We start from the raw sequence: 54379 nt of genomic DNA on the forward strand, positions 1-54379 counted from the left end.
CGAACAAAATATAAAACGTTATCCAACAAACCTTGCGAATCTTAGCGTTAATAATGATTGACTATTGACTTAACAACCTTTCAAATCTTTTTCACAAAAAATATATTGCGTCAAGTTTTGTCGCATTACGTATATAGCTTTGTCATATCAAAATTACAGAGCTATGGAATTGCCATTTTACTTAAACTTTAACGACTTTGAAAGCAATTATTACGATAACCTTGAAAAATGGTTTGAAGAATATCATAATACCAGCGAAACAGATTATCTGGAAGCGCTTGCTGAGCTTTACAGGCCGTATGTGTATTATAATTTTGCAGATGACATGCTAAAGCCGGATGCCTCCATTGAAGTGAAAGACTGCTTTTTCCCTTATCATGAAAAAATAGGAATCTCTTTCTGTATTGACAGTGAAAACGGAATTTCCCCATCCAACGGAATGAATCAGGTATTTGAATTTAAGAATATTTCCATGATGGAGTATGCCCAGCATATTCTGGATAAGATCAATAAATTCTGTTCAAAAAATACTCATGCTCTGGACGGAAGTAAAAATATTCAGGACTATATTAATAATTACAGCATTATTACTTCAATGGAAGGAGTAGGGTATTGTATCAGCTACAATCGTCATCAGAAAGCAATACCTTTTTTAAAAGCTTATCTTCCGTATTATGGCCAGACCGTTAATATGGCAGTATACAGAGACTTTCTTTTTTCTGTTGTTCAGATTGCAGAATTTATAGATCAGAAATTAAAAACTGTGCATGCTTTTAAACAGACCATTTATGCACGCTCAAGAGCGGAAGCAAAATTCAACGTGCAGTTGAGCCGTCAGTTTCTGACTTTGTGCAATTAAAATTTTACACCAAACATTCATACTTAATTATATTGCGGAAAACTTATGTTTTCAACCAAAAATCCCGGTCAGTAATGATCGGGATTTTGTATTGTATTTGGATGAATACTTGCTCACGTGTATTATTTGCTTTTTTTATAAGGAATATTCCATACCAGATCTGCTGCCAGATAATGAACACCTCCATGATGAATACTTTTGCTGTCTCTGATCAGATCATCCATATATCCTATATCTACAGTAAAAGGAGAATTGGGAATTGTAAACATATAATACGCCGAAATACGCATTTCACGATATCCAAATGAACTCCATTCAGAATCCGGTTCGTTGAGATGGCTTATAGAAAACAGGGCTTCTGCACTCAGGGCCAGTTTCTGATTGTTTTTTGGAGATAAATTATAGGCTAGCTGACTCTTGATCCGTGTTCTCAACTGAAAATCCTCTTCCACCTTGTGAAAGTCTGCATCAAAAAACTTCCTGAATTCCTGACGTATGGTGCTTTTAAGTTTCCATTTTCTGCCAAGATCAAAAGTATAGGCATATCTTCCGTAAATTCTGAATTCCTGTTCTGTACTTTCCTTATCATAAGGAGCTGTGCTTTCATACTGTGGCTGACGTCGGTAACTTAATGCATAACTATACTGCTGGTGTGGAGCAAAGGAATGATAAACTTCATGATTTAAAACAATGATCGCTTGCTTCGAAAACAGGTTATGGTCATCCGGACTGCTTTTTCTCCCGATTGCGACATAGCTCAATGCCTGTTTTTTGCCCAAAGAATCAAGTTGTCGCTTCACTCCGAAGGCTCCCCAGAACGCATTGTTGGCATCTCCCAATCCAGGCGGACTGATCTGTGCTTTAATCGATGTTCCTATACATCCCAGTAAAAATAATCCTGCAAAAAATTTCTTCATGCTCAATAATGTGGATACCTGTTTTAGGGTTAATTTTAAATACCTGCGAAACCATAAGACAGATGAGAATACTGTTGATACGCAGAGAGAATCTTTCGTGATAGCAAAATTAGAGGCTTTGTCCATAGAATGTTTATTCAAAATCTTTTAATACTGTTTAAAAACAAGACAAAGTAAAGACCTGATTTAGGATAGAATTAGGAACAAAACCTTCTAAGAGGAAAAGTTTAAATTTATAATTGTGGATAAAATATGGATAACTTGTTAATAGTTTGTGGAAAAGTGACTGTGTATTTATATATTAATGATGTAATGATTTGATTTTATGGTATATAATAAATAGCCACAATATATACATACTGTGGCTATTTAGTTTTAAGGACTGTTTTATTTACATACTAGTTCTGTCTTACTCCGCACATAGCATCCCATGTGGTCCAGAAATGGGCATTGATAGCTCCGATAGGAGGATTTGTACTGTCCGCAACAATTCCTACCATTGAAGCGCAGTTGGAATTACAGCCTATTTCATTATGGCTTCCAGCCTGAGGTGGAATCTGACGCCATGTACCGGTAGATCCGCTTAATAATTCTACTTTAATTTCGAAGATTCCCGAAAGATTAGGGGTCTGAATCTGTTTTGTAGGATTCTCACTTGAGATGAAATCACTCCAGTCTCCCTGTGAAAAAGTTACACGCCACGTAGAAATCATTTTTGAGGTATCATTTTGTGGTGAAAGATACACCCAGAATTGTGCTCCGTTTCCAAGTACTAACTGACCTGAAGAATTTGCATTTACACTTGTTGATGTCATATTGGTTTGGTTTTTAGTTTGTTAGATTGTGTATCAAAGTAACGGAGAATAACAAATATACTGTAGCGTATAAATTACCAATTATTAGAGTGAGTATAAATACCTATGAGAAAAGGTATCAAAATCTTAATCACAAAAAAGCCTGTGCTAATCATTCGCACAGGCTTTTGTTTCTTGCAGAGAGGAAGGGATTCCGTGATGCAAAATATCGTAATTGATAATCAATAAGTTACAAATTCAAAACACGTAAAAAATAGGTATTATTTACTCATTTCTTACTCATTTTACTCAAATGTTCGGAGTGCAAATATAGAAAAATGGAAATGAAATAGTCTCAGTTATGGCTTTATTGTTTTATTCCTGAAAGGATCATATTTGTATAAGGTGATTCGCTTGGATACAATATTTTGAATTCAACTTCACCGGTATATTTTGATGATTTTTTACAAATAATTTGCTGTTTGCCTTGATAAGCGGACATAATTATTTGGGTTCCATTTTCTAATAATGTTCCTGAAACTTGCTCTACAGGCATTATGTGTTTTTTGTCATAATTTTTATTTCCATCATAATATTCAATAGTATTGTCTGTTTTAACCTTAACATACGCGCCAAAAAAATTTCCACAATCATAATTGGGGTCACTCGCTTCGAAAATGTGATTTATTTTCCATGAGCCAATTAATTCAGCAGGTATATTTTTGTTAGTAACTATAGGAGTTTCAGTGTTTTCGTTATCATTGCTTGAACATGAATTAAATGTCAACAAGCATAACGCTATCCATAAAATAAATATTTTTTTCATATTATATTTTTATGAGTTAATTAATTTACATTTAGATTATGTTACTGAACTAAAATAGTAATAGTTTTAGGCTTACTACTGCTAGTGAGTAATATTAACGCGTATATTATAAGCCAAAATCCGGCAGTCAGTACTGACAAAACAATATGCAGACCGTGATTGATTTTGTTTTTCTTCTCCATTACACACATTCTTGTATTATCGTTCTTATCAACTATAGTATAGCCTTCGGCAATCATTTTAGAAACTTCAGTATTGAATTTTTTTAGTTTTTCGTAATCTTGAGTCATTTGCATTTAGTTTTCATGATTAAATTTATTACAAATATAAAAATTAAAAAATATTCACATTTTACGGAAACCCGTAATGTAATATCAAGAATAATTATAATATTTGAAAATATTTATAACACTATGTTTGGTGTGTTAAATAAAATATTATATTAGCTGATCATGAAAAAGTGGTAAATGATAATAAGCGTCGTTTTATAATTGTTATTTTTGCAAAGAATTAAAAAACAGTTATCTATGAAGACAAAATTAATTATTTTAGCTGCCGCAGCTGCAGTTTTACTTTATTCATGTTCAAACGACCGTGATGAGGATGTAAGAAAGGATGCAATTGAAAAGGTCAAAGCTAGTAACCAAAACTTAAAGTTAAACCAGCCGAGCCAACAAAGTCGTGAAGGTGATTCAACTCTAACAAATGATACTATTAGGGTTAGAAGTAACAACGATGTAGGCTTGGGCTTACCCCCAGAAGATCCGGATGAAACAATCGATCCAACCAAACCAGATAAACCCTGGTAGGGCTACTAATGCACAAGTGAAGGCAACGGGATTAGTTCTGTTGTCTTCTATTATGCCATTCCTGAATAATATTCTTAATAGTTTATTTAAAACAGAATCAATTCTTTTAATAGATGCTCCAGGAGTTAAAAAGCTTGACTTGGATAGTGCTATATTTTTCCTGTCAGTTCCTTTTAGCTATCTTTTTATAGCAATAGGCGCAAGGCTTGGAGCGCATAAAAATAGTTATTTTGCTGTATTCATTTCCGTATACATACAGCTTTTTCTTACGGTAAATTTCATTTTCATTGAAAAAAAGAAATCTTATATTATTACCCAGATACTTTTGTTTGTAATCTGTGCGGTTGCAACATTTTTGTTCTACATCATAAGTAAGTATTATAAAGATATAGAAACAAAAAACGAGTATTTAAATAAGACATTAGATCGTTACTCAGAAATAATTAAAAATAGAAAATAACATGAGCATTTTAGATAATTCTGAAAAGCTAATGATCCTAGTTTCTATTAGCGATAGATTATGGGAAGATTATAAAAATGGTGATCTTACCGAAAGCGATTATATCAAAAGATCAGATCAGATTAGAAATGAAATAAACCAAAGATTCGATCTAACGTTTTATGATATTCAATCAATATCCAGCCGTATAGGATATATGTTGATTAAAAAGAAAAACGCATTTAGTACTGTTATTAATTATAAAATTGCAAAGAATTAATTATTAATTAAGCTTTTCAATTCTGAAAGTTCTTTTTTCAAACTTTCTATATTTTTAGTCAAAATTTCAATTTTACGATCTTGTATAGTTTGAATAGCATTAAAAGCTATTTGCTGCTCTTGTAGTAACTTTACAAATTCAACTGGGACATCTAAATTTTTTCCCAAAAGTTCTTTTTTGGCAATATTTGGTACTTCGCCTGTCAGTAATATTGTTTTGTCAACACCATATAGCTCGAATAATTTTTCAGCCAATTTTTTTCCAATACTTTTTTTTCCATTTAATATACTAGAAACGTATTGTTGTGAAACATTTAAACTTTCTTGAATTTCTTTCTGAGAAATACTTTTTTCTTTAAAAAAATCCTTAAGATAACAACTGATAAGGTTGTTTTTGTTTTTGTCGTCCATTTGTCTGTTAATAAAGGCGTTTATAGCTTATTGTTTTAAATTATGGCTGCAAATGTACTGTATATAAGCTTTGTAAAATTCAGGGATTTTACGGTTTTATTTTCCATAAATTATTTACAATAAATTTAAATACCTGAAAAACAATACATTACATTTAAACAACTAAAAAAGTTGTAGAAATATTTGCAAACAACCAAAAAGGTTGTATATTTGTACAAGCAATTACGATAATTAATACGCAAATATATGAATATTTCAGAATTGATTCTACAGAAGATAGAAACCGATAAGGTTTTCAGGTTAGAGCTGGCGAGTAAGATAGACTTATCAGAACGGCAAATTCAGAACTTAGTTGATAACCATAGAAAAGGAAAGTCGGTAAGGTTGAGAGATGCATTAGCTGTTGATTACTATAAGTCAAAAGGATTCTCTAAAAAAGAAATTTACACAAATTAAAATCATGAATCTAGACTACCAAATAGCAAAAGAATATCTGAATAAGCTTCCGGATGAAGAAAAAGTAAAATTATGTAAACGAACACTTGAGGGAGTGGACGAAAAAAAGAAATCAGCTAAAGGAATGCGGAAGTTTTATTCAGATTATTTAGATAAGCAAATTGCTAAGGGCAAAATATAAAAAAGCCACCTGCTGCAACAGATGGCCTTAAAATCAAAAGTTTTGAATTATGAGAACAAATGTAAGACAAATGAACCCTATGAACCAAACACAAGGGCAAAAAATTTCACAGCAACGAGCTGAGAAGATAGCCAGAAACATCAATGCGATGGATACGGATTATCAAAGAATGGATGACATGAACTCTTGGAAGTTCTGGAATGGCTTGGAAAAAGCCTTGAAGAAAAAATTATCTGAATTGTCTCCGAGTGATATCGAGGTGATAAAGCCAATGCTAAAACCTGAGGAGGCTAAATACTTTAACCTAATCTAATAACGCCATGAAATCAGCACTAAACTTAATTCTGGCCGCCAACACAATATATGTGTTCTTGTGCTCAGACAATCCGGATTTAACTGTATTTGTTTTCCCTCTTTTTATCTACGTATTCTTTGGGTTCTTCAGATACTATCACAAAGAATTTCTTCACTACTTAAAAACACCTATAAGCCATGAAAAAAATACATAGAAAAAGAAGTTGGAAGAAAATGGTTAACGAAAACAAAAAAGATAATCTACCCCACGCAAGAGAAATTAATGATGCAGTAGAATTTCAACAGTGGTTTGCCAAAATGGGAGGATTGATTGAAAATGAAGATATGGAAAAAGTAATCAAAAAATTTATGTAAAGATGGGAGTAGAAAGAAATCAATTGTATAGATTAAAAGAGCCATTTAAATTGAAATGGAGAGTAAAAAGCCTCCTTCCGGATAATGTAAATCCAACTCATATGGTAATTGTTGGGTATATAGATGCAAGACAGGTTTATGAAAGGCTTGATCAGGTGGTTAGACCTGAAAATTGGCAGGAAGATTATTTTGAATGCAAGGGGAAACAGTTTTGTAAGATAGGAATCAAGATTGGTGATGAATGGATTTGGAAAGGAGATTCTGGAACTGAAACTTTTGCGGACCCGTCAAAAGGAGAAACTTCAGATAGCGTTAAGCGTGCTGCAGTTCATTGGGGTATTAATAAAGAAGCGTATGAACTTGGTGAAATAACGATAAAATGTAAAATGGATAATGGATATCCGGCGCCATGTGATGAAGCAGGAAATATTTTAAAAGGTGATCAGATTTTGGCAGAATGCAAAAGAATTGCTTCGAGTAAATCAGAATTGATTTTTGATAAAAATGTTTTACCGAGAACAATTTACAATGCTACTGTTAAGCCTGAAGAGAAAAAGCAGAGACGTAAAAAATCAGAACCTAAAATCATCATGCCATGAGTATTTATAAATCATATACCCAAGATCAATTGGAGGAACACTTCAGTAATTTCATTATAAAATCTGTTTCCTACTCAAAAGCTGCCTTGTTTTCCAGAAATGAAAAGGCATTTGAAATGATGAATATTTATGGATATCATAGTAAATCATCGGCTTCTGGTATTTCTGGCAATGCGTATCATGAGGCATTAAGTCAATATTTTAAAGCAAAAAAAGATGGATATGTATTAAGTCTGCCTGAACTTGAAAGTATTGCGTTTGATTACATAGATAATGTTCCTGCTAATAAATGGAAGCTTCAGAAAACAACACCAACAATAGCAGAAACCAAAATTAAGACGGTTAAAACTACAACAGCATTATTAGGAAACTTCTACTCGGAAAAATCAATTTATGAAGATCACATTGCAAAAGTTTTAGATGTTGAAATTTCTAACACAAGTTTTCTAACAATAAATGGCGTTGATATTCCTCTTCCTTTTAATACGATTATTGACTTAGTAATTGAAACACATGAGGGTAAGATAGTAGTAATCGACCATAAAAGTAAGAGTGCCTTTTCTTCAGAAGAAGACTTAAGACTCACAATAGGTAAACAAGGAATAACCTATGTAAAAGCATTTGAATCTTATTCCGGATTAGCAGTTGATGAAGTTTGGTTTTGCGAGAATAAATATTCTAAAAATAGATCCGGAGAGAATCAATTAAACATGTTCATGGTCGCTTTAGATCGAGATACAAGAGCATTGTACGAAGATTTGCTTTACGAAAATTTAAAGAGGCTTATAGAAGCTGTTTCAAATCCGGATTATGTTTACCTGATTAATGACAAAGATAACTTAGTTGATAAGGCAGAATTATATGATTTCTGGGCAAAGACACGAATGTGTGAAATTGATGAATTTGATATTGATGAAACGGAGGTTAACAAAGAAATGGTTAAAAAGAGACTGAGAAAAATACGAGACTCATCAACCACAACAATTTCTCCAAAAATAATCAAGAAGTTCAAATCAAACGCTGCATCCTTTATTAAATACGATTTAAGCACTTTAGACATGGAACCACAACAAAAAGTAGAACATATATTAAAAACATTCGGAATTCATACGCAGGTGGCTCACACCTTCAATGGATATTCCTCAAACACTTTCCTTCTGGAAGTTTCCGCCGGAACTAAAATAGCATCAATCCAAGGACATAAACTTGATATTGCGAACGCTCTAAATGTTCCCAATGTCAGAATCCCAAAGGATCTGAAAGTCTACGAAGGTAAATCTTATCTGCAGGTTGAAACAGCTAAAAAAAGAGATAGAGATTTAATTTGGTCCGAATCTGAATTGCAGGGCCAGAAAATACCTATTGGTAAAGACAATTTTGAAAGAACGCTTTACTGGGATTTAGATAATCAGTCTACTCCATTTGTGTTAGCGTGCGGTGCTGCTGGTTCTGGAAAATCGGTTGAGTTAATAAGCATCGTTGAATATGCAAGATTGATTCCTGAAGTGGAACAAATTATAATTCTTGATCCAAAATTTGAGTTCATGGATTATTCATCAGACGATAAAATAGAAGTTTACAATGAAATTTTAGCAATTGAAAACAAGGTTGAAAGCTTAGTCAGAGAAATGAATTCCCTTATCAAAGCCGGAAAGAAAAAGAAAATTCTTATTGTGTTTGATGAATTCGCTGATGCTATTGCTGCGTCCAGAAAAGGCAAAGACCTTGACATTTATAGTATGGTTCAGGTTGGAAATTATCGACCTACTAAAGATGCATTTGGATTCCCTGTTGCCGGTCCTCCTAAAATGCAAAGACAAAAAACGGGTGAACTTAAGAGTTTAGAGGAAAACATGCGAATCATCAAGCAGAAAGGCCGATCAGTTGGATTTAGAGGAATTGATGCAACACAAAGAGCTTCTACAAAAATTATCACCGGAGACGCTAAAGTTAATTACTCCCTTATGATTTGCTTCAGAGTTCCAAAGGAAATTGACAGCCGGGTGGTGATTGATGATGCAGGAGCAGAAACACTGGCAGGTATGGGGGACGGACTATTGAAAACCCCGGATAGTCCTGATTTAATAAGATTTCAATCCTTCTGGAAACCACAAGTACAAACAGCATGACAAACAGTACTATTAAGCCAAAAATAGGACAATGTTGTGATTGTCCTCCGGGAACACCGGACCAACCAATAACAGCAGGGCGATGTAATAGTTTTCATTACAAATTACATCGATCAAAAGTCAATGCTGAAAAAAATAAGGATAAGGAAAAAGCTCCTAGAACACCAATTCCTAAATTTTCAGTCAGAAGAAAGAAAGAAAACCGGGAATATCTGATCAAGCGCCTTCAGTTTTTAGCACAGCCGGGAAATCAAAGATGTTTTATTGAAGGATGTAATAATAGAGCCGATACAGTAGAACATACAGCCGGAAGATGGGGCAAAAATTACCTTGATACTTCTACCTGGAAACCCTGTTGCAATTTCCACAACTTAGAATTAGAAAAAAACTCAGATTTATCTGAAAAATATCAGCTCAGTAAAATTTCTGGAAAGAAAAAAATAATCAAAAGATAATCATGAAAGTAAATGAATTAAAAATAGACCAGCAGATAATTATCAATGGTTTTACATATTCCTATAAAGGTCAAAATAAAGTTAGAATGAAGGGTTTTTGGGCGCAGAAAATTGTTTTCAAAGGTGTTGATGTTGTAGGTGAAAAGCTATTTGATTTATCGGTAGGAACGAGAGAATTAAAGGAATCCGGAAAAAGTTACGAACTGAAGTAAAACAAGTTTAAAGACATGGAATTAACAGGAACAATAAGAGAAATTTCTGAAACACAAACATTCGGAAATAATTTCCAGAAGAGAGAATTTGTATTAGTTACAGAGGAACAATATCCACAACCGCTACTGATAGAGATAACCGCTGACAGGGTTGATCTTTTGGATCACTTTAAGCCGGGAGATCAAGTGAGAGTGGGAATAAATATAAAGGGCCGAGAATGGATTAATCCAAGTGGTGAATCAAAATTTTTCAATTCTCTTTCAGCATGGAAAATAACACACAAGGATTTAGCGAATTCAGCCAGCTAACAAATTTTAAACCATCAAGAATCAATCAAAATGAAAGTTATTACACATAGAATAGGAAATAAAATAAACGGTGAAGGAATGCTTCTTTCCCAAAGAGAATTGCAATTAAATGAGCAGACTACAGAAGAGTTAAAAGACTTATTTTTAAGTTCATTTAAATCAGATGAAACATATCAGTTCTACAGCGATTCGTATTTATCAAACAATGACGTTTACAGATCAGTTTCTGCAATTTTTGAAAATCCGGAAACCTTCTTGTTTGAATCGGAGTCAATAGCTAAAACACTCTTTGATGCAGCTGAAAACCCACGTATTGCTGGGGGTGAATTGTTTGTAGTTCTTTTTGAAAGTGAAAAACCGGAAAACAATCAGATAGGCATTTTCAAGACTGAAAAAAGAGAATCAATTTTAAAATTCTCTTATGCTAATGATGTTCTGGAAATTGAAAAAGATCAAGGTGTAAGCCTTAATAAAATAGATAAGGCAGCACTTATTTACAATACAGGAAAAGAAACTGGGTATGTTATTTCAGCTGTTGACAACAACAAAAACGGAGACGTGTATTACTGGTTTGAAGACTTCCTTCACATCAAACAAAGGGAGGATGATTATTTTCACACAAACGAGCTGTTAATGGTCTTCAAGGACTACATAACAAAACAACTTCCCCAGGAATATGAAGTAACAAAAGTTGACCAGGTTAATTTCCTGAAAAGTTCCCTTACATACTTCATGGAAAAAGAACAATTTGATTTTGATGAATTTACGAACGAGATATTTTCTGATGAATCAGTTATTGAAAGTTTTGCCGAATTCAAGACCGATTACGAACATAATATGCAGGCCAATATATCAGAAGAATTTGAAATCAATACTGCAGCAGTGAAAAAGGTAAAACGTCATTTTAAATCAGTTATCAAACTTGACAAAAATTTTCAAATCCATATCCACGGAGATAAAAAATTACTTGAACAGGGAGAAGACGAAAAAGGGAAATTCTACCAGCTTTATTTCCAGAAAGAACAGTAAAAAACCAAACGATGAAAGACAAGGATAATAGTGTAATTTTTCTAAAGGACTGGCTTTTTTTAATCACTCCTATGTCTGCTGAAAATCAGATTGTATTCTGGGAATTATTCACAAATTACGAATACGGAAAAGATCAAGAATGTGACAATCCAATTGTATCTCCTACTTGGAATTTTGTAAAGAAGCAGCTGGATAATATGCGAGAAGGCTATAAGGAAAAGGTGGTGAATAGGAATAGAGTTAATGGATCAAAAGGAGGGAGACCGCCAAAAACCCAGAAAACCCAGTCGGAAAAATTAAAACCCAAAGAAAGCGAACAAAACCCAGAAAACCCACTGGGTTTAAATGAAACCCAAAAAACCCCTAATGAAAATATAAATGTAAATGAAAATATAAATGAGAATGTAAATGATATTCTTTTAAAAAAAGAATCAAAAGAAGAAAATATAACAAAAGAAATTTCAGAAGAATTATTTGTTATTCCTCCAGATTCTAAAAAAGAAAAAAAAGTTCCGGAAAAAAAAAGAAAGATTTTCACCAAAGATGATTTCAAAAAAAAGCTAATCGAATTGGGGGCAGATGAAGAAGATGCTGAAAAATGGATGGAGGTACGGAAACAAAAAAGAGCAGTTTTCACTGAAGATGCAATTAATCTGGTAGTAACGGAATGTGAAAAGCACAATTTCGAGTTCTCAGAAGCAATTAAGGCCTGCAGGGTTTACGGATGGCAGGGATTTGAATACGAGTGGTATGTTAATAAACAAAAAAACAACAATGGACAATCAGACAACTCAAAAACAAGAGCAAATGGTACAGGGCTTAGACAGTCAGTCACAAGAGGTTGAAACTCCTTTGTTGACCAGAGCAATAGAGTACTTGTTGATAAATAATCCAGATCATCCTGTTGCTCAGAAATACAAAGAATTGTTGATCAGGTATGAAAACGATTTTGATAAAATGATCGATTCTCTGCCTAAAAAACAAGAAATAGTATTACCGGAGCTTAAGCCCATGAAAGCAGAGAGTTTATACAATACATTCAAAGTAAACTTTCCTCTTGTTAACAAAAAAGAATTTGATGAAACTGCAAATAATGGAGAAGCTGAAACCCTTGTTTACACCTTGATAGCCTATTTTCTTAAGAGACGATCCTTTTTTAATAGTCCTTTATTGAACAAAATCAGCGTTCCAAGTTTTGATAAAGGTATTGCAATAATTGGAGAACCGGGAATAGGAAAAACGGCAATACTAAGGACCTTTTACGAAATTTTCAAGTATGGTTCAGAGAATCCTCTAATTGTAAAAGACATTGAAGGGACGGGCCAGCTTTTGAGAAGATATGATTTGCGGTTCAAATATAATTCAGTCGATGAAGTAGTAAAACATTTTGAAGCTGCCAATCGCCACAGCAAAGACACTGATAGAGATTATCACCTGTCATTATTCTACAAAAGATACGAGCTGGGATTTAACGCATTTGATGATTTATTGTCAGAAGACATGGCAAAAAATTATGGAAGCGTAGACATCATGAAAAAGGTGTTAAGCGAAAGATATGTTAAAAGTTCACCAACCATACTCACACTAAATTATTACGGTGAAACGATTAAAACAACTTTAGACGAATACAAAGCTAGATATGGAGATAGAATGTACGATAGGTTTTTTGAAATGTTCAATGTCATCGAACTTCAAGGGGTCACGCTCCGAAGATAATAAAGTGAAAAATTCTGAAAGTATGGCTTCCTTCAAAACCATGTATCAGAAAAACCGGGAATTTAAGTCAAGAAGTTACAATAACAAACAAAAATTAAAATGAAACCGAAGATATCAATGGTCCTTTTGGACGAGAATCAAATTTTAGACCTCATTTGCGGGGCGAATGGGTTAAATAGAGGTAAAGCCTCCATGAATATAAATTACGTGGAAAATGATACCCGTACGGGCGGTTCTTGGATTATCCAGGCCCGCGCTCCGGAAGAAATAAAACCAAAATCAAAAATAAAGTTATGCAAAAGACAAAATACGTAGAAGTAAAGCCATCCGAAAGGCTGCCAGCTGAAAAAGGAGAATACATTGCTGTGATTGATCCAGAATCTAATTTTGCAAGTTTCTACTCTTTTGATCCTGAAGATCCTGCTGATGTGGAATGGTGGAAAGAAACACCTGAATACTGGCTAGAAGAAAGGCCAGACTATGAGGATGAGATGAAGAAGGCGTTGGAAGAAACAAAGGATAGTCTATACAATTACGCGGGATCAATGGATCAGATTGAATTAGTTGAAAAAATAGAATCTTTACTAACCAAACTAAAAACAGAATCATGATTGATGTAAAGGAAGGTGGTGTTTATAAAACTAAAGGAGGTTTTAAGGTTCTTATTACAGATATTGATTTTGAAAGACAAAGGCCTTATCTAGGACATTTGTTTCATAAACAAGGAATGCGAGTGGTTTCATACTATCATAATCTTACTCACAAAGAAACAGATTTTGAAATAGTTTCAGCATGGGATAATTCAGAATTGCCTATTTATTATCACAAAGAAGTTCCTTTTAATAAAGACTATAGAGAAATACCAACAAACTTAGAAGGAATAAAATTAGCTATTAAAGCAAATGAAAATATTTGGTTTATTGATAAAAATGGCAACAAATATCAAGGATCTAAAACGTGGGTAGATATTTTAAATTATCGCTTAACAGGAAAATTCCCGGAAGCAAACCTATTTAACTACTAAAATAAACGGAACCCGGACCGTATTCTTTCCGGGAAAAACAACAACAATTTTCAGTGCAAAAACAGTTCGTAAAAAACAGCGAACGCACACTATTTACGTCAAATTTTAAAAATATAACAATGGAAAATTCAATAGAAGAATTAGAAAAATATCTAAATAAATTAATTATTAAATCAGCACTTCCAGATGTTGAAAAATATCCAAATTCATTTTACTACAAATCAACAGGTGATTGCATTTTCTCAGGAGATAGTCTCATGTTTGTTTATGTGAAATTCGAAGATTCAGATAAAAAAAGACACTGGTCATTAACCCGATGCTACACTGATATTAGAGGTGGATATTCAGAAGAAAAACACATAGAGTTACTCCAAAAAAACATCAACATTTTAAAAAGTGTTCAATCATGAGTCACCAAGAGAAACAAGAGATCTTTGATCAGTATGCAAAGAGCCAGGAATTTGAAAATTGGAATCATTTAAAAAACTTCCATTTAGAAAATGACATTGACATAGATGAAGAAATTTTCGCTGCCTGCAATCTCGTACAGGAGGAACAGCAGAAGAGAATAGCGGAGAGAATCAGTAATTCAGAATTTCAAAAAGGCCATCCAGTCGATATTTCCTCAATCATTAATCCCGAAAACAAAATTCAATGAAAATACTTAATCTATATGCTGGAATAGGAGGAAACAGAAAACTTTGGAGTGATGAACATGAAATAACTGCTGTTGAAATAGATGCAGAAATTGCAAGTGTTTATAAAAGCTATTTCCCCAAAGATAAAATGATTGTTGGTGATGCTCATCAGTATCTTTTAGATCACTTTTCAGAGTTTGATTTCATATGGAGTTCATTTCCATGTGTGACGCATTCCAGGATGAACAAGAACTTCAGTAGGATAAGATATGCTGATTTAGGGCTTTATCAGGAGATATTATTCTTACAAGCATGGTTTAAGGGGAAATATGTGGTTGAAAATGTAATTCCCTATTACACGCCTTTAATTCCAGCGCAGCAAATTCACAGACATTTATTTTGGGCGAATTTCAAAATTCCTGAGACAAGTAAAAAGAATCCACCAAAGCAAATACAATCTATCATCGCACAACACACTAAGAGAAAACGTAAAAATTATGCCGGTGATATTGTGAATTTAAAAGTTACGCAGCCTCATTTTGGATTTGACTTAAACGGAATAAAATCAAATAAAAAGCTTAAGATGTTGCGTAACTGTGTAGATCCGGAAACAGGTAAAATGATACTTGATGCTGCAGTGGGAAATGAAATTAGAATGAGTATTGGTGGCCTTTTTGAAAATATCAATTCATTATGAAAGAACTAGAAGAACTAACCCGGGAGATCCGGGAGAAGCTGCCGAGGCTGAAAGAATTGAGTAAGGGGTGTATAATTGAAAGCTCTGAAAAAGTATTTGAAATTGATGATCTAATGTATGCCGTGTGTTATAATGATCAGATTTTTGACAGGTTTACGGATTCTTGGGTTTTTTCAGATGAATATACAATTATCGGCAAAGAACCAATGCTTAACGATGTCTTACAATGGTTTAAAGAATCAGACATGAAAGACGGGATTAATATGATGCATGAACTAATATGGAGTCATACCGCAAAAGAAATTATAAATCACTGGAATTTATCAAAACCCTATTTAAAAGACCAATCCCCTGAACTAATAAAATTCCTTCACTCACTTTTAAAAACGAAACAATGAATAAAGAAGAACTATTAAAAATTTACTCAGCTTATCTACCGTATGGGTTACAAATTTCAACTGACGATGAAGGTGAAGATTGGGTTGAAACAGTTATTGGAGTCAATAACGAAGCGTTAGAAACAAGTGTTGGTAATTATTGGGATTTTACTGTAAAACCTATTCTCTACGATCTATCCTATTTAACCAAGGAGATAGAGCATGAGGGGGAAAAGTTTGTACCGTCTGAAAGGCTTATGAATTACGCCTCTAATTTTGGCGTGCACAGAGGCGTATTTGAGCATATGTTAAGTAGCATACTGGATGGTAATACTCTTGTTACTGAATTGCCATACTATTTAATCATAAAGCTCTTAGAATGGCATTTGAATGTCTTTCAATTACAGGAAGACCAGTTTATCAACAAAGCAACTTTAACAAAATAAAATAACAATAAAATGAATTTACTTGAAATAATGGCTTTCATGGCCGAAAACAACTTAGATATTGCCCGATCTGACTCTTTCGTAGAAGGCAAAAGCGTAAAACAAGGAGCTAATATAACAATGGGAGCATCAATGAAAGACTTGATCAATATTCAAATGGGTAAAGTTACGCCTGTGCTATTTCTTCTAAATAACGAACAGTATAAGCTTCTTTCATCCGGAAATACTGATTTAGAACTTTTAAAAACAAAAGCAACCTGCCTGAAGGAGTAAACAAAGAATAACCAATAAATAAATTATACAATGGAAAAACAAAAAACAGGTATTGAATTCCCACATTTTGGAGCATCATACCCAGACGATCCTTGTCCTTTCTGTAACACAGAAGAATACATTGAGTGGTGTGTAGATGAAGATTTCACAAAAGAAATGGCTGAAAAGCATATTGAATATTTAAATAAAAAATATAACTAATGAGTCACCAAGAGAAACAACGCATATTTGATGAGTATGCAAAGACTTTGAATGATTTTGATAGAAAGATATTTGAAAGTTTTTTATCAAGTATAGCAATTGGAAAGAAAACTATAAGAGAACATGTTTTCGTTGCCTGTGATCTCTTACAGGCTGAACAGCAGAAGAGAATTTACGAAACTACAGAGATAGATAGATTATTCTCAAACAACAAAGAAATAAAAGCCTCAATCATTAATCCCGAAAATCTAATCAAATGAAAATCATGGAACTTTTTTCAGGGATCGGAGGTTTTACGAAGGGTTTTATAGACGCTGGATACCAAATAGAAGAACATTTCTTCTCAGAAATAGACAAACACGCAATCGCTAATTACAAATACAATTTTCCAAATGCAAAATACATCGGTTCAGTTACAGATATTTCCGGAAGAGACTTTACAGGAATTGACATTATCACTTTCGGATCGCCTTGTCAAGATTTCAGTCTTGCTGGAAAAAGAGAAGGGATGGACGGTAAAAGAAGTGTTCTTATCCTCGAAGCAATTCGATTGGTTACTGAGCTCAGACCATCTGTGTTTATCTGGGAAAATGTTAAAGGAGCTTTCTCCTCAAACGCTGGCGCAGACTTTTGGGCAATTCTCCAAGCCTTTGCCAACATTGGGGGTTATAGACTTGAATGGCAACTGCTTAACACAAAGTGGTTTTTACCCCAAAATAGAGAGCGGATATACCTTGTCGGACATCTTGATGGAAGAAGTAAGCCAGGAGTATTTCCTATCGGAGAAAGGGAAGGATTATGTAATGAACGAAATCAGAATGAAAAAGCAGTTTACGCGAGTACATTGAAAGCAACTTCAGTAATGAATTGGGCTGGTGATTTTATCAAAGTGAGATCAGCAAACAAAGAAGGTTTTGAAATTGCCAAGCCTGGCGATTCAATCAATATCCAAAATTTGAATTCAAGCACAGGGAAAAGCGTAGCAAGTACTTTAGATAATGGGTGTAAGCAGGCGGTAGTACAACTAAATAATTCTAAAGAATCAGGAGGAGTCCATGCGGTTGAAGGTATTTCGCCAACATTAGACCAATCTGCTGGTAGATGGCAAATTGGAACATGGAGGGATTTTAAAGGAGAAATTGGATTGAGAGAGATGGATAATAATTTATGCCCTACGCTACTAGCAAGAGCAAGATCTGATGGATCAGGGCAGCCAGTTATTCAAAATGAGGCTTCAATTAGGAGGCTTACAGAAATAGAATGTGAAAGACTTCAGGGTTTCCCGGATAATTGGACAGAAAACGGAAATTATGACGGAACTATCAAAAAGATTCCGAAAACACAACGGTACAAAATGCTGGGAAATGCAGTTACTGTCCGTGTCGTAGAAGAAATAGCAAAAAGAATTGAATTACTATGAAAGCACTAGAAGAACTAACCCGGGAGATACGGGAGATGAAAATAACGTCTTCCTGCTGTCTGGGAATTTGAAAGTTGGGGGAAATTCATCGAAGAACAAACAAAACTTGGAAACTAATGAAACAGTTACAGTTAGATTTAAAAGAAAGACTCCTTATTGTGGAGTATGAAACAGTCCAAGAAATGGAAATAGAATACTCCCTTTACAAAGGGCTCCTTGAAGCAGACAAAGAAGTTTTATGCAAAGGCCCAGATCTTACCAATGAAATAGCAAAGGGGTTTATCCCAATTGATGAAAAAGGAGCACGGACAAAATACCCAAAAGCATTTTTAATTTCTTACAAAAGATTTCTAAATGCTTTTATAGATGTGATTGAATCAAAAGGTTGGTATTGGGGAGAGAATCCAGAGGGTGATCAACCTCATAATACGGGATTAGTAAATTATTACCCAACAGGTCATCCGTTAATGGATGTATCTTTAGAAGAAGCTAAAAAATGGTTGGAATCCGAATCCCAGACCTTCAACCCTGAGAAATGTTTAATATTTAAATTACTGTAAAGATGAAAGCAATACATCATATGAGTGTAAACCTTGAAGGAATACTCAGGAACTATAAAGGAAAGAAAATTAATATCTTCAATGATGAAAACGGCAAAACGTTGTCAGATAAAGAAGCGAGAAGGGTTATTGCTGAATTACAGGCAAAAGGGCATAAATTAATGTCTTGCAATCCAAAAAAGTGCATAGGTTTTGATCCTTTTGGAGGAGGATGTCCAGGACATGAAGTTGAAGAAGAGTAATTACGGAAACCCACAACACAAAACGAAAAAACTAAACTATATTAGAACTATGAAAGAATTTATTAACGACTGTTTGTTATTTAAAAGCAAAGATTTGCAAATGAGAATAATCGGAATAGGTACTTGGTTTTGGATTGGCTGCGTGATCTGCTTACTTTTCTATCTGTTTTAGTATCTTTACTCCATGGAAGAACTAGAACAAAAAGTACTTGAAGCCGTAAGAGTCCAGCACATCAAAACTGGAGGGAATAACGGACTTAGCTTTATCGAAATAGATAAGATCCTTAACATGGAAATTACAGAGCGAAACGGGTTTATTGATCGAATGGTTAAAGCCGGAAAGATAAGGATAGGAACACCGCTAAATGCTCGTACTGTTTTCCTACCAAAGTAAAGCCCCTGAATTAACAGGGGTTGTTTTATAAGACCAACAAAACCGTGTGTATTGGCTCTGAGTTTACATCTTTACAAAGGTGATAAATACTATATCTATCATCTTCCTTTATTTTTCCATCTACTTTCAATTCAGTCGGATAATTTTTATCAATGTACTGTAACATTGTTGTTTTTTCAGTAAATATTTCCTCATCATATTTGTAGAATGTCTTAGTGGCTCCATTCCCCAATGTCACAGTCACTGGCTCTTCAATTTCTTTCATGTAATTAATTTTGTGCAAATAACCCATAAATAAGTGACTCACACAAGTGGAAACTAAAGTTATTTGAATTTATCCAGATATTTTTCCCTAAGATGTTTGTTAAGTTCGTTTTTTAAATTGTTTGCAGCATACGGATCATTTGATGGATGTATCCAACGTTTTACATTTACGGAGTCAATACCATATGTTTTACACTCTTCTAAATTGTATTCTAGTTCAATATATACTCCATCCTTTTCAGCTGATGCGATTAAAATATGCTCATTTTCATCAATTATTTTAAAGGGCTCTTCTGTTGATTGTTCTTTCATATTAAATTGTTTTTAAATTAATTTCCGCAAATAAACGTAAAACTTTCTTTGGTACCGGAATCCTGCATATTGAGATCATATTAGTGTCATAAATAAAAAATTGGCCTTCCTTCTTCAAGGGAGGTTTTTTTGTGCAAAAAAAATAAAGTAAAAATTAATTATTATTTTTGTTTTATTGTTAAAGTAAAGCTTTAAATAAACATTGTAATGAACTGTAAAAATGGTATATTAAAAAATTCAATAAATAAAGTTGTGGAAAAACTTTATGAAGAATATAATCTATCGCCCGATCAGGAATTTATTCTTAGAAAAATACTGGAAGGATTGGAAAATCATCCTCCTTGTTTGTCTCTGGAACTCTGTTCTAAATTGATCTCAGGACCTGTTATTAAAGAGAAGTATTCAAACTTAGATAACCCAATATAAACTATTAAAAATTGCATAAATGAAAGGATTAATTACTCTAAAAGACACGTTAAGCACAGAGTTACAAGATTTACCAGGTGAATTATGGGAAGAAGTTCCCGGCTATGAAGATAGGTACGAGGCCTCAAATTATTCCAGAGTTAAAAGCATTGTGAAAAGAAAACCTGTAATACTCAAAAAAACTTTAGATCAAAACAGCCGATTTAAGGTTGTTTTGGTAGATAAATTTGGTAGAAAAAAGAATTTCAGTGCTGGAAGATTGTGTGCTGCTTTATTTAATCGAAAACCAGAGGAAAACGAAGTTTTAGAATACTTGGATGGAAACCAAAGAAATGATCAAGTAAACAACACAAGATGGGTTTCACGCCGATCAGTTGTTTTAAAAACTGTGAAAAGAGTTCCCAGAGTTTCCGGGGTTAATCACGGTATGGCTTTAATAAACCCATCAAAAGCAAGAGATATAAGGGCTGACAAACGTAACGGAAAGACATTAAAACAGCTTTCAGACGCTTACAACGTATCAATACCATGCATTCAAAAGATAGTCGAAAATAGAACCTGGAAAACAGCTTAAAAATGAAACGGCAACCTGAATTTGATCTGCAAAAAAGAGTTTGTTCCTACCTAAGGGCGGTCCATCCGGATTTGTTTTTTATGTCAGACACTATTGCAAGTGTAAAGCTTACGAAATTTCAAGCAAAACGTAACTCGCAGATCCAGAAGCCGGGATTTAAAACCCCGGATCTTCTTATTTTCTATCCTAAAGGTGATTATCATGGGTTGTTTATCGAATTAAAAATAGAGTCACCGTATAAACTCAACGGAGAACTTAAAAGCAATAAGCACATTCAGGAGCAAAGCGAAACAATTTCCAAGCTTAAAGGACTCGGTTATCATGCTTCCTTCCAATGGAATTTCAACGACATAGTAAAACTTATTAACTGGTACTTAACACTACAATAATGAAATCAAAAAAAGTAAAAATATCAGAAGTCAAGATAAAACCTAATAATCCCAGATTAATAAAGGATGACAAGTTTAGAAAGCTGGTGAAATCCATTGAGGAATTTCCTCAGATGCTTGATATACGGCCGATAGTTGTAAACGGTGATATGGTAGTTCTTGGGGGAAATATGCGATTAAAAGCATGTCAGGAAGCCGGATTAAAAGAAGTTCCTATTATCATAGCTGATCACCTCACAGAAGAGCAGCAAAGGGAGTTTCTTATTAAAGACAATGTTTCAGGTGGTGAATGGGATTGGGATATGTTATTGAACGAATGGGATACTGATTTACTTGAAGATTGGGGGCTTGATGTTAAATTCCCTGTAGTGGCTGAAGATGAAGAAGAACCGGAAGAGCAAACATACATCCCTGTATTTCGCTTTGAAGTAACCTGCAAGACAGAATCAGAAAAAAACAAATTAATGGCTGATCTTTTATTAAAAGGATTTAGCTGTACAGAAGATTATTAATCATGGCTTACACAGAAGAAAGAAAGAACAAGATCTTTACTAAGATCATCAATTTAATAGTAGATGAAGGAAAGCCAGTAAGGCAGATTCTAAAAGAGAAATGGGCACCTTCAACAAGTACGTTCTTTGATTGGTTAGAAGAAGATGAAAAGAAAGCAAAACGATACGCGCGTGCGTGCGAAATCAGGGCCGATATTCTTTTTGAAGAAATGCATGAGATTGCCTTTACTCCGGAAATCGGTGAAACTGTTGAAATGAACCAGAAAGGCGGTAAAGACGGCAAAAAGGAGATGAAGAAGATTCAAGGGGACATGCTGGGACACCGTAGATTAAAGGTAGATACTTTGAAATGGCAAATATCCAAACTAAACCCTAAGAAGTACGGAGATAAGCTTGATGTAACATCCGGCGGTGATAAAATTCTTTCAGCAGAAGAAAGAGCTCAGAAAATTAAAGAGCTTAAGGATAAATTAAACCAATAACCCATTAAACCCAATGGATTAAAAATAAACCAAAAAAACCCACTGGGTTATTTTAAAACCCAATTAACCCAAATAATAAAGCGTGAGTCTTACAGACGATGAAATATTGATGCTTGAACGTCTTTTGCAAGAGGAGAAGACAGAAGAGTTATATAGGAAGTTAACTACTATTAATGAAGACACAAATCCCAATTATAAGATATTATATGAGGCTATTAATAATCAGAAATGGGGCTACATTGATGGTAAACCTGCTTTAATTTCTGGCTATGCAGGTGTTACCCTTGAGGGTAGTTCACGGTCTGGTAAAACGTGGAGTGGTGTAGATATCATAATTTATCTAGCCACAATAAGACACAAGGGCCAAGTATTAACGATAAATATATATCGTGAAACTTACAATGAATTCAAAACAACACTTTATGATGATTTTAAACGTAGATTAGATGATTATGGACTTCCAAATCCTTTTCATAATGCTAAAGAGGTTCCGAGCTTTAGAATAGGAAAAACAACGGTTCATTTTCTTGGAGACGGGAAACATGGTGGCGGTTGTGATTACGCTTTCTTTAACGAGGGTATGATGATTAAAAGTCAAGTGTTTGATCAGGTTGAAATGAGATGTCGTAAATTTTGGTGGATGGACTATAATCCGTCTTTTACTGATCATTGGGTTTTTGATGAGATATTACTTAGAGATGATGTAGCTTTTCTAAGAACAACATTTCTTGACAATCCTTTCATTTCAGCATCTGAAATGAATAAAATTCTAAGACATGAACCATGGCTTCCTGGTAGTTATGACGTTACAGTAGATGGTGTTTATTACAATGGTCTTCCGGTTACAGAAAAGAATCAACCGCCACCCCATCCTGTAAATGTGCCACAAGGTACTGCAAAAGAATTTGACTGGAAAGTGTATGGTCTTGGATTACGTGGAGCAATGAAAGGTGTGATCTTTGACAATGTGGTATGGATTGATGAATTCCCTGAATATCTTGGATATATTGGAGTTAATGACTTTGGATTTACTTCTGATCCGAATTCTTTCAATAAGTATGTAGAGACCGAAGATACTATTTACGTAGAGCCTTTAATTTATGAGCCAATTGAAACAGCAGATTTATTGTGCGCTGCAATTGAATCACATAATTTTGACAAAGAAGCAACTATTGTTTGTGATTCATCAGATAAGAGGGTTTCGGAGAAAAACGGAGTTGTTCAAATGGTACAAGATATGGAGGATTTAGGGTGGAATGCAACAAAAGTTTCCAAGATTAAATCAGTAGTTTATTGGATTCTTTCGATGAAGAAAAAAAGAATATGTATTGTAAAAAATCACTTACATAAAAAATATATCAAAAAAGAAGTAGAAAATTATAAATGGATGGAGATTAACGGAATTCAGGTAAACCTGCCAATTGATAAGTACAATCACTTCTGGGACGCTGTAAGATATGGACATATGGCTTGGAATTCTGATAATACAGTAGAATCTGAAACTAATTAATTAAATTTGAATATGACTAATACAGAAGCAAAATTAATCCACGGATTGATTAAGAAAGAAAATAGAATCAAAGCTACAGAGATAGTAGGTTTCTTCAATATCTTACACGCTCAAGGAAAGTGTAATGATAAGCTTATTGAAGACATTAACGCATATGTTGATATACTCAGTATTTTATACAAAAAGAATGATGGTCTTCCAGTGTACAAAATACAGAAGAAAGCAAACCCGATTGAACCGGATGCTTTTGCTGCATTCACCAAGTTTCATGTTGAAATAACGGAGCTTATGAAAATGTATAAAGAGAAAATTAATTAAAACAAACACTATGAAAAATAAAATAAATTACTGTAGAGACATAGATCTGTCTAAAATTGATCTAAAATGCTGTGACAATGAAATAGTATCAATTCAGGAAGCAGGGCCAATAGAAAGCCATTTCTTTGATGCTTTTCTTTACCGTATGCAAGTACAAGAGAGAAAAGGAATTGTTAAAAGTATGGGTGTTGATTACGGCCTTTATAATCCGTCTATTCAAGTAGAAGTAAGAGTAAATCCAAATAAATAAGTCATGAGTAATAAGAAGCTTATAACTCAAAGAGTTGAATCATTAGTAAAGAGCAAAAAGCATAAGCAGATTTTTACATTCAAATTCACAGATTCAAATGGGGATCAGTGGATAGCGTTATGTATATAATTAAAACAGTCTTAATAGGCTGTTTTTTTGTTTCTGCTTTATACTTCACAACACCATAATAGCGCGTATCTAATTTTGCTTAAAAGCAAAGATACTTGGAGCCAGCTGAATTCATAAAAAAGAAAGTAAATCACAAATACATCCTAGATGCCAGACAACAGCAGAAGGATCTTTCTTATTTTATTCAGGGTTCTTTACAGGAAGAAATCACTATTGAGTATCTAAGGGTTTGGAGTAATAGAAAATATGCTTCAGACAATAAATTTCTAAACTGGGTTAAACTAGTCTTCAAAACTGAAAACTTTCTTTCATTCTACAAATACCTTCGCAATCCAGTAGCATCTGCAAAACTTGTTAATGATGATATTAAACCACAATTAAGAAGGGTATTTCATGCAGATGATTCTGTTTTCAAATATTCAGTAAAAGGGATAGAGGAAACATGTCACGCAGATTTAAATTCAAAGCAATTTGATGAAGAACTTTTTAATGCTATTCTATTTGATCACAATTCAGTTGTAGTTCAGGATATAGACATTGAATCAAAAAGATACAGAGAGATTGTACCAATTTCTAAAATAGTATCTGTTGACTGTGATCGTGATCAGATTAATAAGATAGCTTATTACTCATGTTTGGAGCTGGAAAATAGTTCTATTCATGGTTTCTCATACATTGATAAGGACCAGTATATTTTCTTTGATAGAGATTACAATATAATTGTTCAATCCTTTCATGATTTGGGAGTTTGCCCGGCAGATTGGGTTTCTTCTGAAAACATGTTCCAGGAAAACAATGTAGTAAAGAAATCAATCTTCTCTTACGCTTTACCGGATTTTGAAGAATATGTTTTTCTGAAAACACTTCAAAGGATGACGGAACCCAACGGGGCGATTCCTGTTACAGTTCAGCTAAACGCAAAGGAAACCAATCCATCAGGTGAATTGAGAAAGGGACTTTCTAAAGAACCGATGTCTTCTGCTATACTGGGAGCTCAAACATCAGACGATACTAATCCAATAGCTCCATCCGAGAGTGATATTCAGGCTGGATCGATAGTAAAGGTGAAGGCTTCAAAAGATGTTACTTCAGGTAAAGTAGACATGGATGTAGTTCGGAACTACTTTCAATTTCATTATATGCCTGTAGAAGCATTGAATTATCTCAATGAAAGAATTAAGGAAATTGAGAAAATGATATTGTCTTCCATGATCGGAGATATAGCAGAACAGAATGAGGCTGCTAAAAATGAAATGCAGGTATCAAAAGGCTACGATAGCAAAGAAGATAGGTTAAGATGGCTTTCAAATGAGTTAAGCCGAATTAAGCAGTTGTCTGACTTTAAGACTTTGGCTTTACTTCATGGTAAAGATAAAGTATCTGTAGAAGTATTCTTTGGAACTGATTTCTTTATTGAATCTGTTGATGATTTATACAAGTCTTTTTCTTTAGCTCCAAATGCAATAGAGCGTAGAAAGATTTTAAAGAGAATTTCCCAAACAAGGAACAAGCATAATCTTCAGCAGGCGAAAAGAGATACTATTCTATATGACATCATCCCTTATGTTTCAGATAAGGATTTTTCAACAGCTATGAGTACTGAAGCGCAAGTAGATCCTGTTGTTTTTCAATTACAGACAAGATTTGATTATTGGATTTCAATTTTTGAAGCCGAATATGGACAAATAGAGCTTTTCTACGAAGGATTAGGAGAAATGACGGAAAGTACCAAGATGATTACAATCAAGAATTTATTAAAAAACATTATACAAAATGAGCAAAAATCTTTCAGTAACGCTTAGGCTTTTCTATGGCGAACTAAACTACGATAAGGACGGAAATGTCAAGAGTAAGAATGAAACGGTATCGATCACTTTTGAAAGTCCGGAATGGGACAACTTCATTAAGCATTTAAAAGCTCATGGAGTAACAAGTGTCAAAGTTGAAAAGGTTTATGATCTGTCTAAAGTAAACAAGGATGAACCTGTTGAGTCTTTAAAGAGATTCGGTGAAGTTGAAGATGTATCTGCTGTAGAAGCTGTAATCAATAAGCTTTTTGAAACTACTGAGAAGCCTTTAACACCGGAACAAAAACAAATTAAAGAATTGCAAGAGCAAATCGCTGCTTTAACTGCTGGCGCAAAAGCAGGAGCAAAACCAGATGCTAAGACCGGATTGTCGAAAGGGGGCGCAAAAGCAGGAGCAAATGCAGCTGAATCTAATAAAGACAATGCGGAAGGTGAAGGCGCTGCAGGTGAAGGTCAAAAATAACTAATTAAACAATACATAAAAGACTATGGAATTTTTAACAGAAGATGTTGCAAAAGAGCTGGGTTTAACACCCGAACAAGTTAGCGGTATTACGTCCAAGGGGACTGAATATATTTCCGACCAGAAGAAAGAATGGGATAAGAAGGCGAATGAAAATGCAGAAGCCATACTTTCCGGAGCTTCAGAATATTTGCAGGAGAAAACAGGCGTTAAAGAAGGCCGTCAACAAGGTGAAAAGTTCGGAGATTATTTTGCGAGGCTTTCCAATAAAGCACTCGAAGTTAAGAACGGTGAAATTGAAGCCTTAAAAGCAGACTATCAAAAAAAACTAAAAGATTTCAAAGGCGATGAAGCCACTAAATCAGAGCTTGAGACAGCAAAACAGAAATTGGATGATGCTCAAAAGCTACTTGCAGACTATGACACTTTAAAGGATAAAGCCGAAAAGTTTGAGACTGCAACATCAGAACTTTCAGCATTTAAAATTAAAGCTGCTTTCGGTGATGTTAAGCCTGCTTTTTCCAAAGATGCAAATCAATATGAGGTTTCAGCAAAATGGAATGATTTCCAGAAGAGAACTCAAGATAAATACAATCTTGAATTGGTAGAAGGTGAATACTTAGCGATTGACAAAGAAAATCAATACAAAACAATTAAACTTTCTGATTTGGTTGCAAGTGATGAAGATCTTAAATCAATCACATCTGAGAGACAAGTAGGAGGAACGGGTGCAAAAGTTGATAAATCAAAAATAGAAGGAATTGAAGGCGATGTTCCAGTAACAGCAAAAACAGATGCTGTAGAAAGAACGAAGATTATAAAAGATCAAATTGCTAAAGAAGGCATTAAGCCAACCGATCCAGGATATTCAGTGAGATTTGCTGAGTTAAATAAAAAAATACAAGAATTAAAATAAACAAAATACTGCGAAGGACCGCAAGCGTGCATAATTATTAACAAAAAACAATTATTAAATGAATTTAGATGTAACAATGCTGAATAACTACCAGGACACAAATACGTTCTCGGAATCACGTTATGCGGAACTTGGTGGAATTGATTTAGCAAAAAACAGTACAGTACAGGCTGATTGGATTTCACCTGATGTAGTACAAAAGATCGCTGAGATATCTTCTTTACGAGATGCAGAGATTCCGGCAATTATTGACCAAGAAGTAACAGTTACGGCGGTTCCGGGGTTTGAAATTCCTGCAAACCTTTCAATGTCTGGAAAGATCACACCGATCGCATATGATATCTTCTCCGGCTTTAGACACTACCCTGCTCATTATGCTAATAATACAGTAAAAGAGCAGTTTGACCTTGATCACAAGGTTAAAAAAGTAACATATGGAATGGGTAAAGCCTTAGACGCAATCATTCTTTCAAGATTGGAGGCGAGAAAGACACAATCACTTCCTTATGGTACTGCACAAGTATCTGATGGTTCAAAAACTTTCAGTTTCAATGCCACTACAGATACTCTGGAAATCAGCAAAGAAGCTCAAAAAGAATACATGTTTGCTAACCTTTCCAGAATTGTTGATGCAAATGAAATTGGAGGAGATTACGAGATCGTAACATCAAGAGCGGGTCTTGCAGCAGCCAAAAATGAATGGGCAAAATATGGAAACAGTAATGAAAAAAACCTTCAGGCTTTAGGATTTCCTGCAATCAATCAATTACACGAAACCGGAACCTTAATCCCAGGGTCTAATAACTTCAATGGGTACTATGTAAGAAATGGTGCTATTGCAATGTATGAGAATTTCCCTGCAGATTTTAGAATGGGTACCAAGTTCGCTGGAAAAGAATGGTCAATTTCAGATATGGAGCTTCCATTTGTCAGAATGAGAGCTAACGTATTTACAAACCTTGAAGCTACAAATGCTACTTCATTGGTAGGTGCTGGAAGAGATACAAACTTAATCATGACCCATTATCAAGAAATGGCTTTATGGGTTAGAGTGTATCTGTTTGAAGAGTTTAATAGTGATTTGTCTAACAGAGTTAATCCGGTAATTAAAATCGCTGGATTAGCATCATAAAATAAGTAAAAGATGAACAATATAACTTATACAGACAGTAAAGGAAATGTTGGAGTACTGAGTACTGTAGCAATCCACGAACTTACAGACAATCTGGCTTTAACAGTGCATGATTCTGGAAAAACAATTTTCGTTGGAGTTGATGCAAAAGCTGTCACTCTTCCGCCAACAAAAAAAGGATTAAAATTCACTTTCGTGAACACTGGCGATGCTGGAAATAATATTATCAAAGTTTCTCCGGCAGCTACAGATGGAATTTCCGGAACCGTGGGCGCTGTAACTCTTGATGGTACAGTAAATAAAGCAGCTCAAAACACAAAAGCGACTGCCAAAACAGGTGATAACATAACAATTGTCGGTACAGGAAATGCTGGCGCAAAGGCTTGGATTGTTATTTCCGGAACTGGTGTCTGGGCAAAAGAAGCATAATAATTAAATCAAAAGTTATGAAAATAGGATTTGCAGAAGAGTACACTTCAAATATCGAACTGGATAATGAACTAAAACTGAACTCAAAAACAGGGATAGTTCTAAACAGTGGTGTTCACCCTTATATTACTGTGGATAATCTTCTGCACTTCCTTCCTTTCAATAAAATTGATTTTAAAAATTATATCCCGGGAACTGTTTACAATAAATATTCTGAAACAAGAGATAGAAAGGATATTGTCAAGCACAATGATTCACTTTATCAATGTTTGAAAAACGAAGTGTTAAATATTGCACCCGGATCCGACAGTAATATATGGATGTTGACCAGTAAAGAAAATATTATTCTGAAATCATGGATTGAAAAGGTAAAGGACAAAGTTATTTCTGACTTATATCTTTCAAAAAGACTTATTAACTCTCAGTATATCTACGAAAACGGAGAAAGTAAGTATAATCTCCCAAATGATTATTCAGGATGGGTTTTTGAATCGAAAGGAAGCGATTATGTAACTATCACCTTAAATGAAATTTCTTTACAGGCTCTTACAAATAGTCCAGTTACCCTGTATGTGGTAAATGAGGGACAATTGGTTGATACTTTGGCTTTAAGCCCAAATAACGGTAGAGTGTCATTTGAAGAACTAAATTATTCTTTTTCCGGCCGTGGTAAATGGATATTTTCTATAGAAAGCCAGGAAGTGATGACGAACTTCGGATGGGTTGACGAATTGAAATATGATGGATTTATTTGTTATCCGGTTACTGGCATAGGTAACACTCCGGAATCATCCAGATACACCTATCAAAACTTTTCAAATGGTTTAGGATTCAATGTAACTGTCACGCTTGAAAGTGAAAATTACCTTAATTACAATCTTCAAAACTTTGTAGGACTTTTCAAAGCGACTTTCGAGTACATGACCTTACAAATGTTTTTAGCGAATTCTCACCAACGTAGTAATCGCACAGAGAATGGAATCAACAAAGACATGTTGATGATGGAAACGAAAGATCTTGAAGCTAACACATCGGCCAAAAGGTACTTTTACGAATTACGAGAAGCAAAGAAAATAATCCAGAAAACATTTGATACCCAGTTAGGAGATGAAGATTCAGGATTTGAAATTGAAGTAACATCTGTTTAGTTATGCTTTACGAAAGAACCAATCCAATTGGACTTGATCTGATAATACATAAGGCGCAAAAAAAGATTTATGCTGCCTTAACCAAAAAGTGGGATAAAGATTTAGATGCTTATCCAAGATGTTATGTCTTAGAAGACGAGAGCGAAAAAAGAACAGTTGAACATTACATTTCTAAAAATGAATACAGCGGTAATTTAATTGTTTCTGAAAGCGATAAGTTTTTCTTCACTGCTGAAGATGATCAGGAAAGAGTTAACAATATCCAGTTTGAAACAAAAGTAAAACTCTATTTCATTCTTGATCTAAAATTCATTTATCCAGATGAACCTGGCAGATGTGATTCTAAAGTTTTGGCTGATGTTGTAAATGCTGTAGATAGAAGTGGAGGCTTCACAAGTGAATACACAATTGTAACAGACTACCAAAGTGTATTTGATTCATTCTTCTATGAATTCGATAATATCCAACCATACTATTGTTTTCGGATCGACTTAAATACAATTCCTTATTCAATTGATTCAATATGTTAAATAATAAAAAATAAAAAATAAATATAAAATGGCTTTAACAATTAAAAAATGTAACGCAGAAGATCAGGTAGCCAGATTAGGCGGCCGATTTTGCGATGAAGATCAGGTTTCCGGATTTATTTTAGCGGACAGATCAGTAAAATTTGATCCAGTAACCTTCACTAAAACGGTTTTAGATGATTTGATCCAGAAAGATAAGATTATTGGTACTGCTAAATTCTTTTCTGCTGATGATAATGATGAAGAAGCAAATTTCACTACTTCTTCTACAGGCAAAAGAAGCAAGAATACACAAGGTATTAAGAGGTGGAAATTCATGTTCAATAAAGGGAATTGCTTTCAGAACGAACTTCAGAAACTTGACAAAAGTGAAAGATACGCTATATTCTTGGTAATGCAAGATGGAGCTGTTTTAGGCGCTTTATTAAATGATGGTAAAATTAAAGGCTTCGATGCAAGTTTATTTACCGGAATCAAGAAAGTAAAAACTACAGCTGAAGGTGTGGGATCTACTTTGGAAGTTGATTTAGAACCTGATGCAATGAAATACTGGCAGGGTCAATCTGTTTTATTTGAAAGCGATGAACTTGACTTTACTCAGTTAAATCCTGTTACAGGAGTATCTGTAGACATTATTTCGCCATTAGCAGCAGCTGCTACATCTACAAAAGTTAAAATTTCAAACCTGTGTGCGAAAAGTCCAGTTTCTGGATTAACAACTCCTGATAATTGGAAAATGAGAAGAAACGGAATATTAGAAGCTGTAACTGCTGTAGCAGAAGCAAATGGAGAATATACATTTACTCATGCTGCACTTGTAGGTAATCAGGGTATTTCATTTGAAATTTATGATGGTGGATATCCGGTCTACGTTTTAGACACAGACTACTACGCTGGTAAATCAATAACCGAAAAAGTAGCATCGTAATGGAATATGCAGTTGGAATCTATAAGATTGTTCCACCAAAGCCTTTTCCTTCTTTCGAAAAGGCGGTGGAATACATCCAAGAGAAATATCCAGAATTGGATGTTAAGACGATCGAAAAGCATTTAACGCCCAAAATCACCAATAATGGCAACGATAAATCCGGAAACCTTTCTGAAGAGAATCCAGTTGTCAATCAAAGTGACACCGAAACTGGTACAGCAGGCGCTAAAAGAGTCAAACCTTCCATTAATAAACCAGGATAACCTATTAAGAGGAAAAACGAGTGACGGGGGCCGAATGCCCCCTTACTCTAAAAAGTATCGAAGGGGGAATGTTTTCTATGCCGACTACAAAAACAGAATGAACCCTTTAAATAACCGTAGATGGGATTTAAAACACTGGTGGGACAAGAAGTATGACGGATTATTGTATAAGCGAATTAAAGCAAAAGTAGGGCTTAAAGAAGTTCAATTTACTTTGGATTATAACCCAGTGTACATGAGAGACATCTACTACGTAATTCCAAAGCATAGAATTATCGGTATAACAAAACAACAGATGATTGACGCTCAGATCAAAAACAAGCCAAAGCTTGAAAGGCAGATCCTTGGAATAATTAATGAAGGAAAATTAAAGAAGTAATGTGTAACTGTAGTAAGCCCATCACGAAAACAGAATGTCAGATTCTCCGGAAGTATGTTAACGATCCAGAAGGTAGAACTTTTATTTACCATGTTTTTGACGGTGAACGAGGTTTAGAGATAGCGCAAGTGCCCCAAGGAATAAATCCAAATCAAATTGCCATTGCAAGAGAATTTATCGGATCAGATGGATTGCCTGAATGGTACTATGTAAAAGAACACCCATGTTTATATGAAAAAACTTAGTAAAAATATAAGAATATACCAAGACAGTAAAGAACTCCCCTTTTTGAATTATAAAAGAATTATTCAGACAGGGGATTTTTATTACATGGTAAAAGGATATGAATCTGGTGATACCATCAATGCAGATGTTGATGTTTTGAAGGCTAAATTTAAGGAGATAGAAGAAGATTATGCTGCTTCGATCAACACCAAAAACTCTGATGTCCTTACCTATGGTGAAGTTGCAATTGTTACAAACGAATTAAATAAGTTTAATATTCTCCTTCTTTTTGTTGAACAGGCTATCAAGGCTCAGGAACTCAGAGCGAAATTGCAAGAATTGATTCAGGAAATCGAAGAAGATGATAAAGAAGCAGATGCTGAAGAAATTGAAATGCTGATGGCTTTGTCTTCAATGGAACATTCTGGGTTTGATAATTCTGATATAAAGGATCTTCTTGCTGACTTTAAGGTGCAAAAAAGTGATGATCTATACAAACAAAGGCAATTCCTTCAAAACAGACTTGACAAGCTTAATAACCAGCTTCTAAAACTTAACAGTCAGCTTGAAAAAGCAAAAGAAAACAGAGTTGATTCAAATTCTGATTTTGATATTGATGAACAGTATATCAATGTGTGTATCGGCTTGGAAATGCATGTTGATCCAAAATTAATTTCTCTTTATGAATTTGGAGTAATGGTAAAGGTGTTAATGAAAAGAGTTGATGAAATAAATAAAATGAACAGAGATGCCAGATAAATTAGCCATATTGCAAGCTCAAGCTATTATTGCAGATTTAAAAGCGGTTGAATCTGAAGCAAGAAAGCTTAATACTACTTTCAAGGAAACTGTAAAGCAAACCGAAAAAATTAATAATGGATTTAATTCTGGAAGATTAAGAGATTATACAGCTTCTTTCAGGGAATTAAATTCCATTACAACTCAATATGTCAATGTTGAAAGGCAATTAGCTGAATCTTTGGCAAGAACCGCAAATTTAGAACGTCAACAAGCGAGACTTCAAACCGAACAAGCCAGAACCAGAAGAGAACTAGCAGAAGCCAGAAGATCAGAAAGCCGTGAGAGACAACAGTCAGCAAGAGAGGCGGCAGCAGAAGCTAGAGCTAACAGGGAAGCAACCAGTGCTCATGCTCAACTGACAAAACAAACACGTCAAGCAAGACAGACGGCCCGGGATTACGGTTCCGAAATGGTATTATTGAGAGAAAGGCTCAGACAAGGTACAATTTCTCAACGTGAATACAGAAGCCAAATATCTCAACTTAATAGAGATTTTAGAAGTACAACGAATGAAGCAATACGTCTTGAGAGAGAGCTTAGACGTGTAAATCAACAGACTTTACCATCCAATCAAAGAAGTGGAGCTTTACAGGGAAGGGTTACGGATATCTTAAAGGGGGTTGTGGGGGCCAGTGCAATAGGTAATATTGCCAATGGAATTGTTGGAATTGCTACAGATGCTTATGAAACTGTAAAAGCGTTAGATGCTCAAAATCTAGCGTTAAAAAGCGTGTTTGAAACTGAAGCTCAAATGGCATTTCAGAAAGAATATCTATCTGAATTAACCAACAAGTATGGATTAGAGCTGGTATCTACTACAGATGCTTATGTGAAGTATTCGGCAGCTGTAAAAGGTACATACCTGGAAGGTGAACAAGCAAGAAAGATTTTTGATAGTTTTTCCGGTGCATCTGCAAAATTAGGATTATCGGCAGAACAGTCTACAGGGATCTTCAAAAGTCTGGAACAAATGATTTCAAAGGGCAAAATTCAAGCCGAGGAATTGCGTGGCCAGCTGGGTGACCGTATGGCCGGCGCATTCAAATTGTTTGCTGATGGTATGGGAGTTTCCACCGCTGAACTTGATAAAATGTTGAAGGCGGGAACTGTAGTAGCAGATAATGTACTTCCTCAGGTAGCGGAAAGACTTTCTGAGGTTTACAATTTAGATACTGCAGGAAACATTGACACGATTGCCGCCGCTCAAAACCGTCTAAAAAATGAGTGGACATCTTTCTTAAGTGATTTCACTGATAATAAAGATAATGTAGATTTTCTCGCTGGAAGTATAGATGCATTGTCTTATGCTGTTAAGTTCTTGCTGGATATTCTGGTTAAAGATGGATCAGCTGGGAGGGAAATTGTAGGAGGCTTGATTGATATTATAGGCTCGTTGTTTGATGCTCTAGGCACTGTTACTGGTATTACAGAGACCACATCTACCAAGATGGAGAAATTTCAAGCAACATTGCAATTTGTGAGTGCTGATGTTAACATTTTAGCTTCTGCCATTAAATATCTGACTAGTGTTGTTTCAAATTTTTTCTCAACAATGTTTGAAGAAAACGGATGGGATAAGTTTAGCCAAAAGATGGAAAAAAGCGCTGATGGCTTTATTAATTCATATAATAAGTGGAATAAAGCAACAAATGACGCTGACAGATTATTCACCGGATTAACTGCAAATGAAAGGAAGCAGAAGGAAAGAGAAAATGAGATAGAAAAAGTAAGAGACTTATGGAGTGACGCCTTAAAGTCTAAAAAAGCATATTTCCAGTATAAAGGTTTCTATTATGAAACAAAGGGCGGTAAACCTACAGGAAAAAGCCTTGATGAATACATTGATCGAGGTGATAAGCTAGAAAAAAAGGCAATAGTAAAAAGAACTGTTTTGCCTGGTGATAATAAACCTTCAAGACAAAGAGGATCTTCATTAACAGGTGGGCAAAAAGATTTCCTAATGATTTTAGATGGGGAAAGAAGTACCGAACTTGCAAATTTAGAACGTGACAGACTTGCTTTAAAAATTGGTTATGAAGATTACCTTCAGGAAAAAGAAAACATTGCTATCCGATATGATAAAAAACTTCAGGACTTTCTAAAAGGCGCAAACGCCAAAGAGATCAAATTGAAAGGTGCTTCTTATAAAAAAGCCATAGATGCAGCCGTACAATCAAATGAAAAACTTTATAATGAAAGATCTAAAAACCTAGAAACTAATTTCAATAAGGAAAAAAATATTATTGAAGGTAAGAATCGAGAAATTCAAAAAAACCAAAACATCAGCGATGCCGACAGATTAAGACAGCAAAATGATATAGATTCAGAACTTATTCAAAAAACAGCTGATTCCTATGAAAAAAGAATCCAACTGGCGGCCAGCATGGGACAAAGAGTGTTAGAGCTGGAACGTGATAGGGATGAAGAGATTGCTAAAATAGAAGATCAAAGGCTTCAGCGAATGGCTGCTATTCCTGAAGCAATCAGAAGTGAAATAGAGTATCAAAGTGAAATTCTTTCTGCAAACAAGGATATTTCTTATGAAAAACAAAGACAACTAATCCTTACCAATAAAAAGCTAAGCGCAGAAGAAAGATCCTATCAGTTAGCTGTTCTGGATAAGCAAAACGAGATAAAAACTACTGAGCAGGAAATTGAAAAACAAACGAAGCTTAGAGATTCAATAACGAGCCGCCTTCTTAATGAAAAGGCAATTGGTTTACCTGGAGCCCCAACGAAGGAAGATATAAAATTACTTGCGGAATATGGCGCTGAAATAGAAAGGTTAACGAATGTAAATATTCAAAATAAGAAGGATCTTGATCTTTTAAACTTTGATAAGATGGCAAAAGGGTTTGAACCTATTGTCAACATGATCTCCAGTGGACTAAATGATTTGGGATTGAGTCGGGTTTCAGATCAGTTCACCAAAATGTATCAGAAAATTTTGGATGAAGGAAAAGACTTCTCTTTGTCAAATAAAGAAATATTTGAAGCAGCTGGAGCTGTAATTTCTGATTTTGCTCAAATGTTTACCAATGCTCAGAAAGAAAAAACTATTGCTGCCTTAGATGAACAACTTAAATATTCACAGGAAGCAACAGAGCAGGAACTTGGATTTATCAACAGTAGGTTAGAGGCTTTAAACAGTCTTGAAGAGCTTACAGCAGAACAGACCGCGGAAAGAAACAGGCTTGAAGATGAAGCCAGAGTTTATAAAGACCAGCAAAGACAGCGTGAAAAACTTATTGAAACCCAAAAAGCAAGGGCCGAACAAAAAGCTGCAGCTCAACAGGCCCTGATTAATGGTGCATTAGCTGCAACTATGACACTTGCACAGATGGGGTTCATTGCTGGGGCTATTCCGGCAGCGTTGGCACTTGGTTTTGGTATTGCGCAATCGGTTGCCATCATGTCCAAAGATCCGGTTCCTAAATACTGGAAAGGTAGAACTGGAGGTAAGGCAGAATTCGCAATTACTCAGGATAGAGGTCGTGAGATTATCGCAGGTGAAGACGGTCGGATTAAATCTTTAGGATCTGATTCCGGCGATAAAATGACCTGGCTTGATAAAGGTGACACTGTTTATACAGCTGATGAAACAAAACAAATCCTTAAAACAATGGGACCTTCTGCCAAAATTGGAAGTAAAGTCTTCCAAAGTATTGCAAGAGAAAGCATGATTGCCCCTCAAGTTTCCATAGTAAATAATTACCAGGATAATTCAGATGCTATTGCCGAAAAATTAGGAAAAAGGTTTGATCAGTCTTTAGCACGATATGATAAGCCTGCCATCATAAAAAGAAGTGGATTCATCTATTTATACCGAGGCGCAAACTATGCTGAAGAAATAGGATCATATGATTTAGAAACCGGAAAAGAAACATTTTACTCATGATACCAATAAACCATATAATAAACGAAAACAGCGTTAAAAATATTTTCAAGTTCATAGTACCCTCTGGATCTTTCCAGGGGGAATATGTCATAAATAAACCTGACGGGTGGGATGATGTAGACTCTATTGTAAATATTGATGATGAATTATTGTTTGTGAAAGATTTTATCATTGGTGAAAACACAAAGCTGAAATTCTACCAGTACAGTAACAAAATAGCTTATGATGTACTTTTTAATGTCAATCAAGAACAATCTGGAGACGGCCGGGTCATCTTTAAGTGGTTAGCGATAAAAGAAGGTGTTGAATATGATTTACTCAAAGATAACTTTGAGGTAAACATGAATAAGTACAAGAATACACTCGAAAATAATACTTTCGTCATTGATGTAGAACTAATAAAAAGCGAGGCGCAAAATAAACTTTTTAACCGGGATGATGTTACAATTGATTTGTTTGGAACTAAGGACATTGATGAAAATGTAATTACACCAGTAGAGACATTTCCCATAGGCTATAAGAAGGGGGATAAGAAGCTTTCAAATTTTTATTCTTATGATATTTCTCAACTGCAAAATGTTGTAGTTCAAAGTAATGATCATTTTTTGTCTTTTTCAAGATCTGACGAATATGGTTTTGGAGATAATACAAATGATTTTTGTGGAGTTAAGTATACTGTATTCTACGCAATAGATCAAGGTCCATTTGTTTCAACAAATATTTCTCTAAAGAAACTTCAGGTTGAAATCAGCAATCTACATGTTAAGTTTACTAAGAGTGGCGGAGGCGCTCCTTATGTTAAGCTTCAAGCCTACATTAATGGAGCAGGAGAAAACAAAAAAATTGATCTTCAAGCAAATGGGGAACTTATTGATTCTGTTGAAAAAACTGAAGGAGGTGTTACTTATTCTGAAATTAAGATTGATAATGTTCAGTTTGGTTTGCCTAGCCCAAACGAAAATTTAAGATCAGGGCAAAGCCTTTCATTTTATTTTCATAGTGATGATTTCTTTGTATTTGAGTCTGTTAAAACAAATACAAGTATTGAACTAACAACCAATATGGAATCACCATTGGTAAGAACTACGGGAATTAGAATAATTGATGCGATAAAACAGGTTGTTAAAAATTATACTTCTTCAGGACTAAGTGTTTTAAGTAATTACTTAGGATTTGGCGGAACATATTATGATACATCTATTTCTACTGGGGTGTTTTTAAGGGGGTTGCCTGAAACCTACACTGTAGGGCAGAAAATTAAAACATCATTTAAATCTATGGTTACTGAGGGCGCTGCTAAATTACTTTCATTAGGGTATGATGTTTTAAACTCAAATGTTATTATTGAAGATACGGCTTATTTCTTCAAAGATGTAAAAGTGTATGATCTTTCTAATAAATTGTATTTACAGGAAGGTTATAGTGTTGAAAATGATAAAGATGTTGTTTTCAACACAATGATTTTTGGTTCTAAAAAATATTCTAAAAATGTGAAAGATGATATCCAAAATTTCATTACTTCAGCAGAATTTACAACACCGATTATAACTACTAAAAATAAGTTTGACAAACAAACAGATTTAATTGTTGATGAGTATAAAATACAGGAATTAATAGAGGATAAAAGTTCATCGACAAATGACAATGATGATGATTTGGTATTGGTAGACCTTGCTTATCAAAATAATTATTGGGATTCAGGAATATTTGAAAATTGTATTCATTCTAATAAAGGGGGTAATTTATCCTTAGTATGCACTGTAACACCTTTTGACACAACATTAATGCAAGTGGGAGCAGAAGTACAAATAACAGAAGGTATAAATTCAGGGACATGGACAATTTTATCTATAAATAAATTTGAATTGATTCTTAATAAAACATCTGGTATAGAAGAAGGTTCATCTGACACTCCTATTACATACTATATATCATCTCTCATTAAAAACAGATCTATCAGGGATGGTTTTACGGAAGATCAATTTGTAAGAAATCCTGAAACTTCCACAAATTCCCGTCATAATCCGAAATATCACATGGCAAGATGGTTCCAATGGTTTGGTAGCGGATTAAGGAAAAAGCAAAGTTCTGAGCTATTAAAGGTGACAAACTACAAGAACAATGACAAAGCTCAGATGAAAATAAATTCAACTGACCTCGTAAATGAACTGCCTGGTTTAATTACTGTGGGAGCTGATGAAAATTTGGGAAGATTGAGAGCTTATAAGCAGCCTTTCTTTTCCGGAGAAAAAATTGAGATTTCTTACACAGATGTGACATTTAAAGAGTTCATTGCGCTGTACGAAAATTGGAGGTATGGAATTTCAGGTAATAGATTAGAAAGCCGTGGATATGTAACTTTGAATACTCCTTTAGGAATTTATGATGCTTATCCATTCGGTGACGGTGCATTTTCCCATGATCGTAAAACAAATGTTCTTAGCTTCAAAGGTAAAATAAAAGGGAAATCAGTATCTAATCCAACACTAGTTTCAGTTGTACAAGAAAATAAGAATACAGTCACATTGCACTGGGATTATGTTTCTGAATATATATCGCCAACAGTAGATGCTCAATATTCTATTGATGGGGTTAACTGGATTACGCTTCATCAATTCTTTAACGTAAAACAAGGAACTATAATTGATGATATTTTCACTAATATAATTACTGGGACAAACGTATATTTTAGGGTAATTGCCAACACAAATGATTTTGTAAATAAAATTTCAAATACATTAACAGTTGATTGGGATTATAATCCATACACTATAATCGTGAATAATAAGGCAGAAAATGCTGACTGTGGATATAGTAGACTTGTTTTAGATATCAAAGGTAAAGCTAATTTTAATGTTGAATATACTTATCAATTCTTGCCAGGAGGGGGAAAATTGTATGTAACAAATTTAGATGGCACAGGGGGTAATGTTATTATAGAAACAGGCTATGGTCTTCCTGTGTCAGGAACTGACAGTACAACGTTAAATATAGATGGCACTACAGCCAGATTATTTATGGAATTACTAAATTCAGATAAAGCTGAAGGACTGCAACCTTTAAATTGTACTGTAGGTGATACGGAATATACTGTTTATGCTTATCTAAGTGTAAAATTTACAGACACCATCACCAATACGTTTAAAATATTTGATTTGCAGACCATAACTACCAAAAAATACTTAGAATTTACGCCACCAGTAGAATAAAATTAAGTGAAATACGTGTGTTATACTTCACAATACCATAACACGGCCAACATAATTTTGTCTTATGCAGAAATTCTGGTATCATAGCCCGGTAAGATTCTACAGAACAATTGAAGAGCTGGAGGACATGACTAATCCGCAAAATACACAGTATTACGGACATGTAAAACCCTATCCTCTGGAGGTGAATTCATATCATAGATATCTAATACCTAATTATCAGAATGAAGTGGAAGATACAGATCTTTCTTTATTTCTTATTGGTGATAATGTAATTCAAATTCCATGTGAATTTGGTGTGAGTGATGGTAAGCTATTCCGGATTACTTTTATTAGTTCTGAAGAAATTCAGGGACATTTTGAAATAAGAGATTCTACCGGAATAGCTATTTTTTATTCAAACTGCGTTCGGTTTACAGATAGCTCTATGAAGGACGGTCGAAAATACATCCGAGTTGCCACGCAATGTAATTATAATAGAAACCTGTTCTCATTTGCAGATAATAAACATGACTGGATTATTACCAACCTACCAGCTTACTGTATGGGAGAATTTGACATTGACGAGGACATAAAATCAGCTAAGACCGGAAATTTAGGTTCTACTAAAATAAACTCTGCATGGATTGAAGAGAATGTTTCCTACAAAATCCGGGCTGAAGGAGATAATAATATCCTTTCGTTTATAGCAGTTCACTCCACAAACCAAGATTTTTACATTGACGGAACAAAAAGAACCAGAAAAGAAAAGCCAGAAACAACCGACTTCACCAATGAAATAACAATGAAGTTTTCAAATATGAAAGATGAAAACGGATTGAATATCATTTTTGATGAAGATGCTGCACTCTCAGATGTTTTTAAAAAAGCATTAGCTACTGGAGAATTGACAGCAGTTTATGTATATAATTCTAACTATATAATACCTACAGAACATGTCTGATCAAATTATACAAGCACCATTTGTCAAATCAGTGCCTATCACTGAAATTCCAATAACGCAAGACCCTTTAACTGGTCATATTGCTAACTATAATCCACAGGGTGAATTAACATTTACCCCAATTGATTCATTTAGAAAATTAATTTCCACAGGAATTGTAGGTATGGCAACTACTTCAAGTTCACCAACTCCTTATGATCCGGCAACCTACCCTGATGGCCTTTATGAAAAGTGGGACGTTAATACAGCGGGGACATATACTAATTTTAAAGATTCTCTAAATCAACCTATTGTAGTTACTGCAGATCCTGATTTAAAGAATCATTTTGTTCAGATATGGGTTAATAATGGTGTTTCTCAGAAGGTATTGGCTGATATAGGTGAAAAGGCTGAAACACAATTTAACATCAATAGCAACAAGCCAATTGCCAATAGTGCTGTTACCCCCATGTATGATTGGTTTGAAAAAGAGGGTGTAACACCTGTGATAAATATAAATTTTGATTCCAATGATTCAGAAACAGGGCTTGTAAATAATAACGGAACTAACTTTGCTTCTGTGAGTACTGGCAGACGTACCTCGTTTATTCCAGTTAAGGAGGGAACAACCATAACGGGCTTGTTTTTCCTTGGGAGTGCCTACAATGGAATATCTTTTTATTCAGCTGCAAGTGTAGGCTCGTATGTTGCTGGGGTACCGGGTGTAGGTGCTGATAATAATACTGGACATACATTAAACTACACAACTCCTGCAAACGGTTATATTAGAGTATCAGCATCTGAGGATTCAAGTAGAAATTCCTATGCAACTATCACAGAACCAAGCCAAGTAATAATCAAGTCTTTTGACGAAGTCCTGCAAGAAAAGACAGATAAAGACTTCGACGTAGACAGTGACAAGCCTATTGCAAACAGTACGGTTGCTCCAATTTATGAATGGCTGCCTAAAGATATTGTATCAGATACAACCGTAACAGTAGGTTTCACAACAAACGTAAACAGCGGGTACATTAATAATCTGGGAATTGCTGTACCTCAGTTGGAATCTGTTAACAACAGGTATACTAATTTTATTCCGGTATTAAAAGGAGATTTGATCAGTGGTATTGCTTATATGTCATCAACACCGAATGCGATTTCTTTTTACACTGCAGCAGATGAAAGTACATATGTTTCCGGGGTTAAAGGTACTGGTTCCAGTCAGTCATCACCAGGCACATATAGCTTTGTCGCTCCTGCGAATGGATTTGTTAGATTTACTTCTAGCACATTAGGTGTAGGCTCATTCAATATTAGAACTATTGTTTATGGAGGCTTCACATCATTACAGGATTACGTGAAGGAAGTAATGCAGGTGCCTGACACCAACTTGGTAGATGCTAAAAGAACAAATGATTTGAGAATGAATCCGGACACAAAGTTGTTTGAAGCTTACAGAGGCGGATTTTCTCAGTTCTGCAGGTTAAGACCTTTGGAGAAATGTTTTTATAAATCATCTCACAATGCGTTTTTTCTAAAAGATACAGGTGAACGTGTCGATATGGCTTTGGTTAACGGCTTATACATTGGGGAATATACGGCTGATGCCTCAGGTAATTTCTATACTGCAAACAGATTTAGCGGTGATTTCTACCTAAAAAAGCAGGAATATGAACTATTTAAAGGGAAAAGAATTTTAAAGGGTGGAAGCATAATCGATGATGCAAAATGCAACGTTATCAAGTTTATGTATGTTCCTGGAATGGATGTGTTGAATATTAAAACCAAAAGACCGCCTGAATATCCGTTTATCGTTCGTCAGGGGCAAACATGGGGATTTGAAGACAGTACCAGTGAAGAGGTTTCATTCTTCTTTAGCTATTCCACAAGAGCCACCATTTATGTAAACTGTTATGATTTAGATTTCTTTGAATTTAACAGAACTATTGTACCAAGGGAAACAAGACAGATTAATAACGGTGATAATATGCTGATCGGAAGTGAATTATACTCATACAATTTTGGTGATGAATTTGCAGGGCCTACATTAGATCTTAAAAAATGGAAGTATAGAACAGGGGAAAAATCCAACGGGAATAACGTTAAAGAGGCAATTACTTTCGGCGGTGGAAATCTAAAAATAAGGGTTTGGGCAAATACTCCCGGAAATACTACATATATTCAGGATGAAAACGGAAACAATACCGGAACTTTAACAACAAAGGCATTCAATGGTGGCGGGATCATCAGTCTTGTTGATGACATTCAGTATGGATATTTTGAAGCCTCAATTAAGATGCCTTCATCATACTACATGCACAGCTCATTCTGGACTACGCAATCATTTTTGAACTCTGGGGAATCCTCGCTTACAAAGAATGAAATAGACATTGTTGAGTTTGATATGAAAAGCAATACTGTGGCAACGGGATTCAATATGTTAAGTGCCATTCACCGATGGACTCCAAGTCATGCAAGTTTAGGATATGGAGCAAAGGTGGATTACTTCAATACTACAATGAACGACTATACTCAGAATTTTAACCGATTCGGTTGTCTGGTAACCAAGGATTTTATAGCAATGTATTTCAATGGCGTTCTGGTGAACACTATTACTTACAAAGAACTGATCGGGTTTTCTGTAAATCCTTGCGAAATTATTTTGAGCTGTCTTCCATACACCACTCCTGACTTACTGGGAAAACCAGAGGATTTTATGGAAGTTGAATATGTGAGATATTATAAGCCAAATTAATTGTTTAAAAATCGTCTTTCAACTAGATGGTAAAATAATGCGGATACTGGCAATATAAATACTATGACAAAAGCAAACAAAATTATCTGCCTTACATCATTCGTTAAATCGAAATTATTAAGTAAAATCAAATTTGCAAGAGCTAAAAATGGACCATGTATTAAATAAAGACTATAAGAAATCTTACCTAAAAATTCCATGGGTTTTGACTCTAGTAAAAATAGTGTCTTGTTGTGAGTCTTTTTATAGACAAAACAAGAATATAAAAAATAGGAAAAGAAAAGCCCCAGTGTAACATTTGCAATAAGTGGACTGGTTTTTCTGAAAATTAGAAATGCAAAAAAAGCACACAATAAAACAGAAGATAAAGGTAGATTGATTTTATTAAATGATTTTGATCGAAAAGCATAGTAACAGCAAACTACTCCCATAAAAAATAATATCAAAAACTGAGGGGCAGCGAAAGGAACAATTTTATAAAGAATAAGGGCTAAGATGGTAATTACAGAAAAAGAAACTAGTAGATTATACTTCTTCCAAAAGAATAAGATCAGTGGAAAAAACCAGTAAATCTGCCATTCTGTAGCTATTGACCAATGAGCGCCATTTATTTTATAGATCCAAGAATTATTAAGATTATGAAATAAACCTATATGACTTACAACAGAACCTATAGTTACTGGCAACTTATTATCCCAAGCAGTATTATGGGGCTCTTGTAAAATTGGAAAAAGGAAAATTAGTAACCCAGAAAGTAATAATGCGATGTAATAAGGAGGAATCAATCTTTTTGCTCTTCTGGAGATATATCTTTTGAAGCCTCCTTTTAAATTAAGATCATTGTTAACAATAGGTATAGCTAAGCAAAAACCAGATAATACAATGAAAATTGCAACAGCGATATGACCGATAGAAAGTGGTTTCTGCAAAATATTTAAAAATATATTTTCGGACCATTTAATTTTTTCTGTAGCATAACCATTAAACAGCATAGAATGAAAAAGTACTACCCAAAGAGCGGCCAACCCCCTAATCCCATCTAAAAAATCAAACCTCATTTTTACCATAAAAAAAATTTAGACAAGCAAAAGTAATAAAATAAAAACATTTAAAATGAAATGGGAAATCCAATAATAAATTTTATCGTTAATAACCTGATTTCGATTCATTCAGGTCCAGCATATAGTAAAGCATTTTCGGCTTTAAAATTGGCTGCTGTTCCAGCTGTTGGATTATCCCTTTCAGAAAGGATAACAGGTTGGTATCTTGAAAGAGAAAGCTTTATAATAATATTGGCTTTCTCATTGATCGCTGATTTGATTTTAGGTGTTTGGAAGCATTTGGAGAAACATAGTTTTTCATTTGAAAAAATGCTATGGGGATTTACAAAGAAACTGGCATTTTCTATTCTATTTTACTTTTTCTCAGAAGCGTTTTTACAGATTTTACAAGATTCCGGATATGAGTCTTTAGCTATAACCGGATTTCTAAGAATTTTACTTTTTGCGTGGCCAGCTGGAAATGTAATGGTTAATATGGGAATTCTTACAGGTGGAAAATTTCCTCCATTGTTTGTGCTTAATAGGATTGCAAAGTTCAATAAAACAGGAGATTTAAAAGACTTGAAAAATACAGCAAATGAAAACAAGAATACTGATCTTAATCCTTCTGAGTAGTTTATTACTCGGATGTAGGACCAAGCATAAGACGTCTTTTTATTCAAAGGAAGGTAAGACGGAAATTGAGCGTGTAAAACTGGATTCAGTGAAAGAAAAGACCGTAAAAGAGTCTACCAAGAAAGTGACTGATCAGACAGTTAAAAAGCAGGTTCAGGATTTTTCCGGGGACATTGTCATAAAAGGAAAGTCTGACACTTTAAACCCTCTTATTTTTCACAATGTTGTTTCCGGAGATACACTTCAAAGTATTGTCATTCGTGGGACCGCTGATTATTACATAAACAATCACTACCGGAAGTCGGCGGAAGATAAAAAAGAAACATTGAGCGAAGAAAAAACAAACATAATCCAGGATCTTGCAAAAACGGCCGTGTCGAAAGAGACTATAAAAAAGGTTGCTGCAGAAGTGGAAAAGAAAACCAATGACATCAAAGCAAAAGGTTTTCAGGCAGGAATGTGGATTGTTCTGGCCGTTTTTGGAGTCGTGGCAATTGTAATATTTGGAGTTTATAAATACTTAAAAAGAAAATGAAAACATCACAAAAAGGAATAAACCTAATTACATCATTTGAGGGATTCAGTTCAAAACCTTATCTGGATTCAGCAGGAATTCCGACAATAGGATATGGCAACACTTACTATCCAGGGGGGAAAAAAGTAACCATGAAAGATCCAGCAATCACGAAAGAAAAGGGAGTTGAATTATTTGCTGCAGTTCTGCCGACTTATGAAAAGATTGTGAACTCAAAAGTAAAAGTGCCTTTAACTCAAAATCAATTCGACGCTTTGGTTTCGCATACCTACAATACCGGTGGATCAGATGGACTGTTTTCTTTGATTAATAAAAAAGCAGATGAGCAGACAATTAGAAATTGGTTCACCACGAAATACATTACCGCAGGCGGAAAAGTTTTAAACGGACTGATCCGGAGAAGGAAGGCGGAAGCTGATTTGTTCTTTTCAAAATAGGCTGAAGTACTACAAGACCGTTTTTAAGTAGATTACGGGAAGCCGTATTTTTGTGTTATAAAATAGTGTATTTTTATGACGTATAAATATGGCAAGGTCTCGACAAAATAACACACCAGTACAACAACCTGCACAACAACTACCCGTTCAAAATTGGTGGGATAAATTTCTTATAAAAATAGGTTCTACTGGTGGCGCTGTAATAGTTTTGATTACTGTTGCTGGGGGCTTTTTTGAAGCAGGAAGAAAATACATGGAAAATGAAAAGAATATTGAAATTTTTGATTTAAAAACTGCACATAAATCAAAAGTGGACTCTCTTATCGTTAAACATGCAGCCGAATTAAAAAAACAATTAGATAAAAATCAGGAAAAGGATGGAAAAAAGTAAAAGTGCTTCTTTAATCAAAGATCAGCTGAAAACTCTAAAGAATGATTTGTCGAATTTAGATCCAAACTTTTCTTCACAAGAAATAGATTCATATAGTATATCTTTAGATAATATTATAGCTGAAGTTGATCAATTAGAAAAAAGGCAAAAAGGAATTAACCACATATTTGTAGCTGCGTTAATGCTAATTTTGGTTTGTGCTTTTTTATTGTATCAAACAAATAAATACCAAAATATATTAGATCAAAGAATTGATCAGGTTACAAAAATGACTTACACGGCTGATTCAATTTTAACCAATGCAAAGTCAACTGATTCAGTTTTCGACAAGACAACAGAAGAAATTACCAGGATTTTTAAAATAAAACAACATCAACAGGATTCTTTATTAGGTTTAGCGTCAAAGTATAGAGATTCATTGCAAGTTGCCAAGTATAAAATAAGTTTGGCTCAAAAGGAGTACGGAATTAGCTTTAGAGAAAGAGTAATTAATAATACTACTATAATTAGTATATATACCGAATATGATTTATTTAAAAAGGGAAATAATCGTAAAAACAAAAATGTATTAAATGACACCATAAAATAATTCCCCACTGGTAGGTGGGGAGTTTTGCTATTTTACTACAACATATCCTTTTAAGGCAACTTGGGAATTGACGGTTATCATTTTATTAACATGCATATACTTAACTTGCACGTGGTCTAATATAATTGCTATTAGATCGTTATTTTCATCAGGATAATAATAAAATTGAATTATTGGCTTTTCGTCACTTACAACGTTGGTGTTTAGCATTAAAACCATTCCATTTTCAGTCGCCATCCAATTTTCTTTAGTAAATTCGATTGTCATGATTATTATTTTTTTTGTTAAGCTGCCAATATACAAACAATTAAAAGTCAATCGTTACGGTTTCCCGTAGAGTTATTACTACAGTCTAACAGTATATTTACGGAGTTTTTTTAAGAGACAAAACAAGTCAAGTTTTTTTTAGCCTCCTATGGGAGGTTTTTTTATGACTTGACTCATAAATCAAGTAGAGGGGAGTTATTAAATTTGTACTGTTAATAAATAAATTTTAACATAAGTTTTTATACCTCCTGCTATCTGGGAGGTTTTTTATTTGGTAGTAACTATGAAATATTGACTGTTTATTATTTCATTTTTTAGTAGGTGGATGCTTTTTCTTTAGTTTCTTTATATCTGAATTAAGCTCATCAAAAACTTTATAAACATCATCATAATCCTGGGCAAGCATATTTTGCTTGTTTAGATTATTTACTTTTTGGATGAGATTAACCTTAGCAGTATTTATCTTCTCCTTATCCTCAGGAACATCCCACATCCTAATGGCAAGCTGTGTTTTATTTATAAACTTATTCTTTTTTAAAAATTCATCCATATCCATGGATACAAATATAAGAAAAATACATATCAAATGTTATATAAAAAACTTGCAAATACATATCAAATGTTATATATTTGTACATAACAAAAGATATGTAATAATGAATCATAAAAACGATATAGTTTGCTGGTTTTCTGGAGGGGTAACTTCTGCAGTTGCCATTTATTTATGCATTCAAATATTCGGGCTTGATAGATGTCGTATAATTTTTATTGATACAAAAAATGAGGATGATGACACATATCGATTCTTAAAAGATTGTGAAAAATGGTATGGGAAAAATATTGAGTGGCTTTCAAATGAAGAGTATGATAATATTGAAGAAGTTTGGTATAAATATAAAGGATTAAACTTTGCTCACGGTGCTATCTGTTCCAGTGAATTAAAAAGAGCTGTAAGGTTATATTTTGAGAAACATAATTATTTCGTGATGCAAGACTTCGGGTTTGATATTAAGGAGCCGAAAAGAGCCGAAAATATGACGAACAACTATCCAAATTCAAAATGTGTGTATCCTTTACTTATGTTTGGATGGTCAAAAAAAAGATGTATCGAAGAATTGCAGAATGAAGGTATAAAAATACCGCGAGCTTATGAATGGGGTTTTCACAATAACAATTGCTTAAAAACCGGGTGTGTACAGGGCGGCATAGGATATTGGCAGCTTTATGGAAGAACTTTTCCTGATCGTTTCTATCGTATGGCAGAAATAGAACATGAATTAACGAGCTTAAAAGGAAGGCCTGTGACTATGCTGCGAATACAAAAAGGTACAGGAAAAAATAAACAGGTATTTCCACTGTTTTTAATTCCACATCCTGATTATCCAGATCTTCCTAAATTTGCAGATCAAAAAGGACGTGAACCCAAACCGCTTACTGAATGTAATGGATTTTGTTCAGTAAATGATGGCCTGAAAAACGAGACAGTTGAAGAAATAAATTTTGATAAAAACGAAGAAGAATTATTAATTGGAAAATTATTTTAACCATAAACAAAGTAGTCATGAAACTTATCCCCCTTTCCGATTTTGTTTTAGCACAGGAACAAATTTTAGAAGAAGTCTATTCTAATTTTGAACACCCGTCTGAATGCGACAAGGCAAGACTTGAATTCGTTGTGCGAGTAACGAATTATACTAAATTTCTAAAACAGCCATTGACGCTGGGAATGTTTGTGTCTTGTGATGAAGTTGGGAATGTTTTGGAAAGACCATATTTTGATGGAAAGAGCGAGGCGTATTATGCTCACGAAAAACATTCATATGAGGCCGCCCAAGAAAAAGTGCTGTTTAAGGGATTTGAATATTCGGGAGTTTGGGGCGGTTTTTATGAGTTAAAACATTCGTCTGGAAAATCGCTGTATTTAAAAAATGATTCGACAGGAACAACAGAAAAGCAGTTATTATCCCAACCGCATGAAATTGAATTAACCCCTTCCGCACTAGAGGCTATAGGAATAAAAAACTGAAATTATGAGAAATAATAAGCATTGGGCCGAAGATTTAAAAAAGGATGATAAGTGCAAAGCCACTATTCGTCATAGAACCGACGGAACAAAAAACCGTAAAAACGTTGAAATAAGCATTATATTGAATTGTATTGAATTCGGCGTGCCTTCTGTTTTGGGTAAGGATGAGGAAGGGATTACCTACAGAGTGCCATATAACGAGCTGGAGGCTATAGGGATAAAAGAGTAGATTATGGAAAAATTCAAAGGAGAATATAAAACGCTTATTAATAGGTACGATAAGTGGGAAGATCAAAAAAGGCGTAGAATAGAGAAAGATATTAAAGCAGTTATAAAAAGAAGATGTATGGCTTTAGGAGTTGATTGCACTAATACACAGCATTCTTTTTATACCGATCTTGAATATGATGAAGAAATAAAAAGAAAAAGAATTCAACAGTTCCATGACTTTATAATTTATGTTGCCGACCATCATAAAGTTGATTTTTATTTTACTGTTGAAAATGGAAAATTTAGATGGCTTGGATAAATTAACCCCACGGAGTAGTCTCCACAAAATATAAGAATATGGAAACGATAGAAAAAGATGAATGGATAAAAATAAATTCAATAGGCGATTTGCCAATTGAATCAGGGAAATATAAGGTTGTAATTAAAGACAGAAATTTAGATTACGGTAGTTCATGGTGGATAGAAGAATATTGGCGAGATGAAATGGATTCTGAAAAATGGTTGCGTATCTATTCTCATTATAAACCAATTGAAGACGAGAGATTTCCTATAGATTAAAATACAACTCATTAATTTGAGTTTTCATGGTTATTAGTTTATCCTCGGGTTTCCGGGGATTTTTTATGATCGTACTCATAAACAGTCATTCAATAAAGTTTTATATTCAAATGTTTTTTTGAATGTTTAACGACATTTAATTTATCCCTGGAGAGATCTGGGGATTTTTATTTTCTCCATCTCGTGAAAACGCATATTCATATGCATTATTAATACTGAAAAAATTAAGATTGTTACTAATTGTAACATTTATTATTTTGTATTTGTTACAAATTGTAGCAATTTTGGATCATGGAAATTATAGGAATTGTAACAAAAGTTACTGCAACATACATTCGGGTTCAGACCATAAAGAAGAAACAAGAGATCGATGTTTTCTATACAGAAAGCCGTGAGAAAGCTGTATTCTACAGATTTCAGGAACATATGGTGACCAAACTAGAAGTAGAACCTGAAGAAGTTGATTTTAATGGACTCAAGCTTGCTAAGCTATGGTTAAAGTACGTGATAACCCCTGAAAAATTAAATCCAGAAGATTACAGCAGTAGGATTTCAGGATCACCCGCAGAAATAACTTCTATACTTTACAAAAAAAATGCATAATATTTGTATTTTAGGTTTAAAATATTAATCATGTGCAATAGAGTAGATAATGCAGGACTTTCAATTGAGGAAGTTTCAGCAGCCTTGGCAGCAGAAATAGTTGAGCATAATTACATCCTTAAGCCGGAAGTAAATGCGTTTGACGTGCCAGCGATGCCAATAGTTTTGGACCACCACGGCCGGAAGATCACCCACGGAACCTGGCGACTTTATAAAGATGCTGACAAAGCAAAACCCGGAAAAGGTATAAACTTAACCGCTGAAAAAACCCACACATTTTACAGGAAATTTGAGCATAACAGAGCCGTGGTTCCGGTTGCAGGCTTCTATGATTGGATGCACCTGAATAATCCCGGAAGAAAAACTCCGATCACGGTAAAGCACCGTGTTAACTGGAAAGATCAAGATAATTTCTATATTGCTGCGTTTTACGATGTATGGGATAACGGAGAAATAGGGTTTGGACTCGTGACTACCGTTGCAAATGAATTGATGTCTGTTGTACACAATTCAAAACAACGGATGCCTATTTGTATGGACGTTGGAACCGCAAACAGATTTCTGAATGATGAACCGATTGAAAGCTTCGAGTTCCCAGCTTATGATCCTGCCTTAGTTGCTGTAAACTTGGAACCACAAAAAATGCCTAAAGAAGATCCACCAATCCAAACATCCCTTTTTTAATAATGGAAGATCATAAACACATATTTCAGCTTCTCGCAAACTATATAGAAGACGATCCAGATAATATGGTAAACTTCTATGATGATGCCATGAATTTAATTCGCGGAGCTGCAGCAGATAAAAATATTGAATTTGACGGTTACTTCCGGGAACGTTGGGAAATATCCGCCGACACAATTTTTGAATTTGACGAGGAATATTTTGAGGATGAGGACCGCCGTGATCTTTACGTATTTCTTTCAGCTTTAGTTGATGAAGTTATTTTCAATTATTTGCATTACGTATGGCACCATGTATATCATGAGGAATTAACTGAGGATATAGTGGAAAGACGTATATTAGAGCTAAGAGAAAAAGGTGTTAAATTTTAATTGAAAATGCATAATAAAATTAACGAAAAAGAGCATCGAGCTAAAATAAATAATCTTCTTGGTAAGATAGATTCCGGACAAGGACATCCGTTAGAAATAAGTATCATGACAAAGGAAGTTATCAAATTAGAAAGCGAACTTCAGGATCTTAAATTAGAGTTTCGGAAAAAAGTCATTGAATTATTACCTGGAGAATCTCCCAGCGAAATATATAAGATTACTCAGACTCTTCCTTTGGAGTACCAAGAAGAATACTTTTTATTGCTTTCCGAAGGAGTTTCATTTGACTCAGCGTTCCAACAGCTGAAAATTAAATACAATTTTTAAAAGAAAAAGGCGTATCATTTTAGATACGCCTTATTTTTAATATTCTTCAAGTTTTATTTTACTCGCTTCCTTGAAACGAATTGAATTGATGTGGTTGGCATAAAGTTCGGTTATTTTTTCATCTGAATGCCCGAATATTTCTGATATAGTTTTAAGATCCATACCAGCTTTTAATTTATCGTTGGCTCCTTTATGTTTGAATGAATAACATTTGACATTTATTCCTAAGCCATCAATGATATATTCTTTCCACTTTCTTGTGGCGGTGTCTCTTTTTATTGAGTATGGATTCGGGCAAAAATATTCGTTTTTGAAAAATCGACATCCGTAAGGCTTTGGTCTGCCAATTAAATAGTAATTCTTATTGCTTAGATCCATCTTTTTCAACATTGACAATACCGGTTCGAAAATTGGAACATATCTGTATGAATTATCTTTTGAATCTTCAGATGCGATTCTGATAATTTTGTGCTCAATATTTATATCACCACATTTAAGCAATAGTATTTCCTTTGGTCTTATCCCTAAATAATATTCAATGCTATAGAACACATAATAATTATAATCTGTATTATATAAATGTTTAGATATTTTTTTATGCTCTTTATCCGTGGCTAGTATGTATCCCTCTGTTTTAATTTCTTTTTTTGGTTTAATATCACGTACAATATTGAATTTCATCAATTCCCATTCTACAAGCTCAGAAAATATAGATTGAATATAGCCCATGTTTTTATTGTACTCTTTTCCGGACCAGCCTCTTTCTTTCTGAATATTATCCATTACAGATTTTACATGAAATCTCTCAAGTTCATGTATTTTAATATTGGAGAATTTAAGCTTAACTACAGAGTCCTTAAAAAATCTTACAGCGCATTCATAATTTCCATGAGATCCTTTTTTGAGATCAGATTTTTTCTTTTCTAAGCCCATGTCTAAGGCGTCACAAACTTTTACTACTTCAGTTTTCTTCTTTAGAGTAGGGTTTAATTCAATCCCCGATTTTAATTTTAATTCAAGAGTTTTCTTGAGGATTTCCGCGGCAAACATACGCTCACTGTAATCATCTGATGAATTAAGACCCTTCGAAATTTTTTTGATTATTTTTTGTGTCTCTGTATTGTAAACATAGACATACCAACGGTAATTCATATCCGTTGATGAAGAGATTCGGACTTCTAAATTTTTCATTTCACAAATATTTTGATTTGTGAACACTTGAGGGAGTATGAGAAAAATTTACTTATTTTTACTAAAAGTGTTATCTACAGTTTGTAAAATACTGATAAATAACACTTTATGAAAATTGCAGAGAGGAAGGGATTCGAACCCTCGATACAGTTACCCGTAT

At 34.4% G+C, this 54379-nt stretch carries 77 protein-coding genes and 1 tRNA gene (1 of these 78 only partly in view); 66 read left to right on the forward strand and 12 right to left on the reverse strand.

Annotated elements, in window-relative coordinates; all coding sequences use genetic code 11:
- Positions 1 to 163: 163 nt before the first annotated feature.
- The gene (locus tag FB551_RS19755; RefSeq protein ID WP_142018644.1) at positions 164 to 859 is read left to right on the forward strand and encodes a hypothetical protein; all 696 of its coding nucleotides are present in this window, start codon (positions 164 to 166) and stop codon (positions 857 to 859) included.
- 122 nt (positions 860 to 981) lie between these two features.
- Here FB551_RS19755 and FB551_RS19760 read toward each other — a convergent pair whose 3' ends face one another.
- From FB551_RS19760 to FB551_RS19775, 4 genes are all read right to left on the reverse strand, one after another.
- Positions 982 to 1776 (reverse strand): DUF2490 domain-containing protein, encoded by a 795-nt coding sequence (locus tag FB551_RS19760; protein WP_167497900.1) that lies wholly within the window; start codon positions 1774 to 1776, stop codon positions 982 to 984.
- A gap of 398 nt (positions 1777 to 2174) precedes the next feature.
- Positions 2175 to 2591 (reverse strand): hypothetical protein, encoded by a 417-nt coding sequence (locus tag FB551_RS19765; protein ID WP_034696971.1) that lies wholly within the window; start codon positions 2589 to 2591, stop codon positions 2175 to 2177.
- Positions 2592 to 2937: 346 nt separating this feature from the next.
- On the reverse strand, positions 2938 to 3396 hold the full coding sequence (locus FB551_RS19770; protein ID WP_142018646.1) for a hypothetical protein: 459 nt from the start codon (positions 3394 to 3396) through the stop codon (positions 2938 to 2940).
- 41 nt (positions 3397 to 3437) lie between these two features.
- Complete coding sequence (locus FB551_RS19775; protein WP_142018647.1) at positions 3438 to 3686, reverse strand: hypothetical protein; 249 nt, start codon at positions 3684 to 3686, stop codon at positions 3438 to 3440.
- 237 nt (positions 3687 to 3923) lie between these two features.
- Between FB551_RS19775 and FB551_RS19780 the strand changes: the two genes are divergently transcribed.
- The 3 genes from FB551_RS19780 to FB551_RS19790 are packed head-to-tail and all read left to right on the forward strand — an operon-like array spanning position 3924 to position 4924.
- On the forward strand, positions 3924 to 4205 hold the full coding sequence (locus FB551_RS19780) for a hypothetical protein (protein ID WP_142018648.1): 282 nt from the start codon (positions 3924 to 3926) through the stop codon (positions 4203 to 4205).
- Positions 4165 to 4665: a hypothetical protein gene (locus tag FB551_RS19785; RefSeq protein ID WP_142018649.1), complete on the forward strand. Its 501-nt coding sequence runs from the start codon at positions 4165 to 4167 to the stop codon at positions 4663 to 4665. Before FB551_RS19780 ends, FB551_RS19785 begins: the two co-directional genes overlap by 41 nt.
- Position 4666: 1 nt before the next feature.
- Positions 4667 to 4924 (forward strand): hypothetical protein, encoded by a 258-nt coding sequence (locus FB551_RS19790; protein ID WP_142018650.1) that lies wholly within the window; start codon positions 4667 to 4669, stop codon positions 4922 to 4924.
- Here the strand turns inward: FB551_RS19790 and FB551_RS19795 are convergent.
- Entirely contained in the window at positions 4921 to 5334 is a 414-nt protein-coding gene (locus tag FB551_RS19795) for a helix-turn-helix domain-containing protein (protein ID WP_142018651.1), read from the reverse strand. The two genes, FB551_RS19790 and FB551_RS19795, sit on opposite strands and share 4 nt — an antisense overlap.
- A gap of 246 nt (positions 5335 to 5580) precedes the next feature.
- Between FB551_RS19795 and FB551_RS19800 the strand changes: the two genes are divergently transcribed.
- The 26 genes from FB551_RS19800 (at position 5581) to FB551_RS19910 (ending at position 19361) form a co-directional block, all read left to right on the forward strand.
- Positions 5581 to 5790, forward strand: coding sequence for a hypothetical protein (locus tag FB551_RS19800; RefSeq protein ID WP_142018652.1), 210 nt, complete (start codon positions 5581 to 5583; stop codon positions 5788 to 5790).
- A 4-nt stretch (positions 5791 to 5794) separates the two neighbouring features.
- Entirely contained in the window at positions 5795 to 5971 is a 177-nt protein-coding gene (locus FB551_RS23400; protein WP_167497901.1) for a hypothetical protein, read from the forward strand.
- 49 nt (positions 5972 to 6020) lie between these two features.
- Entirely contained in the window at positions 6021 to 6284 is a 264-nt protein-coding gene (locus tag FB551_RS19805; protein WP_226798743.1) for a hypothetical protein, read from the forward strand.
- A 179-nt stretch (positions 6285 to 6463) separates the two neighbouring features.
- Positions 6464 to 6640: a hypothetical protein gene (locus tag FB551_RS23405; RefSeq protein WP_167497902.1), complete on the forward strand. Its 177-nt coding sequence runs from the start codon at positions 6464 to 6466 to the stop codon at positions 6638 to 6640.
- Positions 6641 to 6642: 2 nt separating this feature from the next.
- Positions 6643 to 7239: a Rad52/Rad22 family DNA repair protein gene (locus tag FB551_RS19810; protein ID WP_142018653.1), complete on the forward strand. Its 597-nt coding sequence runs from the start codon at positions 6643 to 6645 to the stop codon at positions 7237 to 7239.
- Positions 7236 to 9368: a DNA translocase FtsK gene (locus FB551_RS19815; protein ID WP_142018654.1), complete on the forward strand. Its 2133-nt coding sequence runs from the start codon at positions 7236 to 7238 to the stop codon at positions 9366 to 9368. Before FB551_RS19810 ends, FB551_RS19815 begins: the two co-directional genes overlap by 4 nt.
- Positions 9365 to 9823: a hypothetical protein gene (locus tag FB551_RS23565; RefSeq protein WP_226798744.1), complete on the forward strand. Its 459-nt coding sequence runs from the start codon at positions 9365 to 9367 to the stop codon at positions 9821 to 9823. Before FB551_RS19815 ends, FB551_RS23565 begins: the two co-directional genes overlap by 4 nt.
- Before the next feature lie 2 nt (positions 9824 to 9825).
- Positions 9826 to 10035: a hypothetical protein gene (locus FB551_RS19825; protein WP_142018655.1), complete on the forward strand. Its 210-nt coding sequence runs from the start codon at positions 9826 to 9828 to the stop codon at positions 10033 to 10035.
- Between the two features lie 15 nt (positions 10036 to 10050).
- Complete coding sequence (locus FB551_RS19830) at positions 10051 to 10344, forward strand: DUF3127 domain-containing protein (RefSeq protein WP_142018656.1); 294 nt, start codon at positions 10051 to 10053, stop codon at positions 10342 to 10344.
- A 24-nt stretch (positions 10345 to 10368) separates the two neighbouring features.
- Positions 10369 to 11373, forward strand: coding sequence for a nucleoid-associated protein (locus FB551_RS19835; protein ID WP_142018657.1), 1005 nt, complete (start codon positions 10369 to 10371; stop codon positions 11371 to 11373).
- An 11-nt stretch (positions 11374 to 11384) separates the two neighbouring features.
- Positions 11385 to 12218 (forward strand): DUF6291 domain-containing protein, encoded by an 834-nt coding sequence (locus FB551_RS19840; RefSeq protein ID WP_142018658.1) that lies wholly within the window; start codon positions 11385 to 11387, stop codon positions 12216 to 12218.
- On the forward strand, positions 12148 to 13089 hold the full coding sequence (locus FB551_RS19845; protein ID WP_142018659.1) for a hypothetical protein: 942 nt from the start codon (positions 12148 to 12150) through the stop codon (positions 13087 to 13089). The genes FB551_RS19840 and FB551_RS19845 overlap by 71 nt, the downstream gene beginning before the upstream one ends.
- A 293-nt stretch (positions 13090 to 13382) precedes the next feature.
- Positions 13383 to 13700: a hypothetical protein gene (locus FB551_RS19850; protein WP_142018660.1), complete on the forward strand. Its 318-nt coding sequence runs from the start codon at positions 13383 to 13385 to the stop codon at positions 13698 to 13700.
- On the forward strand, positions 13697 to 14113 hold the full coding sequence (locus FB551_RS19855; RefSeq protein ID WP_142018661.1) for a hypothetical protein: 417 nt from the start codon (positions 13697 to 13699) through the stop codon (positions 14111 to 14113). Before FB551_RS19850 ends, FB551_RS19855 begins: the two co-directional genes overlap by 4 nt.
- Before the next feature lie 119 nt (positions 14114 to 14232).
- A complete protein-coding gene (locus FB551_RS19860; RefSeq protein WP_142018662.1) occupies positions 14233 to 14523 on the forward strand; it encodes a hypothetical protein in 291 nt (96 codons plus the stop codon).
- Positions 14520 to 14771, forward strand: a complete 252-nt coding sequence (locus FB551_RS19865) for a hypothetical protein (protein ID WP_142018663.1) — start codon at positions 14520 to 14522, stop codon at positions 14769 to 14771. Before FB551_RS19860 ends, FB551_RS19865 begins: the two co-directional genes overlap by 4 nt.
- Positions 14768 to 15448, forward strand: a complete 681-nt coding sequence (locus FB551_RS19870) for a DNA cytosine methyltransferase (RefSeq protein WP_142018664.1) — start codon at positions 14768 to 14770, stop codon at positions 15446 to 15448. Before FB551_RS19865 ends, FB551_RS19870 begins: the two co-directional genes overlap by 4 nt.
- Positions 15445 to 15846, forward strand: coding sequence for a hypothetical protein (locus FB551_RS19875; protein ID WP_142018665.1), 402 nt, complete (start codon positions 15445 to 15447; stop codon positions 15844 to 15846). The genes FB551_RS19870 and FB551_RS19875 overlap by 4 nt, the downstream gene beginning before the upstream one ends.
- Positions 15843 to 16271, forward strand: coding sequence for a hypothetical protein (locus FB551_RS19880; RefSeq protein ID WP_142018666.1), 429 nt, complete (start codon positions 15843 to 15845; stop codon positions 16269 to 16271). The genes FB551_RS19875 and FB551_RS19880 overlap by 4 nt, the downstream gene beginning before the upstream one ends.
- 12 nt (positions 16272 to 16283) lie before the next feature.
- Complete coding sequence (locus FB551_RS19885) at positions 16284 to 16544, forward strand: hypothetical protein (protein WP_142018667.1); 261 nt, start codon at positions 16284 to 16286, stop codon at positions 16542 to 16544.
- Between the two features lie 30 nt (positions 16545 to 16574).
- Positions 16575 to 16745: a hypothetical protein gene (locus tag FB551_RS23410; RefSeq protein WP_167497903.1), complete on the forward strand. Its 171-nt coding sequence runs from the start codon at positions 16575 to 16577 to the stop codon at positions 16743 to 16745.
- Positions 16745 to 17005 carry a hypothetical protein gene (locus tag FB551_RS19890; protein WP_142018668.1) on the forward strand — a complete coding sequence of 87 codons (261 nt, stop codon included), beginning with the start codon at positions 16745 to 16747 and terminating at the stop codon, positions 17003 to 17005. Before FB551_RS23410 ends, FB551_RS19890 begins: the two co-directional genes overlap by 1 nt.
- Entirely contained in the window at positions 17002 to 18165 is a 1164-nt protein-coding gene (locus tag FB551_RS19895) for a DNA cytosine methyltransferase (RefSeq protein ID WP_142018669.1), read from the forward strand. The genes FB551_RS19890 and FB551_RS19895 overlap by 4 nt, the downstream gene beginning before the upstream one ends.
- A gap of 116 nt (positions 18166 to 18281) precedes the next feature.
- Positions 18282 to 18725 carry a hypothetical protein gene (locus FB551_RS19900; protein WP_142018670.1) on the forward strand — a complete coding sequence of 148 codons (444 nt, stop codon included), beginning with the start codon at positions 18282 to 18284 and terminating at the stop codon, positions 18723 to 18725.
- A gap of 2 nt (positions 18726 to 18727) precedes the next feature.
- Complete coding sequence (locus FB551_RS19905; RefSeq protein ID WP_142018671.1) at positions 18728 to 18967, forward strand: hypothetical protein; 240 nt, start codon at positions 18728 to 18730, stop codon at positions 18965 to 18967.
- A 184-nt stretch (positions 18968 to 19151) separates the two neighbouring features.
- Positions 19152 to 19361 carry a hypothetical protein gene (locus FB551_RS19910; protein ID WP_142018672.1) on the forward strand — a complete coding sequence of 70 codons (210 nt, stop codon included), beginning with the start codon at positions 19152 to 19154 and terminating at the stop codon, positions 19359 to 19361.
- Between the two features lie 25 nt (positions 19362 to 19386).
- Here the strand turns inward: FB551_RS19910 and FB551_RS19915 are convergent, their stop codons facing one another.
- Entirely contained in the window at positions 19387 to 19626 is a 240-nt protein-coding gene (locus FB551_RS19915) for a hypothetical protein (protein WP_142018673.1), read from the reverse strand.
- Between the two features lie 59 nt (positions 19627 to 19685).
- Entirely contained in the window at positions 19686 to 19937 is a 252-nt protein-coding gene (locus FB551_RS19920) for a hypothetical protein (protein ID WP_142018674.1), read from the reverse strand.
- Positions 19938 to 20144: 207 nt separating this feature from the next.
- On the opposite strand from FB551_RS19920, the gene FB551_RS19925 reads away from it, so the two are divergent.
- The 22 genes from FB551_RS19925 to FB551_RS23610 all read left to right on the forward strand — a co-directional run bounded on the left by FB551_RS19925 (position 20145) and on the right by FB551_RS23610 (position 44333).
- Complete coding sequence (locus FB551_RS19925) at positions 20145 to 20363, forward strand: hypothetical protein (protein WP_142018675.1); 219 nt, start codon at positions 20145 to 20147, stop codon at positions 20361 to 20363.
- Between the two features lie 19 nt (positions 20364 to 20382).
- Positions 20383 to 20937, forward strand: a complete 555-nt coding sequence (locus FB551_RS19930; protein ID WP_142018676.1) for an NUMOD4 domain-containing protein — start codon at positions 20383 to 20385, stop codon at positions 20935 to 20937.
- Between the two features lie 2 nt (positions 20938 to 20939).
- Positions 20940 to 21326, forward strand: coding sequence for a hypothetical protein (locus FB551_RS19935; protein WP_226798745.1), 387 nt, complete (start codon positions 20940 to 20942; stop codon positions 21324 to 21326).
- Complete coding sequence (locus FB551_RS19940) at positions 21326 to 21838, forward strand: ParB N-terminal domain-containing protein (protein WP_142018678.1); 513 nt, start codon at positions 21326 to 21328, stop codon at positions 21836 to 21838. The genes FB551_RS19935 and FB551_RS19940 overlap by 1 nt, the downstream gene beginning before the upstream one ends.
- Before the next feature lie 2 nt (positions 21839 to 21840).
- Complete coding sequence (locus FB551_RS19945; RefSeq protein ID WP_142018679.1) at positions 21841 to 22320, forward strand: terminase small subunit-like protein; 480 nt, start codon at positions 21841 to 21843, stop codon at positions 22318 to 22320.
- An 82-nt stretch (positions 22321 to 22402) separates the two neighbouring features.
- Complete coding sequence (locus tag FB551_RS19950; RefSeq protein ID WP_226798746.1) at positions 22403 to 23830, forward strand: phage terminase large subunit; 1428 nt, start codon at positions 22403 to 22405, stop codon at positions 23828 to 23830.
- Positions 23831 to 23842: 12 nt separating this feature from the next.
- Entirely contained in the window at positions 23843 to 24148 is a 306-nt protein-coding gene (locus FB551_RS19955; protein ID WP_142018680.1) for a hypothetical protein, read from the forward strand.
- A 10-nt stretch (positions 24149 to 24158) separates the two neighbouring features.
- Positions 24159 to 24398: a hypothetical protein gene (locus tag FB551_RS19960; RefSeq protein WP_142018681.1), complete on the forward strand. Its 240-nt coding sequence runs from the start codon at positions 24159 to 24161 to the stop codon at positions 24396 to 24398.
- Between the two features lie 224 nt (positions 24399 to 24622).
- Entirely contained in the window at positions 24623 to 26329 is a 1707-nt protein-coding gene (locus FB551_RS19965; RefSeq protein WP_142018682.1) for a hypothetical protein, read from the forward strand.
- Positions 26301 to 26798 (forward strand): hypothetical protein, encoded by a 498-nt coding sequence (locus FB551_RS19970; RefSeq protein ID WP_142018683.1) that lies wholly within the window; start codon positions 26301 to 26303, stop codon positions 26796 to 26798. Before FB551_RS19965 ends, FB551_RS19970 begins: the two co-directional genes overlap by 29 nt.
- A 25-nt stretch (positions 26799 to 26823) precedes the next feature.
- The gene (locus FB551_RS19975; RefSeq protein ID WP_142018684.1) at positions 26824 to 27714 is read left to right on the forward strand and encodes a hypothetical protein; all 891 of its coding nucleotides are present in this window, start codon (positions 26824 to 26826) and stop codon (positions 27712 to 27714) included.
- 58 nt (positions 27715 to 27772) lie between these two features.
- On the forward strand, positions 27773 to 28846 hold the full coding sequence (locus FB551_RS19980; protein ID WP_142018685.1) for a hypothetical protein: 1074 nt from the start codon (positions 27773 to 27775) through the stop codon (positions 28844 to 28846).
- Positions 28847 to 28858: 12 nt separating this feature from the next.
- Entirely contained in the window at positions 28859 to 29275 is a 417-nt protein-coding gene (locus FB551_RS19985; RefSeq protein ID WP_142018686.1) for a hypothetical protein, read from the forward strand.
- A gap of 17 nt (positions 29276 to 29292) precedes the next feature.
- Complete coding sequence (locus FB551_RS19990) at positions 29293 to 30423, forward strand: hypothetical protein (protein ID WP_142018687.1); 1131 nt, start codon at positions 29293 to 29295, stop codon at positions 30421 to 30423.
- A gap of 2 nt (positions 30424 to 30425) precedes the next feature.
- Entirely contained in the window at positions 30426 to 30953 is a 528-nt protein-coding gene (locus FB551_RS19995) for a hypothetical protein (RefSeq protein ID WP_142018688.1), read from the forward strand.
- Positions 30954 to 30981: 28 nt separating this feature from the next.
- Complete coding sequence (locus FB551_RS20000; RefSeq protein WP_142018689.1) at positions 30982 to 31881, forward strand: hypothetical protein; 900 nt, start codon at positions 30982 to 30984, stop codon at positions 31879 to 31881.
- Positions 31882 to 32025: 144 nt separating this feature from the next.
- Positions 32026 to 32523: a hypothetical protein gene (locus FB551_RS20005; protein WP_142018690.1), complete on the forward strand. Its 498-nt coding sequence runs from the start codon at positions 32026 to 32028 to the stop codon at positions 32521 to 32523.
- Positions 32524 to 32754: 231 nt separating this feature from the next.
- Positions 32755 to 33507 (forward strand): hypothetical protein, encoded by a 753-nt coding sequence (locus FB551_RS20010; RefSeq protein WP_142018691.1) that lies wholly within the window; start codon positions 32755 to 32757, stop codon positions 33505 to 33507.
- The gene (locus tag FB551_RS20015; RefSeq protein WP_142018692.1) at positions 33497 to 37447 is read left to right on the forward strand and encodes a tape measure protein; all 3951 of its coding nucleotides are present in this window, start codon (positions 33497 to 33499) and stop codon (positions 37445 to 37447) included. The genes FB551_RS20010 and FB551_RS20015 overlap by 11 nt, the downstream gene beginning before the upstream one ends.
- Complete coding sequence (locus FB551_RS20020) at positions 37444 to 40656, forward strand: hypothetical protein (RefSeq protein WP_142018693.1); 3213 nt, start codon at positions 37444 to 37446, stop codon at positions 40654 to 40656. Before FB551_RS20015 ends, FB551_RS20020 begins: the two co-directional genes overlap by 4 nt.
- Positions 40657 to 40720: 64 nt before the next feature.
- Positions 40721 to 41599 carry a hypothetical protein gene (locus FB551_RS20025; RefSeq protein WP_142018694.1) on the forward strand — a complete coding sequence of 293 codons (879 nt, stop codon included), beginning with the start codon at positions 40721 to 40723 and terminating at the stop codon, positions 41597 to 41599.
- Entirely contained in the window at positions 41592 to 44333 is a 2742-nt protein-coding gene (locus FB551_RS23610) for a glycoside hydrolase family 16 protein (RefSeq protein ID WP_142018695.1), read from the forward strand. The genes FB551_RS20025 and FB551_RS23610 overlap by 8 nt, the downstream gene beginning before the upstream one ends.
- On the opposite strand, the gene FB551_RS20035 is transcribed toward FB551_RS23610, so the two are convergent.
- Entirely contained in the window at positions 44330 to 45400 is a 1071-nt protein-coding gene (locus FB551_RS20035) for an acyltransferase family protein (protein WP_142018696.1), read from the reverse strand. The two genes, FB551_RS23610 and FB551_RS20035, sit on opposite strands and share 4 nt — an antisense overlap.
- A gap of 51 nt (positions 45401 to 45451) precedes the next feature.
- On the opposite strand from FB551_RS20035, the gene FB551_RS20040 reads away from it, so the two are divergent.
- The 5 genes from FB551_RS20040 (at position 45452) to FB551_RS20060 (ending at position 47961) form a co-directional block, all read left to right on the forward strand.
- Positions 45452 to 46009, forward strand: coding sequence for a phage holin family protein (locus FB551_RS20040; RefSeq protein WP_142018697.1), 558 nt, complete (start codon positions 45452 to 45454; stop codon positions 46007 to 46009).
- Entirely contained in the window at positions 45972 to 46544 is a 573-nt protein-coding gene (locus tag FB551_RS20045; RefSeq protein WP_142018698.1) for a hypothetical protein, read from the forward strand. The genes FB551_RS20040 and FB551_RS20045 overlap by 38 nt, the downstream gene beginning before the upstream one ends.
- Positions 46541 to 46981, forward strand: coding sequence for a lysozyme (locus FB551_RS20050; RefSeq protein WP_142018699.1), 441 nt, complete (start codon positions 46541 to 46543; stop codon positions 46979 to 46981). Before FB551_RS20045 ends, FB551_RS20050 begins: the two co-directional genes overlap by 4 nt.
- Positions 46982 to 47069: 88 nt before the next feature.
- Positions 47070 to 47372, forward strand: coding sequence for a hypothetical protein (locus FB551_RS20055; RefSeq protein ID WP_142018700.1), 303 nt, complete (start codon positions 47070 to 47072; stop codon positions 47370 to 47372).
- Entirely contained in the window at positions 47359 to 47961 is a 603-nt protein-coding gene (locus FB551_RS20060) for a hypothetical protein (RefSeq protein ID WP_142018701.1), read from the forward strand. The genes FB551_RS20055 and FB551_RS20060 overlap by 14 nt, the downstream gene beginning before the upstream one ends.
- Before the next feature lie 27 nt (positions 47962 to 47988).
- Here FB551_RS20060 and FB551_RS20065 read toward each other — a convergent pair whose 3' ends face one another.
- Positions 47989 to 48228 (reverse strand): hypothetical protein, encoded by a 240-nt coding sequence (locus tag FB551_RS20065; RefSeq protein WP_142018702.1) that lies wholly within the window; start codon positions 48226 to 48228, stop codon positions 47989 to 47991.
- Positions 48229 to 48535: 307 nt separating this feature from the next.
- Positions 48536 to 48784: a hypothetical protein gene (locus FB551_RS20070; RefSeq protein WP_142018703.1), complete on the reverse strand. Its 249-nt coding sequence runs from the start codon at positions 48782 to 48784 to the stop codon at positions 48536 to 48538.
- A 100-nt stretch (positions 48785 to 48884) separates the two neighbouring features.
- On the opposite strand from FB551_RS20070, the gene FB551_RS20075 reads away from it, so the two are divergent.
- The 9 genes from FB551_RS20075 (at position 48885) to FB551_RS20115 (ending at position 53028) form a co-directional block, all read left to right on the forward strand.
- The gene (locus FB551_RS20075) at positions 48885 to 49772 is read left to right on the forward strand and encodes a phosphoadenosine phosphosulfate reductase domain-containing protein (RefSeq protein ID WP_142018704.1); all 888 of its coding nucleotides are present in this window, start codon (positions 48885 to 48887) and stop codon (positions 49770 to 49772) included.
- 17 nt (positions 49773 to 49789) lie between these two features.
- Positions 49790 to 50254, forward strand: a complete 465-nt coding sequence (locus FB551_RS20080; RefSeq protein ID WP_142018705.1) for a hypothetical protein — start codon at positions 49790 to 49792, stop codon at positions 50252 to 50254.
- 4 nt (positions 50255 to 50258) lie between these two features.
- Positions 50259 to 50483 (forward strand): hypothetical protein, encoded by a 225-nt coding sequence (locus FB551_RS20085; protein WP_142018706.1) that lies wholly within the window; start codon positions 50259 to 50261, stop codon positions 50481 to 50483.
- Positions 50484 to 50486: 3 nt separating this feature from the next.
- Positions 50487 to 50783, forward strand: coding sequence for a hypothetical protein (locus tag FB551_RS20090; protein ID WP_142018707.1), 297 nt, complete (start codon positions 50487 to 50489; stop codon positions 50781 to 50783).
- A gap of 38 nt (positions 50784 to 50821) precedes the next feature.
- Entirely contained in the window at positions 50822 to 51043 is a 222-nt protein-coding gene (locus FB551_RS20095) for a hypothetical protein (protein ID WP_142018708.1), read from the forward strand.
- A gap of 291 nt (positions 51044 to 51334) precedes the next feature.
- Positions 51335 to 51646, forward strand: a complete 312-nt coding sequence (locus tag FB551_RS20100; protein WP_142018709.1) for a hypothetical protein — start codon at positions 51335 to 51337, stop codon at positions 51644 to 51646.
- Positions 51647 to 51676: 30 nt separating this feature from the next.
- Complete coding sequence (locus FB551_RS20105; protein WP_142018710.1) at positions 51677 to 52330, forward strand: SOS response-associated peptidase family protein; 654 nt, start codon at positions 51677 to 51679, stop codon at positions 52328 to 52330.
- 2 nt (positions 52331 to 52332) lie between these two features.
- Positions 52333 to 52701 carry a hypothetical protein gene (locus FB551_RS20110; protein ID WP_142018711.1) on the forward strand — a complete coding sequence of 123 codons (369 nt, stop codon included), beginning with the start codon at positions 52333 to 52335 and terminating at the stop codon, positions 52699 to 52701.
- Positions 52702 to 52707: 6 nt separating this feature from the next.
- Complete coding sequence (locus FB551_RS20115; RefSeq protein ID WP_142018712.1) at positions 52708 to 53028, forward strand: hypothetical protein; 321 nt, start codon at positions 52708 to 52710, stop codon at positions 53026 to 53028.
- Positions 53029 to 53064: 36 nt separating this feature from the next.
- Here FB551_RS20115 and FB551_RS20120 read toward each other — a convergent pair whose 3' ends face one another.
- A complete protein-coding gene (locus FB551_RS20120) occupies positions 53065 to 54219 on the reverse strand; it encodes a tyrosine-type recombinase/integrase (RefSeq protein ID WP_142018713.1) in 1155 nt (384 codons plus the stop codon).
- Positions 54220 to 54337: 118 nt separating this feature from the next.
- Positions 54338 to 54379, reverse strand: a tRNA-Ser gene (locus FB551_RS20125); it runs 45 nt beyond the window's last position.

Origin of the sequence: Chryseobacterium aquifrigidense (assembly GCF_006716485.1) — a bacterium.
GTDB classification, from domain to species: Bacteria; Bacteroidota; Bacteroidia; order Flavobacteriales; family Weeksellaceae; genus Chryseobacterium; species Chryseobacterium vietnamense.

Bases quoted from the DNA above. Each gene is read 5' to 3' on its own strand.
- FB551_RS19990 (WP_142018687.1), top strand. From the start codon at position 29,293: ATGAAAATAGGATTTGCAGAAGAGTACACTTCAAATATCGAACTGGAT.
- FB551_RS23410 (WP_167497903.1), top strand. From the start codon at position 16,575: ATGGAAAAACAAAAAACAGGTATTGAATTCCCACATTTTGGAGCATCA.
- FB551_RS19860 (WP_142018662.1), top strand. From the start codon at position 14,233: ATGGAAAATTCAATAGAAGAATTAGAAAAATATCTAAATAAATTAATT.
- FB551_RS19960 (WP_142018681.1), top strand. From the start codon at position 24,159: ATGAAAAATAAAATAAATTACTGTAGAGACATAGATCTGTCTAAAATT.
- FB551_RS19845 (WP_142018659.1), top strand. From the start codon at position 12,148: ATGGACAATCAGACAACTCAAAAACAAGAGCAAATGGTACAGGGCTTA.
- FB551_RS19925 (WP_142018675.1), top strand. From the start codon at position 20,145: ATGAACTGTAAAAATGGTATATTAAAAAATTCAATAAATAAAGTTGTG.
- FB551_RS20055 (WP_142018700.1), top strand. From the start codon at position 47,070: ATGGCAAGGTCTCGACAAAATAACACACCAGTACAACAACCTGCACAA.
- FB551_RS19810 (WP_142018653.1), top strand. From the start codon at position 6,643: ATGGGAGTAGAAAGAAATCAATTGTATAGATTAAAAGAGCCATTTAAA.
- FB551_RS19840 (WP_142018658.1), top strand. From the start codon at position 11,385: ATGAAAGACAAGGATAATAGTGTAATTTTTCTAAAGGACTGGCTTTTT.
- FB551_RS19980 (WP_142018685.1), top strand. From the start codon at position 27,773: ATGAATTTAGATGTAACAATGCTGAATAACTACCAGGACACAAATACG.
- FB551_RS19930 (WP_142018676.1), top strand. From the start codon at position 20,383: ATGAAAGGATTAATTACTCTAAAAGACACGTTAAGCACAGAGTTACAA.
- FB551_RS19825 (WP_142018655.1), top strand. From the start codon at position 9,826: ATGAAAGTAAATGAATTAAAAATAGACCAGCAGATAATTATCAATGGT.
- FB551_RS19870 (WP_142018664.1), top strand. From the start codon at position 14,768: ATGAAAATACTTAATCTATATGCTGGAATAGGAGGAAACAGAAAACTT.
- FB551_RS20040 (WP_142018697.1), top strand. From the start codon at position 45,452: ATGGGAAATCCAATAATAAATTTTATCGTTAATAACCTGATTTCGATT.
- FB551_RS19775 (WP_142018647.1), bottom strand. From the start codon at position 3,686: ATGACTCAAGATTACGAAAAACTAAAAAAATTCAATACTGAAGTTTCT.
- FB551_RS20085 (WP_142018706.1), top strand. From the start codon at position 50,259: ATGAGAAATAATAAGCATTGGGCCGAAGATTTAAAAAAGGATGATAAG.
- FB551_RS19905 (WP_142018671.1), top strand. From the start codon at position 18,728: ATGAAAGCAATACATCATATGAGTGTAAACCTTGAAGGAATACTCAGG.
- FB551_RS19920 (WP_142018674.1), bottom strand. From the start codon at position 19,937: ATGAAAGAACAATCAACAGAAGAGCCCTTTAAAATAATTGATGAAAAT.
- FB551_RS23610 (WP_142018695.1), top strand. From the start codon at position 41,592: ATGTCTGATCAAATTATACAAGCACCATTTGTCAAATCAGTGCCTATC.
- FB551_RS19865 (WP_142018663.1), top strand. From the start codon at position 14,520: ATGAGTCACCAAGAGAAACAAGAGATCTTTGATCAGTATGCAAAGAGC.
- FB551_RS19780 (WP_142018648.1), top strand. From the start codon at position 3,924: ATGAAGACAAAATTAATTATTTTAGCTGCCGCAGCTGCAGTTTTACTT.
- FB551_RS20065 (WP_142018702.1), bottom strand. From the start codon at position 48,228: ATGACAATCGAATTTACTAAAGAAAATTGGATGGCGACTGAAAATGGA.
- FB551_RS20045 (WP_142018698.1), top strand. From the start codon at position 45,972: ATGAAAACAAGAATACTGATCTTAATCCTTCTGAGTAGTTTATTACTC.
- FB551_RS19945 (WP_142018679.1), top strand. From the start codon at position 21,841: ATGGCTTACACAGAAGAAAGAAAGAACAAGATCTTTACTAAGATCATC.
- FB551_RS20060 (WP_142018701.1), top strand. From the start codon at position 47,359: ATGGAAAAAAGTAAAAGTGCTTCTTTAATCAAAGATCAGCTGAAAACT.
- FB551_RS19830 (WP_142018656.1), top strand. From the start codon at position 10,051: ATGGAATTAACAGGAACAATAAGAGAAATTTCTGAAACACAAACATTC.
- FB551_RS20070 (WP_142018703.1), bottom strand. From the start codon at position 48,784: ATGGATATGGATGAATTTTTAAAAAAGAATAAGTTTATAAATAAAACA.
- FB551_RS19755 (WP_142018644.1), top strand. From the start codon at position 164: ATGGAATTGCCATTTTACTTAAACTTTAACGACTTTGAAAGCAATTAT.
- FB551_RS19790 (WP_142018650.1), top strand. From the start codon at position 4,667: ATGAGCATTTTAGATAATTCTGAAAAGCTAATGATCCTAGTTTCTATT.
- FB551_RS20050 (WP_142018699.1), top strand. From the start codon at position 46,541: ATGAAAACATCACAAAAAGGAATAAACCTAATTACATCATTTGAGGGA.
- FB551_RS19890 (WP_142018668.1), top strand. From the start codon at position 16,745: ATGAGTCACCAAGAGAAACAACGCATATTTGATGAGTATGCAAAGACT.
- FB551_RS20100 (WP_142018709.1), top strand. From the start codon at position 51,335: ATGGAAATTATAGGAATTGTAACAAAAGTTACTGCAACATACATTCGG.
- FB551_RS19910 (WP_142018672.1), top strand. From the start codon at position 19,152: ATGGAAGAACTAGAACAAAAAGTACTTGAAGCCGTAAGAGTCCAGCAC.
- FB551_RS19935 (WP_226798745.1), top strand. From the start codon at position 20,940: ATGAAACGGCAACCTGAATTTGATCTGCAAAAAAGAGTTTGTTCCTAC.
- FB551_RS20105 (WP_142018710.1), top strand. From the start codon at position 51,677: ATGTGCAATAGAGTAGATAATGCAGGACTTTCAATTGAGGAAGTTTCA.
- FB551_RS20090 (WP_142018707.1), top strand. From the start codon at position 50,487: ATGGAAAAATTCAAAGGAGAATATAAAACGCTTATTAATAGGTACGAT.
- FB551_RS20080 (WP_142018705.1), top strand. From the start codon at position 49,790: ATGAAACTTATCCCCCTTTCCGATTTTGTTTTAGCACAGGAACAAATT.
- FB551_RS20075 (WP_142018704.1), top strand. From the start codon at position 48,885: ATGAATCATAAAAACGATATAGTTTGCTGGTTTTCTGGAGGGGTAACT.
- FB551_RS19770 (WP_142018646.1), bottom strand. From the start codon at position 3,396: ATGAAAAAAATATTTATTTTATGGATAGCGTTATGCTTGTTGACATTT.
- FB551_RS19850 (WP_142018660.1), top strand. From the start codon at position 13,383: ATGCAAAAGACAAAATACGTAGAAGTAAAGCCATCCGAAAGGCTGCCA.
- FB551_RS20095 (WP_142018708.1), top strand. From the start codon at position 50,822: ATGGAAACGATAGAAAAAGATGAATGGATAAAAATAAATTCAATAGGC.
- FB551_RS19900 (WP_142018670.1), top strand. From the start codon at position 18,282: ATGAAACAGTTACAGTTAGATTTAAAAGAAAGACTCCTTATTGTGGAG.
- FB551_RS19975 (WP_142018684.1), top strand. From the start codon at position 26,824: ATGGAATTTTTAACAGAAGATGTTGCAAAAGAGCTGGGTTTAACACCC.
- FB551_RS19800 (WP_142018652.1), top strand. From the start codon at position 5,581: ATGAATATTTCAGAATTGATTCTACAGAAGATAGAAACCGATAAGGTT.
- FB551_RS20025 (WP_142018694.1), top strand. From the start codon at position 40,721: ATGCAGAAATTCTGGTATCATAGCCCGGTAAGATTCTACAGAACAATT.
- FB551_RS19955 (WP_142018680.1), top strand. From the start codon at position 23,843: ATGACTAATACAGAAGCAAAATTAATCCACGGATTGATTAAGAAAGAA.
- FB551_RS20110 (WP_142018711.1), top strand. From the start codon at position 52,333: ATGGAAGATCATAAACACATATTTCAGCTTCTCGCAAACTATATAGAA.
- FB551_RS19805 (WP_226798743.1), top strand. From the start codon at position 6,021: ATGAGAACAAATGTAAGACAAATGAACCCTATGAACCAAACACAAGGG.
- FB551_RS19815 (WP_142018654.1), top strand. From the start codon at position 7,236: ATGAGTATTTATAAATCATATACCCAAGATCAATTGGAGGAACACTTC.
- FB551_RS20115 (WP_142018712.1), top strand. From the start codon at position 52,708: ATGCATAATAAAATTAACGAAAAAGAGCATCGAGCTAAAATAAATAAT.
- FB551_RS19760 (WP_167497900.1), bottom strand. From the start codon at position 1,776: ATGAAGAAATTTTTTGCAGGATTATTTTTACTGGGATGTATAGGAACA.
- FB551_RS19915 (WP_142018673.1), bottom strand. From the start codon at position 19,626: ATGAAAGAAATTGAAGAGCCAGTGACTGTGACATTGGGGAATGGAGCC.
- FB551_RS19995 (WP_142018688.1), top strand. From the start codon at position 30,426: ATGCTTTACGAAAGAACCAATCCAATTGGACTTGATCTGATAATACAT.
- FB551_RS19795 (WP_142018651.1), bottom strand. From the start codon at position 5,334: ATGGACGACAAAAACAAAAACAACCTTATCAGTTGTTATCTTAAGGAT.
- FB551_RS20035 (WP_142018696.1), bottom strand. From the start codon at position 45,400: ATGGTAAAAATGAGGTTTGATTTTTTAGATGGGATTAGGGGGTTGGCC.
- FB551_RS19885 (WP_142018667.1), top strand. From the start codon at position 16,284: ATGAATTTACTTGAAATAATGGCTTTCATGGCCGAAAACAACTTAGAT.
- FB551_RS19880 (WP_142018666.1), top strand. From the start codon at position 15,843: ATGAATAAAGAAGAACTATTAAAAATTTACTCAGCTTATCTACCGTAT.
- FB551_RS20005 (WP_142018690.1), top strand. From the start codon at position 32,026: ATGGCAACGATAAATCCGGAAACCTTTCTGAAGAGAATCCAGTTGTCA.
- FB551_RS19895 (WP_142018669.1), top strand. From the start codon at position 17,002: ATGAAAATCATGGAACTTTTTTCAGGGATCGGAGGTTTTACGAAGGGT.
- FB551_RS19985 (WP_142018686.1), top strand. From the start codon at position 28,859: ATGAACAATATAACTTATACAGACAGTAAAGGAAATGTTGGAGTACTG.
- FB551_RS19970 (WP_142018683.1), top strand. From the start codon at position 26,301: ATGAGCAAAAATCTTTCAGTAACGCTTAGGCTTTTCTATGGCGAACTA.
- FB551_RS20000 (WP_142018689.1), top strand. From the start codon at position 30,982: ATGGCTTTAACAATTAAAAAATGTAACGCAGAAGATCAGGTAGCCAGA.
- FB551_RS23565 (WP_226798744.1), top strand. From the start codon at position 9,365: ATGACAAACAGTACTATTAAGCCAAAAATAGGACAATGTTGTGATTGT.
- FB551_RS19875 (WP_142018665.1), top strand. From the start codon at position 15,445: ATGAAAGAACTAGAAGAACTAACCCGGGAGATCCGGGAGAAGCTGCCG.
- FB551_RS23405 (WP_167497902.1), top strand. From the start codon at position 6,464: ATGAAAAAAATACATAGAAAAAGAAGTTGGAAGAAAATGGTTAACGAA.
- FB551_RS19855 (WP_142018661.1), top strand. From the start codon at position 13,697: ATGATTGATGTAAAGGAAGGTGGTGTTTATAAAACTAAAGGAGGTTTT.
- FB551_RS19940 (WP_142018678.1), top strand. From the start codon at position 21,326: ATGAAATCAAAAAAAGTAAAAATATCAGAAGTCAAGATAAAACCTAAT.
- FB551_RS19785 (WP_142018649.1), top strand. From the start codon at position 4,165: ATGAAACAATCGATCCAACCAAACCAGATAAACCCTGGTAGGGCTACT.
- FB551_RS20020 (WP_142018693.1), top strand. From the start codon at position 37,444: ATGATACCAATAAACCATATAATAAACGAAAACAGCGTTAAAAATATT.
- FB551_RS20120 (WP_142018713.1), bottom strand. From the start codon at position 54,219: ATGAAAAATTTAGAAGTCCGAATCTCTTCATCAACGGATATGAATTAC.
- FB551_RS19765 (WP_034696971.1), bottom strand. From the start codon at position 2,591: ATGACATCAACAAGTGTAAATGCAAATTCTTCAGGTCAGTTAGTACTT.
- FB551_RS20015 (WP_142018692.1), top strand. From the start codon at position 33,497: ATGCCAGATAAATTAGCCATATTGCAAGCTCAAGCTATTATTGCAGAT.
- FB551_RS20010 (WP_142018691.1), top strand. From the start codon at position 32,755: ATGAAAAAACTTAGTAAAAATATAAGAATATACCAAGACAGTAAAGAA.
- FB551_RS23400 (WP_167497901.1), top strand. From the start codon at position 5,795: ATGAATCTAGACTACCAAATAGCAAAAGAATATCTGAATAAGCTTCCG.